The sequence below is a fragment of the Shewanella gelidimarina genome (assembly GCF_023283945.1).
Taxonomy (GTDB): Bacteria; Pseudomonadota; Gammaproteobacteria; order Enterobacterales; family Shewanellaceae; genus Shewanella; species Shewanella gelidimarina.
The window spans coordinates 57,672-115,342 of record NZ_JAKIKW010000006.1 but is presented as its reverse complement, the minus strand read 5'-3'; the positions used below and the strand labels follow the sequence as shown (position 1 = coordinate 115,342).

60 protein-coding genes (2 of these 60 cut by a window edge) are annotated in these 57,671 nt (G+C 45.3%); 6 read left to right on the top strand and 54 right to left on the bottom strand.

Annotation, left to right across the window (positions count from 1 at the left end):
* Together L2729_RS07595 and L2729_RS07590 are read right to left on the bottom strand one after the other, a co-directional pair.
* Positions 1–193, bottom strand: the 5' end (the start) of a protein-coding gene (locus L2729_RS07595; RefSeq protein ID WP_248987727.1) for a response regulator. The gene continues 914 nt to the left of window position 1, outside the view; only the first 193 of its 1,107 coding nucleotides appear in the window; the start codon lies at positions 191–193; its stop codon lies off the left edge, out of view.
* A 101-nt stretch (positions 194–294) separates the two neighbouring features.
* On the bottom strand, positions 295–1,059 hold the full coding sequence (locus L2729_RS07590) for an MlaA family lipoprotein (RefSeq protein ID WP_248987726.1): 765 nt from the start codon (positions 1,057–1,059) through the stop codon (positions 295–297).
* Between the two features lie 394 nt (positions 1,060–1,453).
* Between L2729_RS07590 and L2729_RS07585 the strand changes: the two genes are divergently transcribed.
* Both L2729_RS07585 and L2729_RS07580 read left to right on the top strand, forming a co-directional pair.
* Entirely contained in the window at positions 1,454–3,100 is a 1,647-nt protein-coding gene (locus L2729_RS07585) for a hypothetical protein (RefSeq protein WP_248987725.1), read from the top strand.
* Between the two features lie 31 nt (positions 3,101–3,131).
* Positions 3,132–3,440: an EscU/YscU/HrcU family type III secretion system export apparatus switch protein gene (locus tag L2729_RS07580; protein WP_248987724.1), complete on the top strand. Its 309-nt coding sequence runs from the start codon at positions 3,132–3,134 to the stop codon at positions 3,438–3,440.
* A gap of 694 nt (positions 3,441–4,134) precedes the next feature.
* Here L2729_RS07580 and L2729_RS07575 read toward each other — a convergent pair.
* The 30 genes from L2729_RS07575 to L2729_RS07430 all read right to left on the bottom strand — a co-directional run bounded on the left by L2729_RS07575 (position 4,135) and on the right by L2729_RS07430 (position 34,444).
* On the bottom strand, positions 4,135–4,542 hold the full coding sequence (locus L2729_RS07575) for a DUF2802 domain-containing protein (protein ID WP_248987792.1): 408 nt from the start codon (positions 4,540–4,542) through the stop codon (positions 4,135–4,137).
* 360 nt (positions 4,543–4,902) lie between these two features.
* Entirely contained in the window at positions 4,903–5,394 is a 492-nt protein-coding gene (locus tag L2729_RS07570) for a chemotaxis protein CheW (RefSeq protein ID WP_101092194.1), read from the bottom strand.
* 185 nt (positions 5,395–5,579) lie between these two features.
* Complete coding sequence (locus L2729_RS07565; protein WP_248987723.1) at positions 5,580–6,458, bottom strand: chemotaxis protein CheW; 879 nt, start codon at positions 6,456–6,458, stop codon at positions 5,580–5,582.
* The gene (locus L2729_RS07560; protein ID WP_248987722.1) at positions 6,442–7,233 is read right to left on the bottom strand and encodes a ParA family protein; all 792 of its coding nucleotides are present in this window, start codon (positions 7,231–7,233) and stop codon (positions 6,442–6,444) included. The genes L2729_RS07565 and L2729_RS07560 overlap by 17 nt, the downstream gene beginning before the upstream one ends.
* Positions 7,234–7,297: 64 nt before the next feature.
* Positions 7,298–8,002, bottom strand: a complete 705-nt coding sequence (locus L2729_RS07555) for a hypothetical protein (RefSeq protein ID WP_248987721.1) — start codon at positions 8,000–8,002, stop codon at positions 7,298–7,300.
* The gene (locus tag L2729_RS07550; protein ID WP_248987720.1) at positions 7,995–9,137 is read right to left on the bottom strand and encodes a protein-glutamate methylesterase/protein-glutamine glutaminase; all 1,143 of its coding nucleotides are present in this window, start codon (positions 9,135–9,137) and stop codon (positions 7,995–7,997) included. The genes L2729_RS07555 and L2729_RS07550 overlap by 8 nt, the downstream gene beginning before the upstream one ends.
* A 93-nt stretch (positions 9,138–9,230) precedes the next feature.
* Positions 9,231–11,417, bottom strand: coding sequence for a chemotaxis protein CheA (locus L2729_RS07545; protein ID WP_248987719.1), 2,187 nt, complete (start codon positions 11,415–11,417; stop codon positions 9,231–9,233).
* Between the two features lie 13 nt (positions 11,418–11,430).
* Positions 11,431–12,168, bottom strand: a complete 738-nt coding sequence (locus L2729_RS07540) for a protein phosphatase CheZ (protein ID WP_101092200.1) — start codon at positions 12,166–12,168, stop codon at positions 11,431–11,433.
* A 13-nt stretch (positions 12,169–12,181) separates the two neighbouring features.
* Positions 12,182–12,565: a chemotaxis response regulator CheY gene (gene cheY / locus L2729_RS07535; RefSeq protein WP_101092201.1), complete on the bottom strand. Its 384-nt coding sequence runs from the start codon at positions 12,563–12,565 to the stop codon at positions 12,182–12,184.
* 40 nt (positions 12,566–12,605) lie between these two features.
* Positions 12,606–13,325 carry an RNA polymerase sigma factor FliA gene (locus tag L2729_RS07530; protein ID WP_101092202.1) on the bottom strand — a complete coding sequence of 240 codons (720 nt, stop codon included), beginning with the start codon at positions 13,323–13,325 and terminating at the stop codon, positions 12,606–12,608.
* Complete coding sequence (locus L2729_RS07525; RefSeq protein ID WP_101092310.1) at positions 13,318–14,199, bottom strand: MinD/ParA family protein; 882 nt, start codon at positions 14,197–14,199, stop codon at positions 13,318–13,320. The genes L2729_RS07530 and L2729_RS07525 overlap by 8 nt, the downstream gene beginning before the upstream one ends.
* A gap of 4 nt (positions 14,200–14,203) precedes the next feature.
* Positions 14,204–15,604 carry a flagellar biosynthesis GTPase FlhF gene (gene flhF / locus L2729_RS07520; RefSeq protein WP_248987718.1) on the bottom strand — a complete coding sequence of 467 codons (1,401 nt, stop codon included), beginning with the start codon at positions 15,602–15,604 and terminating at the stop codon, positions 14,204–14,206.
* An 11-nt stretch (positions 15,605–15,615) separates the two neighbouring features.
* Positions 15,616–17,715 carry a flagellar biosynthesis protein FlhA gene (gene flhA / locus L2729_RS07515; protein WP_102038492.1) on the bottom strand — a complete coding sequence of 700 codons (2,100 nt, stop codon included), beginning with the start codon at positions 17,713–17,715 and terminating at the stop codon, positions 15,616–15,618.
* Between the two features lie 225 nt (positions 17,716–17,940).
* Complete coding sequence (gene flhB / locus L2729_RS07510) at positions 17,941–19,074, bottom strand: flagellar biosynthesis protein FlhB (RefSeq protein WP_248987717.1); 1,134 nt, start codon at positions 19,072–19,074, stop codon at positions 17,941–17,943.
* Positions 19,075–19,179: 105 nt separating this feature from the next.
* The gene (gene fliR / locus L2729_RS07505; RefSeq protein ID WP_102038494.1) at positions 19,180–19,980 is read right to left on the bottom strand and encodes a flagellar biosynthetic protein FliR; all 801 of its coding nucleotides are present in this window, start codon (positions 19,978–19,980) and stop codon (positions 19,180–19,182) included.
* Positions 19,981–20,047: 67 nt separating this feature from the next.
* Complete coding sequence (locus L2729_RS07500) at positions 20,048–20,317, bottom strand: flagellar biosynthetic protein FliQ (protein WP_101092207.1); 270 nt, start codon at positions 20,315–20,317, stop codon at positions 20,048–20,050.
* Between the two features lie 96 nt (positions 20,318–20,413).
* Positions 20,414–21,148, bottom strand: a complete 735-nt coding sequence (fliP, locus tag L2729_RS07495; protein WP_428848233.1) for a flagellar type III secretion system pore protein FliP — start codon at positions 21,146–21,148, stop codon at positions 20,414–20,416.
* 11 nt (positions 21,149–21,159) lie between these two features.
* Complete coding sequence (gene fliO, locus L2729_RS07490) at positions 21,160–21,534, bottom strand: flagellar biosynthetic protein FliO (RefSeq protein WP_101092209.1); 375 nt, start codon at positions 21,532–21,534, stop codon at positions 21,160–21,162.
* 12 nt (positions 21,535–21,546) lie between these two features.
* Positions 21,547–21,927, bottom strand: coding sequence for a flagellar motor switch protein FliN (fliN, locus tag L2729_RS07485; protein ID WP_101092210.1), 381 nt, complete (start codon positions 21,925–21,927; stop codon positions 21,547–21,549).
* A gap of 12 nt (positions 21,928–21,939) precedes the next feature.
* Positions 21,940–22,968, bottom strand: a complete 1,029-nt coding sequence (gene fliM / locus L2729_RS07480) for a flagellar motor switch protein FliM (protein ID WP_101092211.1) — start codon at positions 22,966–22,968, stop codon at positions 21,940–21,942.
* Between the two features lie 53 nt (positions 22,969–23,021).
* Positions 23,022–23,537: a flagellar basal body-associated protein FliL gene (gene fliL, locus L2729_RS07475; RefSeq protein ID WP_248987715.1), complete on the bottom strand. Its 516-nt coding sequence runs from the start codon at positions 23,535–23,537 to the stop codon at positions 23,022–23,024.
* Between the two features lie 149 nt (positions 23,538–23,686).
* Entirely contained in the window at positions 23,687–25,243 is a 1,557-nt protein-coding gene (locus L2729_RS07470) for a flagellar hook-length control protein FliK (RefSeq protein ID WP_248987714.1), read from the bottom strand.
* 151 nt (positions 25,244–25,394) lie between these two features.
* Positions 25,395–25,841, bottom strand: coding sequence for a flagellar export protein FliJ (gene fliJ / locus L2729_RS07465; RefSeq protein ID WP_102038497.1), 447 nt, complete (start codon positions 25,839–25,841; stop codon positions 25,395–25,397).
* Positions 25,842–25,862: 21 nt separating this feature from the next.
* Positions 25,863–27,203: a flagellar protein export ATPase FliI gene (gene fliI, locus L2729_RS07460; RefSeq protein WP_248987713.1), complete on the bottom strand. Its 1,341-nt coding sequence runs from the start codon at positions 27,201–27,203 to the stop codon at positions 25,863–25,865.
* A complete protein-coding gene (fliH, locus tag L2729_RS07455) occupies positions 27,172–28,113 on the bottom strand; it encodes a flagellar assembly protein FliH (protein ID WP_248987712.1) in 942 nt (313 codons plus the stop codon). The genes fliI and fliH overlap by 32 nt, the downstream gene beginning before the upstream one ends.
* Positions 28,113–29,168, bottom strand: coding sequence for a flagellar motor switch protein FliG (fliG, locus tag L2729_RS07450; RefSeq protein WP_248987711.1), 1,056 nt, complete (start codon positions 29,166–29,168; stop codon positions 28,113–28,115). Before fliG ends, fliH begins: the two co-directional genes overlap by 1 nt.
* Positions 29,158–30,855 carry a flagellar basal-body MS-ring/collar protein FliF gene (gene fliF / locus L2729_RS07445; RefSeq protein ID WP_248987791.1) on the bottom strand — a complete coding sequence of 566 codons (1,698 nt, stop codon included), beginning with the start codon at positions 30,853–30,855 and terminating at the stop codon, positions 29,158–29,160. The genes fliG and fliF overlap by 11 nt, the downstream gene beginning before the upstream one ends.
* A gap of 37 nt (positions 30,856–30,892) precedes the next feature.
* Complete coding sequence (gene fliE / locus L2729_RS07440; RefSeq protein ID WP_101092219.1) at positions 30,893–31,225, bottom strand: flagellar hook-basal body complex protein FliE; 333 nt, start codon at positions 31,223–31,225, stop codon at positions 30,893–30,895.
* A gap of 782 nt (positions 31,226–32,007) precedes the next feature.
* Positions 32,008–33,360 carry a sigma-54-dependent transcriptional regulator gene (locus L2729_RS07435; protein WP_248987710.1) on the bottom strand — a complete coding sequence of 451 codons (1,353 nt, stop codon included), beginning with the start codon at positions 33,358–33,360 and terminating at the stop codon, positions 32,008–32,010.
* A 4-nt stretch (positions 33,361–33,364) separates the two neighbouring features.
* A complete protein-coding gene (locus tag L2729_RS07430; protein ID WP_248987709.1) occupies positions 33,365–34,444 on the bottom strand; it encodes a sensor histidine kinase in 1,080 nt (359 codons plus the stop codon).
* 90 nt (positions 34,445–34,534) lie between these two features.
* Between L2729_RS07430 and L2729_RS21660 the strand changes: the two genes are divergently transcribed.
* Positions 34,535–34,660 (top strand): hypothetical protein, encoded by a 126-nt coding sequence (locus tag L2729_RS21660; RefSeq protein WP_283104173.1) that lies wholly within the window; start codon positions 34,535–34,537, stop codon positions 34,658–34,660.
* A gap of 653 nt (positions 34,661–35,313) precedes the next feature.
* Here the strand turns inward: L2729_RS21660 and L2729_RS07425 are convergent.
* From L2729_RS07425 to L2729_RS07330, 20 genes are all read right to left on the bottom strand, one after another.
* A complete protein-coding gene (locus L2729_RS07425; protein ID WP_283104172.1) occupies positions 35,314–36,747 on the bottom strand; it encodes a sigma-54 dependent transcriptional regulator in 1,434 nt (477 codons plus the stop codon).
* Between the two features lie 273 nt (positions 36,748–37,020).
* Positions 37,021–37,431 carry a flagellar export chaperone FliS gene (gene fliS / locus L2729_RS07420; protein WP_248987708.1) on the bottom strand — a complete coding sequence of 137 codons (411 nt, stop codon included), beginning with the start codon at positions 37,429–37,431 and terminating at the stop codon, positions 37,021–37,023.
* Between the two features lie 10 nt (positions 37,432–37,441).
* The gene (locus L2729_RS07415) at positions 37,442–37,759 is read right to left on the bottom strand and encodes a hypothetical protein (RefSeq protein WP_248987707.1); all 318 of its coding nucleotides are present in this window, start codon (positions 37,757–37,759) and stop codon (positions 37,442–37,444) included.
* Between the two features lie 22 nt (positions 37,760–37,781).
* Positions 37,782–39,149, bottom strand: coding sequence for a flagellar filament capping protein FliD (fliD, locus tag L2729_RS07410; protein WP_248987706.1), 1,368 nt, complete (start codon positions 39,147–39,149; stop codon positions 37,782–37,784).
* 42 nt (positions 39,150–39,191) lie between these two features.
* Positions 39,192–39,599 (bottom strand): flagellar protein FlaG, encoded by a 408-nt coding sequence (locus L2729_RS07405; RefSeq protein WP_248987705.1) that lies wholly within the window; start codon positions 39,597–39,599, stop codon positions 39,192–39,194.
* A gap of 132 nt (positions 39,600–39,731) precedes the next feature.
* A complete protein-coding gene (locus L2729_RS07400; protein WP_248987704.1) occupies positions 39,732–40,550 on the bottom strand; it encodes a flagellin N-terminal helical domain-containing protein in 819 nt (272 codons plus the stop codon).
* 299 nt (positions 40,551–40,849) lie between these two features.
* Positions 40,850–41,671: a flagellin N-terminal helical domain-containing protein gene (locus tag L2729_RS07395; RefSeq protein WP_248987703.1), complete on the bottom strand. Its 822-nt coding sequence runs from the start codon at positions 41,669–41,671 to the stop codon at positions 40,850–40,852.
* A 92-nt stretch (positions 41,672–41,763) separates the two neighbouring features.
* Positions 41,764–42,954 carry a flagellar hook-associated protein FlgL gene (gene flgL, locus L2729_RS07390; RefSeq protein WP_248987702.1) on the bottom strand — a complete coding sequence of 397 codons (1,191 nt, stop codon included), beginning with the start codon at positions 42,952–42,954 and terminating at the stop codon, positions 41,764–41,766.
* Between the two features lie 36 nt (positions 42,955–42,990).
* On the bottom strand, positions 42,991–44,667 hold the full coding sequence (gene flgK / locus L2729_RS07385; protein ID WP_248987701.1) for a flagellar hook-associated protein FlgK: 1,677 nt from the start codon (positions 44,665–44,667) through the stop codon (positions 42,991–42,993).
* A 43-nt stretch (positions 44,668–44,710) separates the two neighbouring features.
* Positions 44,711–45,781, bottom strand: coding sequence for a flagellar assembly peptidoglycan hydrolase FlgJ (gene flgJ, locus L2729_RS07380; RefSeq protein WP_248987700.1), 1,071 nt, complete (start codon positions 45,779–45,781; stop codon positions 44,711–44,713).
* Between the two features lie 28 nt (positions 45,782–45,809).
* Complete coding sequence (locus tag L2729_RS07375) at positions 45,810–46,901, bottom strand: flagellar basal body P-ring protein FlgI (RefSeq protein ID WP_248987789.1); 1,092 nt, start codon at positions 46,899–46,901, stop codon at positions 45,810–45,812.
* A gap of 128 nt (positions 46,902–47,029) precedes the next feature.
* Positions 47,030–47,704, bottom strand: a complete 675-nt coding sequence (gene flgH / locus L2729_RS07370; RefSeq protein WP_248987699.1) for a flagellar basal body L-ring protein FlgH — start codon at positions 47,702–47,704, stop codon at positions 47,030–47,032.
* A gap of 90 nt (positions 47,705–47,794) precedes the next feature.
* Positions 47,795–48,583, bottom strand: a complete 789-nt coding sequence (gene flgG, locus L2729_RS07365; protein ID WP_248987698.1) for a flagellar basal-body rod protein FlgG — start codon at positions 48,581–48,583, stop codon at positions 47,795–47,797.
* 10 nt (positions 48,584–48,593) lie between these two features.
* Positions 48,594–49,337, bottom strand: coding sequence for a flagellar basal-body rod protein FlgF (gene flgF, locus L2729_RS07360; RefSeq protein ID WP_248987697.1), 744 nt, complete (start codon positions 49,335–49,337; stop codon positions 48,594–48,596).
* Positions 49,338–49,535: 198 nt separating this feature from the next.
* Positions 49,536–50,897 (bottom strand): flagellar hook protein FlgE, encoded by a 1,362-nt coding sequence (flgE, locus tag L2729_RS07355; protein WP_102044400.1) that lies wholly within the window; start codon positions 50,895–50,897, stop codon positions 49,536–49,538.
* Between the two features lie 74 nt (positions 50,898–50,971).
* Positions 50,972–51,778, bottom strand: coding sequence for a flagellar hook assembly protein FlgD (gene flgD, locus L2729_RS07350; protein ID WP_248987696.1), 807 nt, complete (start codon positions 51,776–51,778; stop codon positions 50,972–50,974).
* A gap of 25 nt (positions 51,779–51,803) precedes the next feature.
* Positions 51,804–52,220: a flagellar basal body rod protein FlgC gene (gene flgC, locus L2729_RS07345; RefSeq protein ID WP_248987695.1), complete on the bottom strand. Its 417-nt coding sequence runs from the start codon at positions 52,218–52,220 to the stop codon at positions 51,804–51,806.
* A gap of 2 nt (positions 52,221–52,222) precedes the next feature.
* Positions 52,223–52,621 carry a flagellar basal body rod protein FlgB gene (flgB, locus tag L2729_RS07340; protein ID WP_101092238.1) on the bottom strand — a complete coding sequence of 133 codons (399 nt, stop codon included), beginning with the start codon at positions 52,619–52,621 and terminating at the stop codon, positions 52,223–52,225.
* A gap of 173 nt (positions 52,622–52,794) precedes the next feature.
* Entirely contained in the window at positions 52,795–53,628 is an 834-nt protein-coding gene (locus tag L2729_RS07335) for a CheR family methyltransferase (protein ID WP_248987694.1), read from the bottom strand.
* Positions 53,629–53,767: 139 nt separating this feature from the next.
* Positions 53,768–54,688 (bottom strand): chemotaxis protein CheV, encoded by a 921-nt coding sequence (locus L2729_RS07330; protein ID WP_101092240.1) that lies wholly within the window; start codon positions 54,686–54,688, stop codon positions 53,768–53,770.
* Between the two features lie 285 nt (positions 54,689–54,973).
* Here L2729_RS07330 and flgA point away from each other — a divergent pair, with 285 nt between their 5' ends.
* From flgA to L2729_RS07315, 3 genes are all read left to right on the top strand, one after another.
* Positions 54,974–55,687: a flagellar basal body P-ring formation chaperone FlgA gene (gene flgA / locus L2729_RS07325; protein WP_248987693.1), complete on the top strand. Its 714-nt coding sequence runs from the start codon at positions 54,974–54,976 to the stop codon at positions 55,685–55,687.
* 76 nt (positions 55,688–55,763) lie between these two features.
* A complete protein-coding gene (flgM, locus tag L2729_RS07320) occupies positions 55,764–56,087 on the top strand; it encodes a flagellar biosynthesis anti-sigma factor FlgM (RefSeq protein WP_248987692.1) in 324 nt (107 codons plus the stop codon).
* Positions 56,088–56,131: 44 nt separating this feature from the next.
* Positions 56,132–56,557 (top strand): flagella synthesis protein FlgN, encoded by a 426-nt coding sequence (locus L2729_RS07315; protein ID WP_248987691.1) that lies wholly within the window; start codon positions 56,132–56,134, stop codon positions 56,555–56,557.
* A gap of 166 nt (positions 56,558–56,723) precedes the next feature.
* Here L2729_RS07315 and L2729_RS07310 read toward each other — a convergent pair whose 3' ends face one another.
* Both L2729_RS07310 and L2729_RS07305 read right to left on the bottom strand, forming a co-directional pair.
* The gene (locus L2729_RS07310; RefSeq protein WP_248987690.1) at positions 56,724–57,257 is read right to left on the bottom strand and encodes a hypothetical protein; all 534 of its coding nucleotides are present in this window, start codon (positions 57,255–57,257) and stop codon (positions 56,724–56,726) included.
* 207 nt (positions 57,258–57,464) lie between these two features.
* Positions 57,465–57,671: the 3' end of an LPP20 family lipoprotein gene (locus L2729_RS07305; RefSeq protein ID WP_248987689.1), read on the bottom strand. It continues 249 nt past the right edge of the window; the window shows 207 of its 456 coding nt (coding positions 250–456); its start codon lies beyond the right edge, outside the window; it ends in the stop codon at positions 57,465–57,467.

Sequence of the window (57,671 nt, the reverse complement as noted above, 5' to 3'; positions counted from 1 at the left end):
AGCCGCCAAGGTTTGGCATACTCAAATCAGCTAGTACTACATCGAAGTCTTGTTTTTTAAAACAATTTAACCCTAGTTCGCCATCATCAGCTTCGATAATAATGGCACCTCGGCTCTCTAAAAAAGCCGTAACAATTTTGCGGAAGACCGGATCGTCCTCCACGAACAGAATAGTTAGTTCTTTTAGCGCCATTTGCTGCCCTTAACTCACCACAGCGTAAACTCACATCCTTGTTTTTATGTTTCCGCTTTATGCCGGCTCACTTTTCTATTCATGACCGACAATATAATTATTTACTCAAGTTCCTGCATGTATTCATCAAGTAGATCGTCGTCATCTTCATTTTGAGGAATATCACCATCATATACTTTGTAATCCATATGCTGAAAATATGCATCCTTGACAAAAATATATGGATCTAGCGCATTATCAACCAATCTCTCCTGATCGATTGCAGATGCCCTTTGGTGCAGGCTTTTAAGACCCCACTTCAACACTGTCTGCCAAAATGTTAGCTCTGATAAAGGAAAGTATAGATCATCAACCCAATCAGATGCGAGTTCTCTTGTAACATAGGGACCAATAAAAGGCGCCATGAAATAGGGACCGTTAGGCACGCCGTAATACCCTAGCACTTCGTTGAAGTTATCTTGCTTACGTGTCATGCCCATCATTTCAGCAACATCAACCACGCCTAATAAGCCTAAAGTGGTGTTGACGGTAAAACGACCACCTGCATTTGCGGCCCAGCCCCACTTGCCTTGCAACGTATTATTGACAATGCTGCTAGGCTCTTCGAGGTTAAGCACAAAATTATTAATGCCACTCTTAACCGGGCGCGGCACATAGTCGTTATAACCATGCGCGACTGGCCGATAAAAATATCGATCCAGATACAAATAGTTGAGATCCCACATGGCTCGGTTAAACCCTTCAATAGGGTCTCGCGGGTCATTATAGGTGACTGTTACTTCATTACCTTCCGTGGTGTTATCTTCTGCAGCTATTGTAGAAAATCCAACTATCGCCAGAGAAAGCACAATCCATTTATACTTCATAATTGTCTCTTTGAAAAAGGGGCTAAATTTCTTACTGCGACTGTTCGACTAAAGTCTTTTCAGTTTGCTGCCGATACAGTGATAAGACCGCATAATTAAGCTAAATCTAACGTTATTAACCATAAATATTATGATTGGCCGAGTAAGACGGCATAGGATACTCAGTACAGCCGCTAGGTCAAACATAATATTGTGATAATACATATCGATTTAATTGGGGTTCGTTTCAATATTTCTAGTCTTTTATGGCTAGAATGCGTTACGAGCTTTTCGCTTAGCCAGCTAAGCGTCATCGCTCAAGCCTTGTACTAAAATCATTATTATTTACGGGAAAGAGTCGAACAAAAACTAAGCTCGAAAGTTCAATAGCCCCTAACTAAAACAGGACCGACTTTTGGATAACGTTGTTAACTCAGTTTCAGCTGCTGTAAAAGTGGATAAGCCGTCCATAAATGTGCCGTTATCAGCCAGTTCAACTTCGCTTATTCCTGTCACTGCGACAATGAGCAAAAATGGTACGCTGCTGCAATTTTCTGGACAAACACATACCGTCAAACTGGAAACGCCGCATGCAGTACAATTGCTGACTAAAGCACATTCTTTCCTACTTAATATAGTGCAGCAAAGCCCGCTTGCCACTAATGCGACCCAGATGCAGTTGCTCACCATAGGCCAATCTATTTATTTTCCTATGCCTAAGGCGATGTTAGCGCTCGCAAACCGAAATAATATTTCTGAACGAAAGCTACTCAATCTTGGCAGAAAAGCAGAGGGATACTTGTTACCGAATGCTAAAAATCAAGGGACTGAACTGCAGTTTAATAATGGACCCAATCTAACGCTGCCGATGCTAGCCTCGCTACCCGATGGTGAGTACTCCGTCGCCATCAAAACGAAAGAGCAGCAACTATTACTCAAACTGTCGCCTATTCAAGCTAAGATCTCCATCAGTTTTGACGGTCAACTTAAGCATAATAACCTAAAGCTAAATGCACACGACTTGACTCAATCCGCTGTACCAACAGGTAGAGCTAAAACCAATGTTAACTATGAATATCAGCAACTATTCAAACAGCTTGAAAATACCCCATTGCCGAGATCACTTGCCTCATCACCATTAGAGTCCAAAAGCTCAGCAACTTCATTAGCAGTGAGTCATAGCAAAAACCAGCCCGATATGCAGAGTCAGTCAACGAGTCAAAACCACAACCGTTATTTGGCGTCAGCACTAGCAAAAGCAGGCGGGTTGCCAAGAGTATCCGTTAAGCACTGTTCGCCGCTAACAAGCTTGGCAAGTTCACTGTTTAAATTAATACCAAAACTGAACCCTGAATCGATACCATTGTTAAGTGAGCCTAAAAGGCTACAACAAGCACTGCTGAGCCTCACTAAACTCAACGTTGACCCTGCTACGTGGGATACGGCACCCACGACCCATATCAGCAGCTTAAGCTTACTGTGCCAGCTTATGCTCGGCCGTGCCGCGATAAACCAAGGGTTAAGCCCGGCATTGCAAGATAGACTGGCGTTGTTACAAGCCCAACTTGGGCTTTCACCGCAGTTATTGTCATTACTTGAAGCGACTAGTACCCATACCTCTTTGGCAAATTTACTTAACAACCTAAATCTATATCAGCAGCAATCAGGCACACTTGACGGTGTTAACCATTGGTACTTTGCCTTGCCCTACTCCATCAATCATTATCAAGAGCAGTTTGAAGGCCATTTTGAGCAAGTAGAGGATCAATCTAAACGCAGCGATAAATGGACACTTAGACTCAAATTTAACTTGTCTGGCGGTCCCTTATTAATCACAGCCACTGCGCATGCTGCTGAAACACCAAACCATCAGTTACGCTTATCGGTCGATTTTGCCAGTGATAGTGAAACACTGTTAAGCAAAGTTAAATTGCTCAGCCCAAGTCTTAGCAGTAAAGTTGAGCAGTTAGGAATATCAATTAGCAGCGTAAACACTCACAAGCAATCGGTACCAGCCACTTTACTTCCAGGTGAGCATTACCTCGTTAAAGTCAAAGTGTAATGATGCCAATAGAAAATAAAAAAGGTGTTAGATGAGTAACCATGAACAGCCAACCAAAGCCGTTGCATTAAAATACGATAAAGGCTCAGCTCCAACGGTATCTGCTATAGGCGAAGATGCATTAGCGCAAGAGATGATTGCTTTGGCCGAGGAAGCTGGCGTTTATATTCATCAAGATGAACACTTATGTGATTTTCTACACAAGCTCGAAGTAGGTGACGCGATCCCTAAAGAGCTCTACCTGCTTATTGCAGAGCTGATCGCGTTCGCTTATGTGCTTGATGGCAAGTTTCCAGAGAAATGGAACAACATGCATCAGAAAATAATGGAAGAGGTTTAAAGCAAAGACGGTAAATTCTTAGATGAACAGCCGACAGCCTTGCGGTACGCGATTTTGTCATGACGGAACGCTTCGCTTACGGGAAAAACGAGCAAAGACGATAAAGTCTTAGATGAACTACCGACGGCCTTACGGCACGCGACTTCGTCACTACGAAACGCTTCGCTTACGGGAAAAACGAGCTAAGACGGTAAAGTCTTAGACGAACGGCCGACGGCCTTACGGCACGCGACTCCGTCACTACGGAACGGAACGCTTCGCTTACAGTAAAAACGAGCAAAGACGATTAAGTCTTAGACGAACAGCCGATGGCCTTACGGCACGCGACTCCGTCACTACGGAACGCTTTGCTTACGGGAAAAACGAGCAAAGACGATAAAGTCTTAGATGAACGGCCGATAGCCTTACGGAACGCAACTCCGTCACTACGGAACGGAACGCTTCGCTTACGGTAAAAACTAGCAAAGAGCAAAGCGACGGTATTAATGCCGACCTTCTCAGATTGTTCGCCTTTTCCCCTGCTCTTGATCGGCTCTTAACCGGCTTTAATCAGCTTAAACCGTCTCAGTTTATTCGGCTCTAATCCGGCTCTTAGTCAGCTCAAATCGGCCCTTAACCAGCTCTTACCGTCTCAGCCCGAACCGTCTCAGCTTGTATCGGCTTTTAATCAGCTTTCACCCGGCCCTTCCGCCTCTTACCGGCTCTTTCCATGCAAATGGATCAGCAATTCAGCTTCAGCTTTCGGTAGTTCACACTCTTGGATCAGCTCGTCAATTCCAGCGCCAAGACTGACCATTTTCATCGCCCGGGAATACAATCGGGTTTGTGGATCTTGTTGATTGGCTTCGTCAAGTTTGACATCTTGCTGTTGTAGCTTCTTTTCCAGCTCTAGCACTCTGCGACCCACGCCAATAGTGCCACTTCTGAGCTCTTGAAGTTCTCGCTTAACCGCTTCTCTTTGCTTATCGCCATCTTTAACCAATAAGGTTAACGCCTCGACTTTTGTGCGCAGCTTTTCCGCCTGTTTTTGTAAAAACAGGCCGAGCAAGATACAGGTAACGACAAATAATATCGCAGCAGCGATAAGCAGTTCAGTTGTGATCATTAATGGCTCTTTTATTAAAAGGGATTAAAGTGAAGACGGAAAATCTAAGACGAACGCTTCGCTTACGGATAACGGAACGCTCGTAAACTCACTGACAGTAAAAGCTAAGAGGACACGCAGACCTTAACATCAACAGCATAAATGGAAATCGACAAAAAAACTATCTCAACTCGAACCATCTCAGCACTATCCGGATTTTAACCGGCTCTAAACCGGCTCTCAAGTCTCAGCTCGAACCGGATTTTATTTGGCTCTTTACCAGCTCTAAACCGGCACTTTACCAGCTCTAAACCTGCTCTTAACCGATTTTCACCGTCTCAGCTCGAACCGGCTTTAAAGCCTCTGCTCGAACCGGCTTTAAATCTCTGTCAATTCCATCCACTCTTCATCTGACAGTAACTTATCTAAGTCAACTAAGATTAATAGCTCGTTCTCACGATTACTCACGCCTTGGATGAACTTAGTACTCTCTTCAGTACCCACATTCGGTGCATTATCAATCTCTGAACGGCGAAGATAAACAACTTCTGCAACGCTATCGACCAAAATGCCAATAACTTGCTTTTCAGCTTCGATAATCACAATACGAGTAGCATCATTAACGTCTGCCGAGGCAAGACCAAAACGTGACCGCGTATCAATAACTGTCACTACATTACCACGTAGATTAATGATCCCGAGTACATAGAGCGGTGCACCTGGAACGGGAGCAATGTCGGTATAACGCAGCACTTCTTGTACCTGCATTACATTGATGCCATAAGTTTCGTTATCTAACTTAAAAGTCACCCATTGTAATACTGCATCGTCATTACTGCCTGCTACAGCTGCACTATTTGAACTTTTCATAATCGCCTCAATCAATAGCACTATGACTATCTATTTAAATTTCAGAATAAGCATATCTTTCTATGCACTTCAAACCAATCAATTTAATATCGAAATATTACCGACCTAACCCTTTTATCGGCCTTTGGTCGTATTTCTAAACTGGCATTTTAAAATAATGCCAGCCTACTGTATTTATCTTCAAACTAGCCTTGGCTGCCAAGGCCTGAATCTAGCATCGCAACCAAAGCTTCTACATTTAAAATGCCGCACATTTGCTCTTTTACCACGCCCGCAAGCCAAGGTCTTTTCCCTGCTTGGCTGCGCCAATTAACTTGAGACTTATGAATTTTCACGGTATTGACCAGTGATTCACACGTTAAGCCCCAGTTGCTGTCTTGCAGTACCACAATGTATTTATAGGCAACATTTTGCGCTAACGTTTGATCATACTTTTCAGGCATCACCCAAGCACAAGTATCCACTATATTAAGCTGCGCTTCTCGATGTTGCTGTACGCCTAAATACCAACGAGGTCGGCCCATCAAATGATTAATACGTTCAATATTTACGATGCCGCCTAAACTCACTAGCGGTACCGCTAATGTCAGCCCGGCAACTTTAAAAAATAGCACCTGGAACTCATCATCTAATTGCTCAATCAAGTCTGTAGTGATACTTGCCGCTGGTGACGACGCTGCAGCATGCTTAACTTGCTTGAGATCATTGCTTTCTGCTAATGGGTTGAGGGCCGTTTGTTCAGGTAACGCAGGCTTTTGCGGTTGAAGCATTGTTGCTTGAGCTGGATTTGCGATTGTATCTTGATGACTAAACTCAAGCTCTGGTTCAAATTCAGGTTTTGGTTCTATCTTGAGTGCTAATGCCGACACTGGTGCTAATAGCTGAGCTAGCGCTTGCTGATTGATACGTGCTTCAACCTCTACAGGAGCAAATTCTTGACTCAGCGCCGCCGTGTCACTTTGTCGCAGCCGACTTGGCTCTGTGGCTGCGTTATCAACCGTTGGAGCATCATTTAGCAGTAAATCGAAATAATCACATACTGCGTCATCAACCAATTTTGACATGGGAAAAATCCTTCGCGAGCAAATAATCAAGTAATCGCTCGTAAGCTTTAACGCCGCGGCTGCGCGGTGCATAATGTGAAGCAGGTAAATGGCTCAAGCTTGCATCTCTAAATTTAGTGTCTACGGGAATAACATCATCCCAAAGGTTGTCATGGTAATCTTGATTCAATTGCAGCAACGCTGCGGTACTTGCGCGGGTGCGTTTATCAAACATGGTTGGCACGATGGAATAGCTATATTGGACTTTTTTAGACCGCCCCATAAGGATCATGGTTTTCACCATGCGATCGAGCCCTTTAATCGCCAGATATTCGGTTTGCACAGGTACGATAATATGCTGACTGGCCGCTAAAGCATTCACCATCAACACCCCTAATACTGGCGGACAGTCGATTAATACCACATCGTATTGATCATCTAATAGCGCTAACGCCTTAGTTAAAATCAGTCCCATGCCCTCTTGATGACCCAAACTCCTATCTAAGGTCGCTAATGCCATCGTTGACGGAATTAAGTCGAGGCCAGGGACATTGGTTGGCACAATATAATTGCCAATATTTTGTTTGCTTAAGCTTTTATTCGCTAGGAAAAGATCGTATAAGGAACAAGGGATCTCCTCACTATCGATTCCCAAATAGTAACCTAAAGAAGCATGCGGATCGGTATCGACCATCAATACGCGCTTACCTCTTTTGGTAAATACGCCAGCTAAACTAGCAACAGTCGTTGTTTTACCAACGCCGCCTTTCTGGTTTGCTATGGTCCAAATTTTCAAAATGATCCTTATGATGGGTTGGCCATCGCCTTGAGAGGTACTTTAACTCGCACTTAACCGACTGTTACTCTTCTAGCGCTCGAGTTGTGATCCTGATCCCACCATGAGGGAGACTTATCAGTTTCACCCCATCTTCATTGATAGTTACCCGCTTGGCTTTTACAGGAGGAGTCAGTTGCGGAGCATCGAGTATCACCTCAGCACCTTTTCTATTGGCGTCTATTGTCGCTAACGGCAGGCTTGTCCCCTTAATATCAGCAGCGGCTGGATCTTTGGTCATATTTGTCGCTAACCTGTCGCTATCACTCGCTCGTTCACCGATAGTATTAGCGGTCACCTTTTGGATCATTTGTTCAGCAATATTCACAGCGCCGAGTTGTGCTGTTGCTGTGTTGATCGTGATAGCGTCAGTATCTGGCTCAACACTTTCTAAACGAGCTACACTCTCAGTACGACCATCACCTAGCGGCATGGTCGTTATCTCTCCCTTGCGGGCTCGCTCAGCATATGACTGCACAAAAGTGGGATTATTCGCCATCCATTGAGCCATAACATCGGCTTGTTCATCTGGCACCATAAACAAAATTTGACTGTTTTTTAACTCTGCAACTTCGCCAACGAGCAACTGATGTTTATATCTGAGTTCCAAATAAAGCGAACCCAAGGTAAATACAGCAATACTGAGTAAAAAAATCAGCAACAATGACACTGTATTAACCGCGCCTTTGATGCTTTTGTTACCCACTAAATGCTGTAATTGACTAGCCATGGAACGTCTCTCTGAGTATCGATTCCGCCATTTGGTCGATGCTAATAGACTTTGTTGAGATACCGCTATTCGTCACAGCCTGAGGCATGCCGTAAACCACACAACTTGCTTCATCTTGCGCCCAGATATTGGCACCCGCCGTTTTCAGCATGCGTGCCCCTTCTCGCCCATCTGCGCCCATGCCCGTTAATACCACTGCTAGCACATCGCCGCCAAAGACCTTAGACGCTGAGGCGAAGGTTATATCGACACTAGGCTTGTAATTCATCTCAGGCTTACCGGCCAGCACTTTAATACGGCCAAAACTGCCACCACGTTCAAGCATCATCTGCATGCCGCCTGGCGCCAAATAGGCACAACCTGCTCGCAGTTGATCGCCGTTTTGAGCTTCTTTGACCTCGATCTTACATAGACTATTAAGGCGAGTTGCAAAAGTCGGTGTAAACGCCGCCGGCATATGTTGAATAAGGATGATCGGGTACGGATAGTTTGCCGGCAGTTGGATTAACACTTTTTGAAGTGCTACTGGTCCGCCAGTTGAGGTGCCGATAAGCAAGGCTTTGTATTTCTTGCCACTTGCACGCGCAACGACCGTTGGACGGCTACTCGCCCGTTCAGCCACCACTGCAGATGGAGTACTCGCTGTAACTCCTGTGCGCGTAGGCGCTAGCGGTTGCACCGTGCTAGTGCGTGTTCTTGTAGTAACCGTTTGTGGCCTCACTGCGGGTCTGAATAAACGACGACGCCCTAAGGTTTTAATTCGATGCTGTAATAATGCAATTGCATCATCTTTATTGGTTGCGATGTCTTCAAAACGCTTGGGGAGAAAGTCGAGAGCTCCGGCTTCAAGTGCATCTAATGTCGCTTTAGCGCCGTCGTGAGTTAATGATGAAAACATCAAAATGGGGACTGGCCGATTAGCCATAATCTGCTTAACCGCAGTGATCCCATCCATGACTGGCATCTCAATATCCATTGTGATCACATGTGGATTAAGCTCGGCAGCGAGTTTAACGGCTTCTGCGCCATTGACTGCGGTACCCACGACTTCAAGCTCTGGATCCTGACTGACTATCTCACTAACACGTCGTCGAAAAAAACTCGAATCGTCGACAACTAGTACTTTAATGCCCATTTAAATTCCTATAACGCATGGGGTTACTGCTTTGCCACTATACAAAAAGGAATAAGTGAAAGTAGACTTTCTGCTTATTCCTTTATTGAAACGCTAGCTTTTATTGCGAGCGTAGTGCTTTAGTAGTCCTGGAACGTCCAAAATCAGCGCGATACCACCGTCGGAGGTTATTGTTGCCCCCGCCATTCCCGGCGTACCATGTAACAAGGTGCCCAGTGGTTTAATGACCACCTCTTCTTGTCCTATTAATCCATCAACTACAAATCCTATTTGCATAGTACCCAACTGCACTATCACCACGTGTCCATGTTGTTTGTCACCATGGGTCAACGTTGAGCGACTGCTCGCGAGCCAATGCTCTAAATAAAACAGCGGTACTGCTTTATTACGCACGATGACCGTTAGTTGGCCATCAACCACATTAGTTTTAGTAAGATCCAAGTGGAATATTTCACTCACGCTAGATAGCGGTAATGCAAATACTTGTTCGGCAACTTCGACCATAAGCGTAGGCATAATGGCCAGGGTAAGCGGCACTTTAATCTCTAAACGTGTCCCTTTACCTTTAAGCGAATCGATATAAACCGTGCCGTTCAATTGGGTAATACGGGTTTTAACAACGTCCATACCAACGCCACGACCGGATATGTCCGAGACTTCTACTTTGGTAGAGAAACCAGGGGCAAAAATCAGATTATAAGCTTCTTCGTCAGTCATTCGCGCAGCGGCATCGGCATCAAGCACACCGCGGCTAATGGCGATATCTTTAAGCTTTTGCGGATCCATTCCCGCGCCATCATCCTCAATTTTCAGTAGGATATGGTCGCCTTCTTGGCTAGCAGATAGCGTAATAGTGCCTGATCGAGGCTTACCGCTTGCTTCACGTTCATCTGGCATTTCAATGCCATGATCAACGGAGTTTCTGACCAAATGCACTAACGGATCAGCTAACGCTTCCACTAAATTCTTATCAAGGTCGGTGTCTTCACCCACCATAATAAGATCAATTTCTTTATTAAGGGTTCGGGCTAAGTCTCTGACCACACGAGGAAAACGACCAAAGACTTTCTTAATCGGTTGCATGCGCGTTTTCATTACCGCACCTTGCAAGTCAGCGGTAACCAAATCTAGGTTTGCCAGTGCCTTCGACATCTCTTCGTCATCACGGGAGACTCCAAGGCTCAACAAGCGATTACGGACCAGTACTAACTCACCGACCATGTTCATGATCTGATCAAGTCTTGAAGTATCGACGCGTACCGTCGTTTCCGCTTGCGGGGTATTATTAGCCGCAGGCTTAGCTTTGGCTTGAACCACGGGTTTTGTTTCAGGTTTGCTTAGCGGCTTTGGTGCCGGAGCGACCACTGTTGCTTGCTGTGACGTGGTAATGGCTTGCACTACGGTCGCAGAACTTGCTTGCGATGCTTGAGTGACTTCAGTAACGACTGTCGCCGCGCCTGGACTACTGCCAGCACCATGAAGTTCATCAAGTAAGCGTTCAAACTCATCGTCGCTAATTTCATCAGAATCCACAACGTGCGCGGGCTCTGCTACAACGGCTGGCGCTGCGGGGGCTTTAAACTGACCCGAGCCATGTAATTCATCGAGTAGCGATTCAAACTCGTCGTCGGTAATGTCGCTAGAACTTGCGCTCGCCACATTAACGCTAGCAGCCACGGTATTCGCGCTAGGGCTATTACCATTGCCATGCAAAGCATCGAGTAAAGCTTCGAACTCAGCGTCGTTGATGTCGTCAATACTGCCGCCAGTAGCAATGTCTACAGCTGCTATCGGGGTAACAGGAGCAACAACCGTTTCGATAATCGTTGCTTCTTCAACACCTGCACTTGTTTGATCCGCTTGAGCATCCGCTAACTCTGAAGGCAACAACTGCCCTGCACTGAGCGTTTTAAGCTGCGATAACAAGTTCGGATCCGCTGGAGACTGAGGCTGAGCCGCCTGAGTTTCAGCAAACATAGTATTGATGGCATCGACGGCTTGTAAAATAACATCCATTAAATTAGCGCTGACTTGTCGCTTGCCAGTACGTAATAGGTCGAAGGTATTTTCAGCTTCATGGCAAACATCTACCATTGGAGTCAAACTGAGGAAACCCGCACCACCTTTTACCGTGTGGAACCCTCTAAAAATGGCATTGAGCAGATCGGTATCGTCAGGGTTATTTTCTAACGTGACCAGTTGTTCTTGTAGAAGCTCTAGAATCTCACCGGCTTCGATCAAAAAGTCCTGCAGTATCTCTTCATCAACATCAAAGGACATTCTTTTGACTCCTTTAAAAACCTAAGCTCGAAAGCAGATCGTCAACTTCATCTTGACCCGTCACAACATCCTGACGTTTTTCTGCATTCATAATAGGACCTTCAGCTTCAACATCGAGCAAGGGTGTACTTTCTGCAATTGACGCAGGTTGCTCACCAAAGACGGTTAACATAGAAACCAAGCTACTTTCCACTTCTCTGACGAGTTCAATTACCCGACGGATCATTTGGCCAGTGAGGTCTTGGAAGTCTTGTGCTAGTAATATTTGATTAAGCAGTTCTCTGACTCGACTTGCGTCCGATTCACTTCTATCGACAAATTGTTGAATATCATGGCACAGAGCTTTAAATTCATTTAATGGCAGTTCACGGCGCATGAGTTTGTCCCAAGCCGGTTTCACTGCCTGAATATTATCACTTAGTGCATTTGCTAAAGGTAAACACTCTTCAACCGCATCCATGGTCTTATTAGCCGCTTGCTCTGTCATCTCGATGACATAAGTCAAACGCTCTTTGGCATCCGGTATTTCGGTATTCGCTAGCTCTACCAAGCGGTTGTCCACTTGAAAGTCTACGATAGCACTGTGAAGTTGGCGCGTTAAACGACCCACTTCATCGAAGAGTTCTTTTTGAATCGGCGAAGCTATTTCCCTCACCAATTCATCGGCTTGTGCTTGCTCGCCATCACGAAGTAACGCGACGAGACTCTCAGCTTGCTCGAGAGTAATGAGCCCTGAAGTATATTGCTGCATTGCTCATCCTTGCTTAACCTAAGCGCTCAAAAATCTTCTCTAATTTTTCTTTTAGCGTTGCTGCAGTAAAGGGTTTAACAACATACCCATTTACCCCAGCTTGCGCGGCTGCAATAATCTGCTCGCGTTTAGCTTCCGCCGTCACCATCAGTACTGGAAGGTGCTTTAAGTTATCATCGGCACGAATCGCCTTTAATAAGTCAATACCTTGCATTCCTGGCATGTTCCAGTCAGTGACGACAAAATCGAAATCACCCTTCTGTAACATAGGTAAGGCTGTCGAACCGTCATCTGCTTCTTGGGTATTATTAAATCCCAAGTCTCGCAACAAGTTCTTGATGATACGTCTCATTGTTGAAAAATCATCAACAACAAGAATCTTCATATTCTTGTTCAAGGTTTCCTCCGCGGAGCTTATTTTTTATGTTCGTTTATTGTTATGTTTGCGTCCAGTGCTTGAGTTTACCTTTGAGTCTTAGCATCGCCTGACTATGGATCTGGCTAACTCTAGACTCACTGACCTCAAGAATGGCCCCAATCTCTTTTAAATTTAATGCTTCATCGTAATACAATGACAATACCAGCGCATCTCGTTCTGGTAATAGCTTTATCCCCGCCACTAATGCTGAATGAAATTCAACTTTAGCTAACGACTCATAGGCTACATCATCTTGGTTATCGTCGTGGTTAACCACATCAACGGCAACGCCTAAATCTTCTATCCCGACCACTTTACCCACAGACACATCATTCAAAATTCTGTAGTAATCTTCGAGCGGCATTTCTAGTCGCTCGGCGATTTCGGGATCACGTGCATCACGCCCAAGCTCTTGGCCTAATTCATCAATCACTTGTGCAACGCGACGTTGATTACGATGTACCGATCTGGGTACCCAATCACCGCGTCTTATTTCATCTAACATAGAGCCACGAATTCTGATCCCGGCAAAGGTTTCAAATTTCGCGCCTTTACTACCATCAAACTTCGATGAAGCCTCTAACAGCCCCATCATACCCGCTTGCAGCAAATCATCTAACTGCACCGACGCCGGTAAGCGCGCCAATAAGTGATGGGCAATTCTTTTTACTAGCGGTGCATACTGTTCAACGATAGAGGTCTTATTATCAAAACGAGTATACGCGGCCGCTTTATTCACCAGACTTATCCTCTTGATAATCAGGACGTTGCACCAATCGCTCGACAAAGAACTCTAAGTGTCCGCCTGGTTGAGAAGGTATAGGCCAGCTCAATATTTTGTTCGCTAATCCGTGATAAGCAATCGCTGCTGGAGACTTAGGAAACATCTCCACAATCAACTTTTGCTTTCTAACCGATTTACGTAAATTCTCATCGAAAGGTACGGTCGCAACTAGCTCAAGGGCAACATCCAGAAATCTGTCTGTTACTTTACTTAACTTGGCGAATAGCTCCATCCCTTCTCGCAAACTCCGCACCATATTGGCGACAATTTTGAAACGGAACACACCGTGTTCGCGGCTCAATATTTTAATCAATGCATAGGCATCGGTAATCGACGTTGGTTCATCACACACCACAATTAACACATCTTGTGATGCACGAGAAAAACTCAACACCATGTCGGAAATACCTGCTGCGGTATCCACAATTAAGATGTCAAACTGGGTTTTCATCTCACTAAATGCACGAATTAAACCCGCATGCTGTGCCTGAGTCAGTTCGACCATAGATTGGGTGCCAGAAGTCGCTGGAATGATCCCAATGCCCTTTGGTCCTCTTAAGATGACATCATCTAATTCGGCATCTCCAGACAAAACATGAGATAAATTTTTATCTGCGCGCAAACCTAGCATCACATCGACGTTAGCTAGACCCAAATCCGCGTCCAAAACCACGACACGTTTGCCCTTTTCTGCTAACGCGACAGCCGTGTTAATTGACACGCTGGTTTTACCAACGCCACCTTTACCACCTGATACGGCGATAACTTTTACTTTTGCATTGTTTGGCTGATTCATCATACGTAAACCGCTTGCTTGATCGGGAGTCATGTTTTTACTCGAATGCATGGGTCATCTCTTGTGACCGTTCACTATTATGTAATGGTTCTAATTGTTCGTTATCTAACACCGCTAATGCTCGATTGGCTAAAGCTAATGTGTCAGCCACTTGCATATCTTCTGGAACGCGTTGTCCATCAGTCACATAACTCAAAGGTAACCCACTTTGGATCAATACACTTAGCGCTGGCGCTAATGACACTGATTCATCTAACTTCGTCAGTACCGCGCCGGAAAGCGGGATACGGGTAAATTGTTTTACAGCGTCTTCTAATACGCGACGCTGACCTGTGGCAGACATTACCAGATAACTACGAATAGGTATTCTGCTATTTGCAGTTAAATTATCGAGTTGCTGGAAGAGTCGCAGATCTCGCTGCCCCATGCCTGCCGTATCAATCAAAACCAACTTACGATTTCTAAACTGATACAGAATCTGTTCTAACTCATTAGAATCATGAGCCTGCTTAACTGGACAGCCCATTATTTTGCCATAGGTTGCCAATTGCTCAAAGGCACCAATGCGATAATGGTCAGTGGTTATCAATCCAACTTGATCTGAGCCATGATGTGCAGCGAATCTGGCCGCCAATTTGGCAATCGTCGTCGTTTTACCCACACCGGTTGGGCCAACAAATGCCACAACACCACCTTGGCGCACAATATCGTCACCTTGGTTGTCGAGCAAATTCGCTAAACTACGCGGTAAAGAGGCCACTAATTCTGCTGGACTGTAATGCTCACTCAAACTTGACAATTTTTTGGCGATTGCTGGCGAAAACTCAGCTTCGAGCAATTTGCTCTCTAACATCGCGCCAACGGGATCAATTCGTTTCTTTTGCTCAGACATTAAGGCGCTAACTTGATGAGTCAATAAGCTACGAATTGACGCTAACTCCTCTTTCATCACGTCCATTTCTGCACTGTTATTTTGCTTTTGAGGACTAAAACTGTCTGGCGCCCTATTCGGCGTAAACTCTGCCTTAAGCGGTTGCTTAGTTTGCGGAACTTGGGCTTGTAACCCTTTAGCCCATTGCGGCATATCAAGCTCTTCGCTGCGTGTTGCCGATGTTTGCTGGCTCATGCGGCTTTGCTGACGCTCAAGCAAGGCTTGCAGTGAATCAGGGGCCAGCGCTGGCTTAATGCGCGTTTCCGTCTTTATATTCGCCCGCGAACCTAAGGTCACTTTCTCATCGCTAAGGTCGGTAAACGCTGCAGGAGACGGCGCTGCTGCAGGGATCTGTGGTTTTGGATCGTCATAATCCACTGCCGCGACAATTTCAATGCCGCCAGTCACTTTCTTATTCGACATGATCACAGCGTCTGAACCCAAAGTTTCTTTCACTTGAGCTAGGGCCGAGCGCATATCTTTTGCAAAAAATCTTTTAATCTTCAATTACTCGCCCTCTACTGCCCAACAGCGGATACGATGCGTATCTGTTTTTCATCAGGTACCTCTTGGTAAGAGATCACCCTCAGGTTTGGAATCGTATGCTTAACAAATCTTGATAACGTTGAACGTAGCATGCCAGATGTTAATAATATTGCCGGCTGACCCACCATTTCTTGGCGCTGTGTGGCATCAACCAATGACTTCTGCATACGCTCTGCAAGGCTAGGTTCAATATTAGGACCGTCGCCTCCCGTTGCTTGCATAGACTGATGCAACATTTGTTCCAACTCTGGCGCCAAAGTAATGACAGGGATTTCCAATTCTGGTCCGCTTATCTCTTGTACGATCATTCTCTTTAACGCAATTCGCACAGCGGCAGTGAGCACTTCGGTATCCGCGCTCTTAGGCCCATACTCTAACAATGTTTGTACGATGGTCTTCATGTCTCTAATAGACACACCTTCGTTTAGTAAGTTTTGCATCACCTTAACCACGGTTCCCAGAGGCATTACATCAGGAATAAAGCCATCAACCAACTTAGGTGCGTTTTTAGCCAACATATCCAGTAGTTGCTGAACCTCTTCATAACCCAATAACTTAGAAGCATTATTGGTAAGCAGCTGGCTGATGTGAGTGGCCACTACCGTGGCAGCGTCTACGACGGTATAGCCTAGGGTCTGTGCATGCTCTCTAAGCTCTGGTGCAATCCATACGGCTTCTAAACCAAAGGCTGGATCTGTGGTTTCAATACCATCAAGCTTGCCAAAAACTTGTCCTGGGTTAATCGCTAGCTCGCAATCATGACGAATTTCGCCTTCACCTGATGAAACCCCCATTAATGAGATCCGATACGCGTTAGGCGACAGGTCTAAATTGTCACGAATATGTACCGCAGGCACAAGGAAACCTAACTCTTGCGACAACTTTTTACGCACGCCTTTAATTCTGCCGAGTAGCTCGCCGCCCTGACCTTTGTCTACCAGCGGGATCAAACGATAACCGACCTCAAGACCAATGGTGTCAACATGTTGAACATCATCCCAGCTGAGTTCTTTAGGTTGGGTATCACGCTTTTCAACGGGGCCAGTTTTCGCCAACTCCAATGCTCGCTCGCGATCAGTCTCTTTCTTTTTCTTAATTAAGTAAGCAGAGCCACCAGCAACAACAGCCAGCGATATAAACACCAAGTGCGGCATGCCCGGCACGATGCCCATTACAAACATAACGGCTGCGGCAATGGCAAGTGCTTTGGGGCTGTCAAACATCTGGCTCATCATCATTTCGCCCATATCGCCCGATTCATTTTGGCGAGTCACCATTAAGGCGGCGGCGATTGACAATAAAAGACCCGGGATCTGAGCGACGAGACCATCACCAATGGTGAGCAGCGTATAAATTTCGATAGCATCGGAAAAACTAAGCCCGTGCTGCGCCATACCGATGACAAAACCGCCAAGAATATTAATCACTAAAATCATTATTCCTGCAATCGCATCACCTTTTACAAATTTTGACGCACCGTCCATCGCACCATAGAAATCGGCTTCACGGGTCACTTCTGCACGTCTGACACGGGCTTCCTCTTGGCTTAACAGCCCGGCATTGAGGTCAGCATCAATGGCCATCTGCTTACCCGGCATGGCATCTAGCGTAAAGCGAGCACTAACTTCAGAGATACGGCCAGCACCTTTGGTCACTACCGCGAAGTTGATGATAATTAGAATTAAAAACACCACTAGACCCACGGCATAGTTACCGCCAATCACCACAGAGCCAAAGGCTTCAATGACTTTACCTGCGGCATCACCCCCATTGTGGCCTTCAAGTAATACCACTCGGGTAGAGGCAACGTTAAGTGCGAGTCGAAGTAAGGTTGCGATCAGCAGGACTGTCGGGAATGCGGCAAAATCAAGTGGACGGTCACTATAAATAGCAACAAGCAACACCACTAAGGCAAGTGCAATGTTAAACGCAAACAGAATATCCAGCAGAAAAGCAGGCATGGGTAAAGTGATCATAGCCAATGCGGCTAAAACCAATATAGGGGTACCCAATCCTTTAAAATGTGCGGGCTTTAATTGCTTTAATTGCCCTAGTCTTGCCTTAAGTTCCATTCACCCTGAGTCCAATCTTTGACGCTTGTTAGCTGTATTGCAAAAATAATACCAACACTAATAACATTGCAAAAATAATACCAACACTAATAACCAACAAGATCAATCTGCTCACACCATAGAGCGGCGCACACTATAACCTGAAACGAATAACCAAAGAATGGACAAGCAAACAACTGACTGTTTTTCATCCAATTTATAGCTTAGAAATGTGAGTTATGGCCGCTAGTGCTTCAACTCATCGGGAATAGGCTGTTTTGTGGGGACGGCATTAGGGCGACGCCCTTTACCTTTTTGGAATTGCCGGAGCTGAAATACATACGCAAGCACCTGAGCAACAGCGGTAAATAGACCTTCCGGCACCTCTTGGTCTATTTTAGTCGTATGGTAGATAGCACGCGCTAATGGTGGTGCTGTGACAATAGCAACATTATGCTCTCGGGCTATTTCGCGGATCTTAAATGCCACTTCATCGACCCCTTTAGCCACTACAAAAGGGGCTGTCGATTTAGTCGCATCATATTTAACCGCAACCGCGTAATGTTCGGGGTTAACCACAATAACATCGGCATTGGGCACTTCGCCCATCATACGGCGCTGAGCCATCTCTTGTTGTAATTGGCGAATACGTCCCTTAACTTCCGGTTTACCTTCGGTATCTTTATATTCGTCTTTCACTTCTTGCTTGGTCATCTTCAGCTCTTTGCTGTGATTCCAAATTTGGTAGGGAACATCAATGGCAACAATTAAGAATGTTGATGCGCACAGTAAGATGAAAATCCATGAGACGAGATCAAGCGCGTGATAAATATTGCCGGGCAAGTGATCTTGCGACAGCATCAAAATATCATTCAGATAAATATTAAGGACTAAATAAGCCGTTATTGCCACAACGGAGAACTTCGCGATACCTTTAGTCAACTCCACCACTGCTTGCACACCGAACATGCGCTTTAAGCCTTTAGCAGGATTCATTTTACTGGATTTTGGCATGCACGCTTTAGCAGAGAAAGACATGCCACCAAGTGCGATGTTGCCCACGAAAGCTATCAGGGCGAGGAATGCAATAAAACCCAACAACGGCGACGCTAACTCGTTACCGACCATGCTCCAGATATTCATCATTTGCCGCGTGTCAAAAATCTCTTCGCGGGTCATGACAAACAAGTTAGTCATAATGTTGTGCATCGCCTTGGCAATGCTCGGCCCAGTCATCACTAATCCCACCGCAGCCGCAATAAGCACTGCAGAGGTGCCTAAATCTTTGGAGCGTGCAACCTGCCCTTTGTCTTTGGCCTGTTGCAACTTCCTGGCGGTTGCTTCCTCTGTTTTTTCTTGGCTGCTGTCATTCTCAGCCATTGTGACTGACCAGAGTGTTATCTTTGAAGCTACAAGGCTTCAAAGTGCAAGGTTGCCAGCCATTAAGGCTTAATCTCTGTATAAGTCCCGCTATTAATGTCGCCATTAATTGATTGTGCCTTCTGAATTACACTGCAGCTCTAGTACATTACACAGCAAAATCTGCGTTTCACGCCAAACCTCATCAAAGTGAGCCATGATAGGCGTCAATGTAAGCCATAGAATAAACAGGCCGCTTACCATGGTGACCGGGAAACCAATAGAAAAAATGTTTAATTGCGGTGATGCACGGGTCATGACACCAAATGAGAGGTTGATGGTGAGCAGTGCGACAATAGCCGACAGCGACATCGTGAGCGCCGCGCCAAACATGTAACCGACAAATTCAGTGAACAGGCGATAACTGGCTAAGCTGAGGCCGTTCATCGACACTGGAATGGAGTCAAAACTGGCAACAACCATTTTAATTAAGACTAGGTGCCCATCTACGGCCAGAAATATCAGAGTGGTCAGCAGCAGGAAGAAGTTAGCCACTACGGGGGTCTGCTGACCTGAGCTGGGATCGATCATCGAAGCAAAACCCAAACTGGTTTGCATACCGATGATTTGCCCTGTTAACACAAAGGTCTGCATCAACAACAAAGAGCCAAAGCCCATTGATACACCAATAATGATCTGCTGGAAGGTAACAAAAACTGCACTTAATGAAAACAGTTCAATGTTTGGCATCGGAGGTAAAACAGGCACAACGGCAGCGGTAACGGCCAGTGACAGCATTAATCTCACTCGCGAGGGCGTGGTATTGGCGCCGAATACAGCCATCACCATAAACATACTGGATATGCGTGTTAGCGGCCACATGTAACCGGCAATTCCGCCCATAATAGTATCGAGTAAAATATCCATCGCTACAACACCACGCCTAAATGCCTATTAGGCATCGGAATAACATGTTGTCGTAGAGTTAGCATGATTAGCCTATGACCTGCGGGATCATATTCACCATCTGCAAAAAAAACTCCATCATGGTTTGCACCAGTAAATGGCCCATGAACATCAAGCCAAATAACGTCGTCAGTAGACGAGGTAAGAAACTCAATGTTTGTTCGTTAATAGAGGTAGCAGCCTGAAAAACGGCAACAACCAAACCCACAATCAATCCTGGCACAATAATCATCGATACCATGGTAACAATCACGGTAAGGGCTTCTCGAAAAATATCAATCAGGGCTTCTGGAGTCATAAGCTACCTTCAATAAACAAGCGAGAAACTATGGCTGCTAATGCTTCATGGCAGATATCTACAATATTAATGAGCGCCTCTGGAGTCATAGCCTACCTATAATCCGAAACTATTCGCTAACGTACCCATGACTAAGCTCCAGCCATCAACCAATACGAACAGCATGATCTTAAATGGCAAAGAGACAATCATCGGCGACAACATCATCATACCCATGGCCATCAAAATACTGGCCACCACCAAATCTAATACCAAGAATGGCACGAATAACATAAAACCAATTTGAAATGCGGTCTTAAGTTCACTGGTGATAAAGGCGGGAATGATCACGCTCATTGGCGCATCTTCAGGCTCATTAATGTTTTGATAGCCCGAAATTTCAATAAAGGTATCTAAATCAGTTAAGCGAACCTGCGCTAACATAAAGTCTTTCAACGGCCCCTTACCGGTATTGAACGCTTGTTCGATTGGCATTCCCTGTTCAATATAGGGCAATACTGCTTGGTCATAAATCTTATCAAATACCGGCGACATAATAAAAAATGTCATAAACATACTGATGCCGATTAAAATTTGGTTAGACGGTGCCTGCTGTAAACCAATCGCTTGTCGCAAAATAGATAAGACGACGATAATACGCGTGAATGAGGTCAACATAATGACCGCTGCAGGAATAAAGCTTAGTGCTGTCATCAACAGCAAAATCTGCATCGTCACCGAATATTGGGTCGAGCCATCGGCCCCTGTCGACACTGTTACCGCAGGTAAGATCCCCGTTGCGGCAAGGGCCGTCGGTGAGAGCAAAGACAGCGCCAGCCCAACAAACAACATACTCCATTTTATCATTGTGACGACTTCACTTGACGTAATCGATCCGCAAAAGAAACTTTAGGCTGCTCAACTGGCGTGGTGAGTTTATCGACCAAATTGACTTGATGTGGTGTGACGCCGAGCAGATATTGCTGGCCATCGACTTCAACTAACACCAGTTTTTCTTTTTGGCCCAGTGGCGTAACGGCGATGGTTTTTAGCACCCCTTGGTTACTAGGCACTAGATTCAGTCGCTTCACCATATAAGCTAAGGCAAAAATCAGCAATAAAACAACAATTAGGCCTCCCACCATACTGGCAAGCGTAGCAACACTTGAGGGTGCAGCCGACTTCTCAGCTGTAGCGGCAACGCTAGCAAGACTTGCTAATACCATCTGAAAACTCATTACTCATCCTTTCTATTTAAGCTTTTTGATCCGCTCAGTTTGGCTAATAACGTCGGTTAAACGAATACCAAACTTGTCATTGACCACAACCACCTCACCGTGGGCGATTAACGTACCATTGACCATGACATCTAATGGCTCGCCAGCAATACGGTCTAATTCAACCACCGAGCCTTGGTTTAACTGCAGTAAATTACGAATATTGATAAAACTGCGACCGACTTCCATCGAAATAGTCACCGGAATGTCCATTATCGCATCGAGTTTTGACGCTTCCTCTTGACTGAAATGAGCAGCATCGCTACTAAACTCATCAAGTTCAACTGCTTGTGCTTCTTCAATTGCTTGCTCAGCCATTGCTGCAGCCCAATCATCACCTGTATCTGTACTCATCGACGTATCACCTTATATCTCAGAACGTTCGCGTGGCTTACCTTTATGCGTAACCAACTGCAACTCTGTCTTAGCCGTTTCCGGTCTAGGAATTTTTTCGCAAATCTTTAATGCAAGATTCTCTTTTGTTTTCCCCATCTTACAACGATAAGTGGGAAGGTCTTCAACTTTTAAAACAATATATTCAGGCAGTTCAACGGGAATAACATCGCCCGCTTTGAACTCGAGCACTTCACGCAGGGTCAGTTGATGTTCCACCACGGTGGCATCAATACCCACATCTACGTCCATGATCTCATCTCGTAGCGCCTGAGACCAACGCATGTCGGTATCTTGAGTATCACTTTGCACACCTGCATCGAGTAACTCTCGGATCGGCTCAATCATGGAATACGGCATAGTGATATGAAAATCTCCGCCGCCGCCATCCACTTCGATATGGAATGAACTCACCACCACGACCTCAGTCGGGCTGACGATGTTCGCCATCGCGGGGTTAACTTCAGAGTCGAGATAATCAAACTCAACATCCATTACTGGCGCCCACGCTTCTTTATAATCTTCAAAAATGATCTTTAGCAGCAATTGAACAATGCGGCGCTCAGTTGGGGTAAATTCTCGACCTTCTATTTTGGCGTGGAATCGTCCATCACCTCCAAAAAAGTTATCAACCAAGATAAACACCAATCTCGCTTCCATGGTGATCAGCGCCGTGCCTTTTAATGGACTAAAGCGCACCATGTTTAAACTGGTCGGTACAAAAAGGGTATGAACGTACTCACCAAACTTGAGCATTTGCACACCATTGATCGACACTTCTGCCGCTCGGCGCATCATGTTAAACATGCTAATGCGCAAGTGGCGAGCAAAGCGCTCGTTAACAATCTCAAGCGTTGGCATTCGGCCACGCACAATACGGTCTTGGGAAGAGAAATCATAAGAACGGGCATCAAGCTCGTCGTCCTGAATCATGTCCTCTTCAACGTCATCTACACCGTGTAGTAGCGCATCAATTTCGTCTTGGCTTAATAAATCACTCACGATATTGCCTTTGCTTATATTAAAACGTTTGGTTTACAAAAAGCCGTGCACACTTACTGCATCACAAAGCCGGTAAATAATACTTTTTCAACCACTTTACGACCAATAATGGGCTGCAAGGTGTTTTGCACATTGAGCAGGGCTAACAAACGCATCTCATCTTTGCCTGCTTGGGTACTGAGTTTTTGCACATCCGCACCACTAAATGTGGTCAGTAGTGCATCTTCAATCAGTGGAATGTGCTTTTTAATCAATACATCATCGTCCTTGCCGCGCACCATCAACTGCACTTTGATTTCAACAAGTCGCGTGCGGCCGTTACCTGGCAAGTTAAATAGGAACGGTCGTGGCATAGCAGCGTAAAAGGCTTCTCCTTGATTTGCAGTCTCTTCTGCTGCGGTAGGTTGACCCTCCGAGTTCTGTTCAGCATCACCACCGCTCAATAACATCCATAACGTCGCAGCGATAACAATGAAAAGTGCAACTGCAATACCACCAAACAATATTAACTTTTTCTTACTTTTGGGCTCGTCATTAACCTCGAGCTCTAATGATTGTTCTTCTGCCATCTGCTTTCCCTAACTCGAGCATCTATGCTCTGCTTAACTGGTTATTGAGTCACATATTAAGCCAAATGACTTATCGTGCTTTATACCCGTTCTATTTCAAGCAGCTCTGAAACATGCACTTTGAAGTAGAACGGCTATAGGGTACCTGCTTATGCATAATAATCTATACCTGATGCGGCACTAGAAGCTAGATTTGTGCCACCAACTCGATCTTCTGCTGAAATTTCGTCCATTTCAGGGTGACTTTGGCCTTGGCTGTCTCTATCACCCTGGAAAGCTTGTTCATTGCCACCGTTACCTTGAGATACCTGACCATCGGTCAATTGCATACCTTGTTCAGCCAGCATTTCCCGTAATCTTGGCATTGCTTGCTCAACTAAATCACGTGTTTGATGTTGTGAGACTTGAAACTGTACTTGGGTGGTATCACCTTGCACCTGAATGCGTACAATCATGCTGCCAAGCTCCGCCGGATCTAAGCGAATTTCAGCGTGTTGAACACCTTGACTCACCATGGTGATTAATTGCTGCTTCATTACCGGCGAGAATCGCTGGATCATCTCCTGCATCTGTGTGGCTTGGTCCGCATACTGTTTAAGTGAAAGTTGTATTTGTTGCGGCTCAACACGGGTTAAACTTTGCTGTATTTGTAAATTATGTGCTTGTAATCCTGCGGCGGTTTTAATCTCTTCAGTCGATAACGTTGCACTGCCACTGGCGAGATTGGCCTCTAGCCCCATCTGAATAGGCGTTAACCTCACGGAAAGCTCGGCGCCTTTTAACTGCTCTGTCGCGGCTGTCATATTGTTAACATCGCCCAGCGCAGATTTTGCGCTCACCCCTTTTTCTATCTCAGCTCGTTGCGTTGCGCCCAGCTCTGTACCTGCTTGCATCGCCGCTTCTTTACCTAAAATATCACGACTATCGGCTTTACTTGTTGGGTTTGTCAGTTCATTACCCGTTTGAACGCCATTGGCGAGTTTTGCTCCATCAACACCGCCATTCAGCGCTGCTGACGTTGGAGCTGTTGATCCGTCGTTAATCGCTTGGGCTCTCGCGGCATCAGCTGACGTTGCTGCCAGAGAAGGAGCTGTAATAGCATATTGAGTTAATAGCTCACCATCAACATCCAGTATTTGGCTCTGTGCTAATAAAGCGTTGAGTTCTTGTGCTGGCATATTGCGAAGTGCAGCTTCAGAAATACCACTTTGAAAGCTTAACGCTTGCAATATTTCATCAGACATTTCATCGGACATGTCATCGGACATGTCAGTGCTCGTATCGGCAGGTAAATCCCCCTCTTTAACGACCTTTTCTTGCGCTATCTGCATATCATCGACTAACGGCAAGGTTTCGCCGTCAGCGGCAATCATCGATTGACTCTCTGCATCGCTTGGGAAGTTATTGGCAAGATTAATTTGTGCTAGCACTTGGCTAACGTCATCGCTAACCTCAGCATCTTCAGCCTTACCGTTTTGCACTGCTACCGTACTGTTTTGAGTGGTAGCATTTGCTGATGAAGTGTCAGTGTTACTTTGCTCATTTTTGTACTTTGTATTTGACGCCGGATCCGTTTGACTGGCTTTTTCTAAGGCTGCTGAGAAATTGTCGCCATCGACATTAAGTTCAGGCTGACTGTTAGGGCTCACCTTTTTTGCGGCAGCGGCATCAGCGCTACTGAGTAATATATTGGTCATCTGCTGCATAACTTCTCCGTCAGCGTTGCCTTAACAAGCACAAAATGTCTATCTTATTCTGCTATGAGTCTGGTATTAGGCGTCAAAATATCGGCTTGATATATGGCTTTCATTACCATACATAGCAATTATAATGCCAACAAAAGTGACAGAGGAAAAACTATCGGCGGGATTTTCGGTAAAACTGTTGCGATGCAAACTCGTCTACCATTTTTTGTTCTCTACGTTGCTCTGCAAGTTGTGCTGCATCGGCTTTTTTAGCCAGCAATAACTCTACCGCCTTACGTTTTTGTTGTTTCTCTTGCCAATAGCTTTGACGGTGTTGTTGCTGAGTGAGTGCTTCTTGCACCGTGTTAACTTGCTGCACAATGGCGTTATCAATTTGGCGCACAAACTGGTGGAACTGATGGTAATAGCTCGCGCTAATTTGTTTTCCTTGCTGCTGCTCCATCTGTTTCATGTAATCTAAACGATAGTCCTGCAGCGCCTTTAATTGCGTTTGCCTACGCTGCAGCTCTAACTGAGCGGTACGCAGTTGTAGCGATGCTTGCTCTTCCGCATCCTTAGTGAGCTTGAGTACGGTAAGAAGTGGATCGACTTTAGCCATTTTAGTATTTACTCATCAGCGCTAGACATGACATTGTGCACCGAGTTGGCTCAGCATTAGCTCACTGCTTTCGAAGGTAATGGTATCTTTCATGGTTTGTCGCAAAAATGCATTCATCGCAGGTTGCAAGCGGATAGCATTATCGATTCTAGGGTCACTTCCCTGAGTGTAAGCCCCAATTGAAATCAGATCTTTATTCTGTTGATAAAGCGAATACACCTGCTTAACACGGCGCATCGCTTCTAAATGCGCAGTGCTAATCACCATAGGCGCAACACGGCTAATTGACGCCTCAATATCAATAGCTGGGTAATGCCCTGAATCCGCAAGCGATCGTGACAACACAATATGGCCATCAAGAATGGCACGCGATGCATCGGCGATAGGGTCTTGCAGATCATCGCCCTCGGTGAGCACGGTGTAAAACGCCGTTATAGAGCCTTGCTTGCCGCCGCCGTTTCCTGCGCGTTCAACCAGTTTGGGGAGTTTTGCGAATACTGAAGGCGGATATCCTTTCGTCGCAGGGGGTTCACCCACCGCTAACGCAATCTCTCGCTGTGCTTGAGCATAACGGGTTAGGCTGTCCATCAGTAACAGTACGCTATAACCCATATCACGAAAATACTCGGCAATTCGAGTCGATGTTTCACAAGCGCGAAGTCGCATCAAGGGCGAAGTATCAGCAGGCGCTGCCACCACGACTGAGCGGGCACGCCCTTCTGGCCCCAAGATCTCTTCAATGAATTCTTTGACTTCTCGACCACGTTCGCCCACTAACCCCACCACAATAATGTCGGCGTTAGTCCCTCGCGTCATCATGCCTAACAGCACACTTTTACCCACACCAGAGCCTGCAAACAAGCCCATTCGTTGGCCTTTGCCGACGGTCAACATCGAGTTAATCGCGCGAACACCAACATCCAATGGCTCACTTATCGCTCGCCTTGCTAATGGATTGATTGCGGTTGTATGTGTAGGGGCTTTTTGATCGGTTTGTAGATTGCCTAAACCATCTATTGGTACGCCACTGCCATCGAGCACTCGCCCTAACAATGCCAAACCCACGCTCAGGCCTGATTGCTGACCCAATGGCGTCACTTTAGCGCCTGGCAACACACCGTTGAGTTCTTCAATTGGCATCAGGTAAAGTAAATCATCGTCAAAACCAATCACTTCAGCAACTAAGTCACCGGTCATGGTTTCGATGGAGCACAGACTGCCAACAGAGGCTCGGCAACCCGTTGCTTCGAGCGTCAAACCCACCACACGCACGAGCTGCCCGCTGGCTTCTGCAACAAAAGGGTTAACTTTTTTGTGGTGCTGCGCCAGTTTACTGCGCAGTCGGTGTTGGCGTGTTGGCATGTTCACCTTCGGTTACTGGAGGCTGATCTTGTGAGGGCTGTACAGTCGCAGTCGCGACTTCTGCAGCCGCTGCGGATTGACTGCTCAGACGCTGGTTAAGTAACGCCTCTTCTTGTTGCTCTTTGCGCTGCAACAGATCTTGTTGGCTTTTCTCTAGTTCAAAAAACACGTGCTGAATACGCGTATCCACGGTCATATCAATATGGCTACGGACACTATGGATGATGCAATCACCTGCCGATAAACTGGGGTCGGCTTCAATGTCCCATCGGTTACGTTCCAATTGCGCAGCAGTGTATAAATCGGTGACTAAAGATTCATCGTCTGGTGACAATCTAATGTTCACTTTCTGCTCTTTGATCGGCAGTGAGTCAACGCCTTGACGCAGTGCGCTCAAGATATGCTCAGGATGCGTTTTAAGCTCATGACCGATCACTGCCTTAGCCAAGCTCATTGATGTCGACAACAGCTCTTTTTCAATTTCGGTATCTAATATACTCAGCGGTTGTTCAAATTGGGTAAGTAACGCTTCGAATCTTTGTAGTATCTCAGCGGAGGCCTGCAGGCCCGCTTCGTAACCTTGCTCTTTTCCCTGCTCAAAACCTTCAGTATGGCCTTGCTCCAGCCCCTCTAAACGGCCCTTTTCAAGTCCTTCTGCATGGCCGTTTTCTTGACCCTGTACAAAGCCTTCTTGCTCGGCGTGAGCACGGATATCTTCAATTTCGGTCAGTGTTGGAGGTAAAATCGCTTCAATTTCGGTCTCATCGTCTACGTCAACATGCAAGCCATGTCGACCAAACATATTCAGCGATGAGCTATCAATCTCTTCTGTAATATCGGGAAGGTCCCAATGACCAAACTCATCAGTGGTATTGACGGTTACCCCTTTGGGCTCTTTAGGATCAGCCATTATAAGAACTCTTCACCGCTGCCGCCACCGAGCATCAACTCACCACTTTCACTCAGACGTCGTGCAATTGATAAAATCTCTTTTTGAGCGACTTCCACTTCGCTAATTCGAATTGGACCCATCGCCTCTAAATCATCACGCAGCAGTTCAGCGGCACGTTTAGACATGTTACTCAGTAACTTCTCTTTGAGTTGTTCATCTGTGCCTTTTAGCGCCTTCATCAACACATCTTGCTGCACTTCTCTAAGCAATACCTGAATACCCATATCGTCTACATCGCTTAGGTTTTCAAAGACAAACATTAAGTCTTGGATCTGCTGTGCCATCTCTTCATCAGACTCGCGCATGGTTTCCATCAGGTGACTTTCAACGCCAGTATCGAGGTAGTTCATGATGTTAGCAGCCGCTTTCAGGCCACCCATCTTGGCAGCTTGTGCGCCACCTTGGCCAGCAAACTGTTTCTCCATAATATCGTTAAGCTCTTGTAGCGCTGCAGGTTGCACCTCTTCGAGGTTTGCAATACGCATCATTAAATCTAAACGGGTATTTTCTGGGAACTGAGCAAAAATTTCTGCCGCTTGGTCTGGCTCAAGATAGGACAGCACAATCGTTTGAATTTGTGGGTGCTCATTTTGGATAATGGTCGCGACTTGGCGCGCGTCCATCCACTTAAGTGAATCGAGACCTTTAGCCCCACTGCCCATAATAATCTGTTCGATAAGATTGCCGGCTTTGTCTTCGCCAAGCGCAGCAGTAAGCGCCTTACGCACAAACTCTTCACTGTTAAAACCGATAGAGGAGTACTTTTGGATGTCATCCAAGAATAGCTTATGCACGCCAATGACTTTCTCTTGTCCAAAATCTTGCATCGCTGCCATTGCCATACCCACCTTTTGAACCTGCTTAGGCTCAAGGTGTTTCAGAATAGAAGCGGCATCACTTTCGCTTAGGCTCAGGAGCAATATGGCCGTTTTTTCAACACCCGTTAAATCTTGAGCTTTAAAACCTGCAGCAGGTGCAACGGTTTTGCCCTCTACACCAATATTATTTGTCATCTTCTAATAACCAATTTTTCACGACTTGAGTCGATAGTTCAGGTTCATTCGCGACAATGGCGCGGATGGCTTTAATCATGTCATCATCTTTATGCAGATCGGGGATTAAAATCGACCCATCATCGGCATAACTGTATTCAGCTTCGGGTCGCTCGAGCATGCCTAATGTGTCAGCGGCATACTGATCTTCAATCTCAGCAAGCTCATCACCTATCTTTGGCTCGTCAAGCATTTTGGCGCTATCAGGGTAAACAATACGTTTCAGCATAGGGCTGATGACAAACACCACAATAACCAGCGCAACTAAAGTCCCCAAGCCCAGCTTCACTCCACGCCAGAACCAAGGTTGTTCCCAAACTTCAACTGCTGGAGCATCTTCAATGAGTTGGTCCATAAACGGCACGGTAACCACTTCAATCATGTCGCCACGTTGAGTATTAAACCCGACGGCACCTTCAAGCAAGCGACGAATGTTAGCCAATTCTTGCTCGGTGCGTGGCACTCTGGTCACACTGCCGTCTTCGGCAACTGGAGCGTTTTTAAAATCAACAGCAACCGACACACTCACGCGTCTTAACGTGCCAACTTGTTGGCGGGTATGGCTTATGGTTTCATTGAGTTCATAGTTTCGGGTGGCTTCTTTATGGCTGTTACCAGATCTAACCGAGGTCGATTCGCTACCAGCCTCTTGTGGGATATCTGCGTTCATTGGTGGTTGGTTAGACAGCGCCCCAGGAATACCGCCACTGGTGTTGCCATTTGAATTATTTTCCACCACCATTTCACTGCGCAGTGCAGGTAAATCGGGATTGTAGCGCTTAGCGGTTTGTTCTACGGCAGTAAAGTCCATGCTGACGTCCACTTGAGAAGTAAAGTTCTCAGGCCCCAAGATTGGCATCAAAATAGACTCAACCTTGTTACGATACTCAGACTCTTTTTGCTGAACAATTTCGAGTTCGCGGCGCGCAATGGCCGATACGCCATCTTGGCTGCCGGAATTAAGCAGGCGACCGTTTGAGTCAGTCACTGTGACTTTATTAGGTTCTAAGTTATGTACCGCTGACGCCACAATATCGACAATTGAATCGACCTCTTCTTGGCCAAGGCCGCCACGTCGGGTACTCACTACCACTGTCGCACTCGGCTTTGAGCGATTGCGAGCAAATACGTTTTCTTTTGGTAAGGCTAAGATGACTTTAGCGCGGCTAACACTTTTTAACTCTTCGATGGTTCTTGCAAGGTTTTGTTCTTGGCTATGTTTAAGGCGGGCTTGTTCCATTCGCTGGCTCACGCCAAAACCACTGTCTTTACTTAAATAGTCGTCATTTGTAGCGGCTTGATCTAAACCAGCACGGCTTAGCATCATCTTCACATCTTGATATTTGTCTTCTGGGATCTTAAGCACATCCCCTTGGATCTGGTAGGGGATTTTATTCTTATCAAGTTCATCGAGTACTTGTACCATCTCCTGAGTATTCATTTGACCCAAAGGACGATATTCAGGCTCTTGCGCCCAAATCATCACAAAAACAGCCAATGCCAAACAGATCGCTAATGCCAAGATCATGGTCACTTGGCGTAACATATCGATATTACCAATAGAGCCCATCACACCAGATTTATGTTCCTCTTGAACGCCACCTGATTGTCCACTGGTTGCGACATTTGAACCTGTTCCTACGACCATTTCTGTACTCACAATTGCTACCTGCTGTTAGTTAGGCCTAAACAGGCATACTCATAATGTCTTTATAAGCTTGTACCAGCTTATTTCTTACTTGCACTGTTGCTTCAAAAGCAACGCTAGATTTCTCACGCGCAATCACGGTATCAGATAATGTCACTGTGGTGTCGCCCATATCAAGGCGAGTGGCCAAATTACCCGCATTCGATTGAAGTTCGCTCACATTTCCAACAGCTTGAGAGAGAAGCTGCCCAAAATCAGCACCTGAAGTGTTATTCACTTGGCGAGCAATACCGGTTTGGATCCCAGGTGAGCCAATTTGGCCGTTAAGTGACTGCATCTCTTGCAGTAAAGAATTAGCGCCGATTTGCATTACTATCTCCCAATGTCGTTTTCTTGACGAAAAACTTATATTGAACTAGATAAAGCAGTAATCGTGCCAGAGTTTAAATGAACGGTAAAAAGCGGGGAAAGCTAAGACGAACGGTGGAAAGCGAATAGAGCTAAGCCGGGACAAGCAAAGACGGACGCTTCGCTTACTGTAAAGCGGGGAGAAAGCTAAGACGAAACAGGCAAAGACGGACGCTTCGCTTACGGGAAAAGCAGGAAAAGCAGGAAAAGCAGGAAAAGCAGGAAAAGCAGGAAAAGCAGGAAAAGCAGGAAAAGCTTAAAACAAAAAGCAGCCAAAGTTCAACAAACCTCTTCCATAGCTGCTTAAATCATCTCAGCTTGAATCGTCTCAGCTTGTATCGTTTCAGCTTGAATCGTCTCAGCTTGAATCGTCTCAGCTTGAATCGTCTCAGCTTGAATCGTCTCAGCTTGAATCGTCTCAGCTTGAATAATCTCAGCTTGAATCGTCTTGGCATTATCCGGCTCTTAACCGATGTTCACCGTCTCAGCTTGAACCGTCTCAGCTTGTATCGTCTTGGCATTATCCGGCTCTTAACCGATGTTCACCATCTCTGCTTGAACCGTCTTTGCACTATCCGGCTTTAAACCGGCTCTTAATCGGCTCCTAACCAGCTCTTAACCGATGTTCACCGTCTCTGCTTGAACCGTCTTTGCACTATCCGGCTTTTAATCGGCTTTAAACCGGCTTTAAACCGGCCCCTAATCGGCCCCTAACCAGCTCTCAGCCCGAATCGAAATCGTCTTTTAAGCCGGTATTTTAATCCCAGAGTCGCGCATTTTAGCCATTTTATAGCGTAGAGTTCGAGCACTGATCCCCAGTTTTTCGGCGACGGCTTTACGGCTGCCATGACATTGAGTCAAAGTTTCTAGAATAATCACGTGTTCCTGTGCTTTAAGTTCAGTTCCTAAACCGTCAAGCTCTGTAGTCTTTTCCTCTTCGACAGGAAATGACTCTGCGTTAAGCGGAATATCGCAATTATCGATAATAATATCAGCGAGGGTTATTTCGTTAGACACATTTAAAATCAGCGCACGTTGTACCACATTGTCGAGTTCGCGCACATTGCCAGGCCAACGGTGGGTTAACAATCTCCGCGACGCACATTCAGCCAATACTGGTACTTCGGTTTTATTCATCGCTAAAGAGTGACGATTAATAAGGTGTCTTGCTAAGGGCAAAATATCCGCAGGACGTTGATTTAGCGCTGGCCAAGTGAGCGGGAATACATTGATCCGATAATAAAGATCTTCTCTAAACTCTCCCGATGCCGCCAACGCTTTTAAATCACGGTTTGAGGTCGCCAATACGCGTACGTCTAGCTTAATGGTCTTACGGCCACCGAGTCGCTCCACTTCGCGCTCTTGTAACACTCGCAGTAACTTCGCTTGCAAGCCCACTTCCATCTCTGAAATTTCATCAAGCAGTAGCGTGCCGCCTTGTGCTTGCTCAAATTTACCTGGGCAGGCTTGATAAGCGCCCGTAAATGCGCCCTTTTCATAGCCAAAAAGCGTTGCTTCAAGCATGTTCTCAGGAATTGCAGCGCAGTTTATCGCGACAAAAGCCCCTGTAGAGCGATTGCTGTGCTGATGAATAAAACGCGCCAAGACCTCTTTACCACTGCCACTTGGGCCCATGATCATCACAGATGCATCTGACGCGGCCACTCGTTGAGCCAGAGATAGCAGGGCTAAACTCTTTTCGTCGGCGACAACCGGGGTGCCCTCTGTCGATTTAGCGGGTAGGTATCTTGATACTTGGTTAAGCAGCACTTCGGGTGAAAAAGGTTTAGCCAGATAATCGACGGCGCCTAACTTCATCGCATTGACCGCGTTATCAATCGTTGCGTAAGCCGTCATCAATAACATGGGGACTTTAGGGTGATTATGTTGCAGGTAATTAAGCAAGCCTAAACCGCCAACCCCCTCCATTTGCACATCACTTATAACCATATCAAATGAATCATTTTTTAACGCCAGAATGCCCGCTTCTGCCGATTCAACATCTACGCACTCATATTGCGCTAGCATAAGCGTGTCTAATAAGGCTTCTCGTAATGAAGCATCATCTTCAACTAACAGTAATTTACCTTCAGACATGCGTTTAAGCTCCTACGACTGATTCAGTGATATTGGCTTTAGCCACTAAAGGGAATTTAAGCGAGGCGGTGCAGCCTTCACCAACATGACAACTCAACTGCATCATGCCACCATGATTATTCACCACAGATTGCACCACTGCCAGTCCAAGTCCCGTGCCTTGAGGCTTAGTGGTAAAGAAGGGTTCAAGCACTTGTTGCTGCATGTCAGCATCTAACCCTTTGCCGTTATCTATCACATCAACATGCAGTGCTGTGGCCGTATCGTAGGCCTTTATCTCTATCTTGGTCGCGCCAGCTTCAATGCTGTTCACCACCAGATTATTTATCGCTGAACTTAACGCTGAATCATTTGCGCGAATACCCTGTCTCGAATGATTGACAAAATCCAGCTGGCAGCCTTTTTGCGCCGAGATTGGTTGGCAGTTATTCAGTACGCTATCCATCACCTCTTCAATAGAGACAATCACGTCCAGTTCCTGCTTGCGGCCTTTTGCCATTAGCAGCATATCGTTAACTTGATGCTCTAACTCGTTGAGTCTATCGACCAGCTTTCCCTGAAAGCGCTTTCTTGCGGTATCGGAAATTTTAGGGTTGGCAAGATTGGAGGCATACAACAAGGCGGCACTCAGAGGCGTACGCACTTGGTGTGCCAGTGTTGCCACCATTTTGCCTAATGCTGACAACCTTTGTAGATGTGACAGGTTCTTTTGCAATAAACGGGTTTCGGTCAAATCAGTTAACACGATGAGCTGACCAGGTTCTGGCGTTAATGGCGTAATCGCAAGTTTAACGCGGCGCCCATTGCGCAGTGACACTTCATGACCATCATCATCTTTAGGTGAGAAAGCCTGATTGATCACTTTAAACCAGCGTAGCCCTTCTAATGGACCGCCAAGCAACTCGATTGCTACCGGATTTGCGTCTGTCACAATACCATCACCATTGATGATCACTACACCCGATGGCATCGCCTGCAGAATATGATCCATACGATTGGACATATTCGCGGCTTGCTGAACGTCGACCTGTTGTGGACGATGGCTTGTTAGTGCATCAAATTGTGGCTGAGGGACTGCGGACATTATGACTCCGTCAAAAAAACTGCATTTGAGGGGGTGAAGCAGGTTTTGTGCCAACTTAGGAAGGCACTAGGAAAGCAGAATAAAGCTAAGATGAAACAAGCTAAGATGAACGGTGAAAAAACGAATAGAGCTAAGACGAAACAGGCAAAGACGGACGCTTCGCTTACGGGAAAAGCAGGAAAAGCAGGAAAAGCAGGAAAAGCAGGAAAAGATTAAAACAAAAAACAAAAAAACAAAAAAAGCCAGGAGCTATGCTTCTGGCTTTCTAATTTTAAATCAGTGCTTATAATTAGCTCGTACCATCTCAGCTCGAATCGTCTTAGCTTGTAGCATCTCTGCTTGAACCGGCTTTAAACCATCTCAGCACTATCCGGCTTTTAATCGGCTTTTAATCGATTTTTAATCGATTTTCACCGTCTTAGCTTGTATCGTCTTTTAATCGGCTCTTAACCGATTTTCACCATCTCTGCTCGAACCGGCTTTTAATCGGCTTTTAATCGATTTTCACCGTCTCAGCTTGTACCGTCTTTAAATCGGCTCTTAACCGATTTTCACCGTCTCTGCTCGAACCGGCTTTAAACCGTCTCAGCTTGTACCGTCTTTAAATCGGCTTTAAACCGATTTTTATCGTCTCTGCTTGTATCGTCTCTGCATTATCCGGCTTTAAACCATCTCAGCTTGAATCGTCTTGGCTTGTACCGTCTTAAAACCGGCTCTTAACCGATTTCCACCGTCTCAGCTTGTACCGTCTTTAAACCGGCTCTTAATCGATTTTTACCATCTCAGCTTTAATCGTCTTGGCTTCACCGTCTTAGCTTGTACCATCTCTGCTCGAACCGGCTTTAAACCATCTCAGCTTTTACCGGCTTTTAATCTTTACCTAAACCATATTTACGCATTTTCTCAACCAGCGTTGTACGGCGAATACCGAGCATTTCAGCTGCGCGGGCAACCACGTTATCTTGCTGATCTAATGCTTGTCTAATCATGTCGATTTCAAGCTCAGCCAGCAGATCTTTTAAGTTAACCCCTTCAGGAGGCAGCTCACTTGGGAAGCGAGACTCAGGTATCTCAATAGGCTCGTCATCATTAAAGATAGAGGCTAGCGCATCACGCTCAAGCTCCTCTTCACTGACTTCTATACAATATTCTGGTACATCAATATGACGATACTTAATCGGTAAGTCATTAACATCAACCAGTCCACCGGGGTACAAGATGGTTAAGCGCTCGACTAAGTTGGATAACTCACGAACGTTACCAGACCATGCATGCTCTTTAAGCGACTCTATGCCTCTTTGAGTAAAACGCACTCGGCCACGGCCTTCGTTATACACTCGGCTAACCAGTTCTTGCAATAATAATGGAATATCTTCTTTGCGTTCACACAAAGCAGGCATTTCTATTGGAAACACATTCAAGCGGTAATAGAGATCTTCTCTAAAGCTACCCTCTTCAATCATGTTTTCAAGATTTCTATGTGTCGCCGCAACAACTCGAACGTCAGCTGCAATAGACTTACTGCCACCCACACGTTCAAACACTCGCTCTTGTAATACACGTAGCAGCTTAACTTGCATTTGCAGCGGCATGTCGCCTATTTCATCAAGAAACAGAGTGCCTTTTTCTGCTAATTCGAATCGACCTTTACGGGCACTAATTGCACCGGTAAATGAGCCTTTCTCGTGGCCAAACAACTCGCTTTCTAACAATTCTGCCGGTATTGCACCACAGTTAACTGGAATAAAGGGTCCATCGCGGCGCTCTGAAATATAATGAATATTTCGTGCTACAACCTCTTTACCTGTACCTGATTGCCCAAGGATTAACACTGTGGCTTCAGAACTGGCAACTTGGCTAATGAGGTGGCGCACGTTAGCGATACCTTCACTGCGGCCAACGAGGCTGCGAAACAGTTTTGTTTGATTGGCACTGGTAGGCACATCAGCTCGCTTCACTTGGCCAAAAACTTGGCAGAAGTGAAGTAACTCAGTGAGCTGAGGATAATTTAGTGGTTCTTCGATACAGCCAAGAATATTCGAGGCTTTAACATCGGCAACGTCACCCAGCAGCAAAAATGGCTGCCACGGAAGCGCTCCAGCCAAAGACTGAATAAGTTCTTTTGATTGAGCTTCAGCGGGCAAAACAATCGCACGAAAACGCGCTTGTTTTGTATGCAACTCAAGTTTATCGAAACCGACTAACTCGACTTGCTCACCTAAAAACTCAAAAACACATGACAAGCGATTAATTCGCTCTGACTGGTTACCGACAAGTAGAATTCGTTGATCTTTTTGCATCATTCCGAAGGCCGTTAGGCTTATATGTATCAGCGCATTAATTATTAGTGTTAGTTGCTTATTATTTAAAGCCGGTAGCTTCTCAAAGAAATACCTTCAAATCCACTACCAAACTGAATAGTGTATTATCGGCTCGCCATTAGCAAGCCTCTGATGAAGTTTATGATAAACAGGATCTATTTTGCTTAAAAACTCAGCACTCGCCAATTTGGCATCGACAGTATTTTGACAGATGTCAAAAAGGAGAGCCGTATTTTTCTTTCTCGTTAAGTAAAATCAGCTCATACCTGCATATGAATCAATGTGGTGTTTGTCTGAAGGTATGGCGTCCCATCCTTCTTTAATGGTTCTCAATATATCACTAACATCATCCAAAGCTTTAGCATCATTATTGGCGTTTGCTTCCGTAATACGACGCAACATAAAGTCATAAAGATCACTCAAATTTTGAGATACGTCTCCACCAGCATCCATATTAAGACTGTTATTTAGCCCCGTTATAATACCTATAGCCTTGCCAACATAAACTCCTTTACTTTGTAAGTCATTATTTTCAATCGCATAGCGACTCTGTGCAAGACGTTGTAGTGCCCCATCAAACATCATCTGAATAATACGATGTGGTGAAGCAACTGAAATTTCACTGTCTAATGAAACCTTACGATATGATTGAAGTGATCTTCTCATTAAAACCTACCTAATTTGTATCTATAGCTTTATAAACATTTAGCTGTCGTTTACTTTTACGTCCTGCATGCAATAGCGTTTGGCGATGTTTCAAGATGGTTTTTGCTTGTGCCTCAAATACTTTAGTAAGCCCAAGTTGCTTTTCCATCTCAATAGCATCTTCAATACTTGCATTTTCAAAGACACTCACAAGTAAAAGTTGACGCTCCCCCACCATAACATGCAAAGATAATACCAACTCGTCGCTAGTTTCATCTTCAACTGCTACAATCTGTAATTCTTTCAGTACTTCAACTAATTTAATATTTAACTCTGACAAAGATTGCAACTCACTTGCCTCCTAAAATACCTTACGATTTACGAACAACACCTGGCAGAGATTTTAATCTGTCCGTAAGTCCCTCACTCTGCTTATTGAGCTGGCCTACGATTAAATCCATCGCATTAAACTGCTTAAAAAGACGAGCTTCGAGCATTTCCATCTTCAATGAAAAAGATTCTCGCTGATCATCTAATCTGCTTTTATCACTGGTCAATGCATTGTCACGAGTGTCGATCAACCCACCCGTTTTTACATAGCTTTCCACCAAGCTGTCAAGACTGCTAGCGATACCTTTATCCGGGGTAGAGAATAACCCTGATACTAAATCCATATCTTCAGCAATTGCCTTATCAAGCCTAGTATCATTCACCGACATTTTGCCATAGCGATCGACTTCAACGCCTATGTCATATAAAGCAACAGTTTCACCATCCACATCGACTCGATTACTGATCATATTACGCATTTGCGATTCTATGGCACGGATCATTGAATCGCCTTGTAACGCTGCCGACACCTTTTTTTCAACGTCATAATTCGACAATTTATCGATAGATCCAACTAAAGTGTTATAGGCTTCAACAAAAGCTTTAACGTTTTCTTTAACAGCTTTGTCATCTTGCTCAATCTTGAGGATTGATGACTTAGTTAAGTCCGCATCAGTGAGTGAAAGAGTCACACCCGTAATCGCATTATCAACATCATTACTTTGCGAGGTCACTTTTTGGCCATCAATATACAACACCGCATTTTGTGCAGCTTGTAACGTCGATAAGTTGGCCCCACCAAACATATCATTTAGCCCGCTGCCAACCGTATCGGTTGCAGTGATATTGACCTGATTATCAACACCTGACTCATCAGAACTCAATACCAGACGGCTACCGCCATCACTGGTAATAATCGTCGCGGTAACACCAGGATTATCGGATGAATCATTAATTTTATTAGCCATCATTTCTAATGAATCTGTTGCCTCTACCGCCACAGAAAATGATTCACCGTTTACTGAGAGATCCAGCGAGCCTTGGCCAACAGGCAGGGCTGAGTTCGCAACATTAGCACCGGCAACTTTATGAGTCTTAGCAAGTTGTTCAACTTCAATCTGATAGGTGCCCTTCTGCGCCGATTCATCTGCGGTAGCGCTAAAGTAACTGCTCTCACCAGTAGACACTTTTCTAATATTAAGCGCTGCTGGATCACTGAGCTTTTCAAGCGCGTCTTGAAAGGTAGATAACTGACTCTTGAGTGTGCCTATAGCAGAGACCTTAGCGTCAATGGTTTGTTCTTTTTTATCGAATATGGCTTCTTTAGGTAATTTTTCAGCATCGACGAGCACACCAACAATCTTGTTAATGTCTAACCCTGAACCAATACCTGTTGCTGTTAATGCCATACTTGCCTCCTAGACAACATACAAATTTATTGACGCTAGTAATTACGCCTCTGTTTTAAGCAAGAACCCCGCCACTTCTGCAAATTTTTTGGCTAATTCTAGCGCTTCTTCATTAGGGATCTGACGGATCAACTCACCAGAGTCTACATCCATTACACTCACCACATTGCGGCCAGAGCGGTCGTCAACGGTAAATGCAAGTCCTTTGCGCATCAACGACATCATATCGGTAAGCTCAGCCGTCAGCGTATTGAGGTCTTCAGCATTGCCTGCTTCACCCTCTTTCCCCTGCAGCGCTTTATCGGCTCCAATGGATTGCTCGGCTTCATCAACGTTGGCCGGATCAAACGTACTGTCGTTATTTAATATTTTTGATTGCTCTACCGGCTTGCCTGTCGGTGCTATGTAAGCCGTTACCGCTATTGTGGAACCAGCGAAATTTACATCCATTGTCATACTTCACCTCAATAAAAGTTATTCTAGCTATGTCATTTAGACGGTTCTATCTGGAATATAAAACAATAAAGGGGAGATCCATGACGAATCTCCCCTTTAATACTGCCTAGACATTAATTCGCTATATTAAAGCAGAGATAACGCTACTTGTGGTAGTTGATTCGCTTGTGCCAGCATGGCTGAACCCGTCTGCTGTAGTACTTGGTTCTTAGTCATTGTTGCTGTTTCTTTCGCGAAATCCACATCAACGATACGGCTCTTAGCATCAGCCACGTTAGCCTGTGTATTAGCACTGTTACTAATGTTATGTGATAGACGGTTTTGAACCGCACCAAGCTCTGCACGTTGGCCATCGATTTTTTTAATTGCTGCGTCGATATTGGTTAAAGATGTTGTACGATCAGCTGCGGCTCCCACCGATAGACCACTTACACCCAGTGAAGAGGCCGTCATTCTATCGACCTTTACATCAATGTTTTCTCCATTTTGATGACCCACTTGAAATGATTTACCGGCAGTAAAACCACCCGACATTAATTTAGTGTTACCAAATGCGGTCGTATCAGCAATAGCGGTGATCTCTGACGAAAGCGCCGTTATTTCATTTTTAATCGTGGCTAAATCATCAGCACTGTTTGAACCATTTTCTGCTTGGATGGTAAGGTCTCGCATACGCTGGAGCATGTTAGTTTGCTCTTGCATTGCACCTTCAGAAATCTGTGCGATTGAAATTGCATCGTTAGCGTTACGCATACCCACTTCTAGACCACGCACTTGCGAGTCCAAACGGTTAGAGATAGCTAGACCAGCAGCATCATCCTTCGCACCATTAATACGAAGACCACTTGATAAACGCTCCATAGAGGTTGCCAAACCTTGACTAGATGCATTCAAGTTCTTTTGTGCTTTCATTGAAGTAACGTTGGTGTTTACTGTAATAGCCATAATTTGATTCCTCTTAAGTGCCTGGCTTTAAAACTTGCCTGTCTATTTACGCCAGGCGGGTCTATTGGGTTACAGTAACTTTAACGGCAGCATTTTTTTATTCTTTAGCTGATTTTAAATATTTTATTGTTTATTTTTTTATCCCTTTAAATACAATTACTTAATAGCAGCCGATTATAGCAAGCTCTAAAAAAGAAAACCCACACTCCCTGCTTTCGCATTGAGTATGGGTTATTTCATTAAACATGATTTTACCTATTAAATTGAGTTAACATACTCGTAATAGATATGGCTATAGATTAGCCTAGTAACGATAATGCCACTTGTGGCAGTTGGTTTGCTTGTGCCAGCATGGCTGAACCCGTCTGCTGTAGTACTTGGTTCTTAGTCATTGTTGCTGTTTCTTTCGCGAAATCCACATCAACGATACGGCTCTTAGCATCAGCCACGTTAGCTTGTGTATTAGCACTGTTACTAATGTTATGTGATAGACGGTTTTGAACAGCACCAAGCTCTGCACGTTGGCCATCTATTTTTTTAATTGCTGCGTCGATATTGGTTAATGATGTTGTACGATCAGCTGCGGCTCCCACCGATAGACTACTTACACCAAGTGAAGAGGCTGTCATTCTATCGACCTTTACCTCAATGTTTTCACCATTTTGATGACCCACTTGAAATGATTTACCGGCAGTAAAACCACCCGACATTAATTTAGTGTTACCGAAAGCAGTAGAGTCAGCAATAGCAGTGATCTCTGACGAAAGCGCCGTTATTTCATTTTTAATCGTGACTAAATCGTCAGGGCTGTTTGAACCATTTTCTGCTTGGATGGTAAGGTCACGCATACGCTGGAGCATGTTAGTTTGCTCTTGCATTGCACCTTCTGATATTTGCGCAATTGAAATCGCATCGTTAGCGTTACGCATACCCACTTCTAAACCACGCACTTGCGAGTCTAAGCGGTTAGAAATAGCAAGGCCGGCTGCATCGTCTTTTGCACTATTAATACGAAGACCACTGGATAAACGCTCCATTGATGTCGACAAGCCTTGACTTGATGTATTTAAGTTTTTTTGCGCTTTCATCGATGTCACATTGGTATTAACAGTAATAGCCATTTTTATATCCTCTGTCTTAATTGATTGCCAAGACTTCAGACTTGGCTAATTTCGGTTAATTTACATTCAAATTATTTAGGTGGTACTAGCTCTTAGATATAATCAAACAGCGATACAGTGCCCACCTTAGTAAATACGCTTGATGCAGCACTAAGAGCTTGTTGTTGCTGCTCTAACTGCGTTATCGCCTCGGCATAATCCAAATCTTCCAACATGGATAATGCTGAGTTATTTATAATCTTCTCATCATCATGTGACGTCCCATAGCTTTCTAAACTCTTTAAGCTATTTCCCGCAACACCCCTTGCAACATTGAGTTGATCCATACCACTATCAATATCATTCAACATTTGTGCCAACTCTGATTTTCCTGATTGAGTATTTACCTTATTAGGATCTTCAATCAGGGCTATGGCACTATTGATGGTATCGAGCAGGCTCACTTCAGGCTTATGATCCATAGTGAAAGCATCGCCAGATGCAGGCATGCCGTCGATCTTCACTTCGATACCATTAAACGAGACCGGTTTTTTGGGATCGAAATTGGTCTCTGTTGTCACTAGCGCATTTGTAGAATCTCTGACTTCTAAATCGTTACCAATCATAGTGAAGGTATATGTATCAGCAACATGTGTTATGGAATTTGTCACTTTAGCGCTTTGAACGGTGAACTCACCGGTTTGAGAGGCCAAATAATTGACGCCATAATCACCTAAGCTATTCGCAGCGTTCATAAAAGCTAAATCACCTGGAATATTGGCTCCGACAGTCACACCAGTAGCCACGATACTGCCTCGTACACCACTGTCACCGTTATAAATGGCATTACCACTGGCATCGAACTCAAATGGTTGATTATTAGTATTAAAGCCGCCGAATAGATAGTTACCAGACTCATCTTTGCTGTTAGCAATTGCCATTAACTCTTCTAAGCCGCCACGCATTTCATCGGCAACAGTTTGCCGATCGGAATCCGATAATGTGCCGTTTACCGCCCGCAACACTTGTTCTCTGATACTACTGGTCACAGTTTCAGCACTGCCAAGCTTACTTTCTGATACAGATAAGCGATTCGTCGCATAATCAATATTCTTTAGAAACTGATCAACCATTGCATTTTGTTGCTTCAAGTTATCTATACCGACAGCCGCCACGGGATCATCTCCGGCTGTATTGACCCTTTTCCCCGTTGATAACTGTTCAATGATCTGACTAGTTTGTGACTGTTTTTGCGTCACACTATTAATGTTTTGATGAAACATTTGTGCGGTAGAAATTCGCATAAACTTAATCCTTAAGTCCTGTATTTAGCTTCAGCATTAGCGCAATGCGCTAAACAAAGTATTAAATATTTCCGTCGCGGTAGTCATGATCCGCGCCGACGCTTGATAAGATTGCTGAAAGCGCATTAAATTAGCCGCTTCTTCATCAAGATTCACCCCTGACACACTTTGAACTCGGGTATAAGCTTGGTTGTAAATAGCCCCAGCTGAGCCCACTGATATTTCGGCTGACTTAGTCTTACCGCCAATATCGAGTTTGGTATTTTCAAAAACATCCGTGAGGGTGGTTTTACCGCCGTTCATCATTTTGGTTTCACTTAACTTCGCCATATTGATGAGGTTGCTGTTGTCGCCTTCAGCGGCAGGACTTCCTATGGCAGGAGCAGTCCCTGCAGCGGCAATGCCTTTGCCGTCGCTCATGGTGACCGATAACGCCGTGGCTGCACTTGAGGTGGGACGGATTTCAAATTTGTCACCACCTTGTAGCAATAAAGGATCATCGATATCGATACTAAAGCCACTCGCGCTAGACAAGGTATTGCCAGTAAGGTGGAGCTCCGTTTTCGTGCCTGTGCTATTGTCTTTTAGCTGATAAATGGGTGGTGTCGTGTCGGTATAACTCAGTTCATAGCTGCTGCCGGTAAGTGAGCCAACGTCATCAATATTGACGCTTAAATTAGCATTACCGGTATTGGTTGATAGCGCGCCGACCCGGCCTAGCTGCATTGAAGGGTCGTTAATATCGGTAAAGATATTTGCGCCCACTTGGCCATTGAGATCAAAACCTTGCGACTGTGCCTGATTAAATGCATCCGCAACGCCAAGCGCAAATTGGCCCAGTTCTAGTTGTGCGGGGATCAAGGTGTCATCACGGTAATCAACCAACGCCCCCAACTGCCCGCCGACTTTTGACGCATCAACCACTAAACTTTTACCACCCGCTGAAGCGGTTATTTGCAGCTCCTGCGCGTGAGGATCACCCGGTTTAGTGCCAATTTGCATTGATACTTCACCGGACACCAGCATAATTGAACCACCAAGCATGACACTCTTAGCGCCGGACTCTAATGGCACCACATTCACTTCGGCATATTCACTAAGCTCGAGGATCAGTGCATCTTGCTTATCAAGCAACTGCATATCTTGGCCCTGAGATTTCATTAGCTCAAGGTTTAGGCTGCCAAGTTCATTACTGATCTCATTGATACGGTCGGTGACGGCCGAAATTTGGTCGTTGGTTTGACCCATCTGTCCGTCAAGATGCTGCTGCATCTGATTAACGTTGTTAGCCAACTGATTGGCATTGGTCAGTAAAGAATCACGAAGTCCTAAGTCATCAGGAATATCAGCCAAGCTGTTTATACCCGCAAAAAAACTGTTTAGCGATGTTGGGACAGCTGAGCCGATTTGAGAAAACAGTTGGTCGAGTTCAGACATTTTTCCGTAAGTTGTTTGAGCTTCACTTACTGCTGTTTGGCCAATACGTAATTCACGCGCGGCGTAATCGTTATAAACGCGTTTTACGTCAGAGACATAAGTACCTGCACCATAAAATTCGCTGCCCATTTTTTGAGATTCTAGGCTCGATTGTGAAACTACCTGACGGTTGTATCCATCGGTATTCGTATTGGCGATATTGTTACTGGTAATCGCCAGTTGAGATTGTGACGCTAGCACCCCGGTGCGAGCAATGCTCAGCAAGTCCATTGACATTATTTACAACTCCCCATTACAAACGGTTGCAAAATTGGGTTTATCATTGCTTAACCCCTTGTAAAATTTCTTTAAAATCTCGAGTGATTGTTTTCATTACCTGCATGACTTTATCGGTATACTTTGGATCAGTGGCGTAACCCGCATCTTGCAGTGACTGCACAAAGGCTTGTGGATTGGCGGCCTTTTTCATCGCGTCTTGGTAACGTTCGCTATTGGAGACAAATGACACAAAATCGTTAAAGCTCTGGCCGATATCCTCATACACTCTAAAATCTGCCTTTTGCTTGACCGCAACGCCCTGTTGATACTCCAGTGTATTGACCTGGGCTTTGTCGCCCTGCCAACGGTTGTCAGCCTTGATATTGAATAAATTATTACTTTGCTGTCCAGCAACGCCCTTAACCATTTTTTGGCCCCAACCTGTTTCCAGTGCTGATTGTGCGATTAGCACTTCAGGGGTGGTGCCTAATTGTTTAGCGGCTTTTTCAGCATGGGGGTATAAACGACTCACGAACTCATCTTGACTGGTAAAGTCTGCTTGTGACTTGTCGGCATTCAGTGCTGCCGACGGCAAAATCTTGCCACTTAAGAGAGAATCTAATGTTTGCGGCGCGACGCTAGTGCCAAGACCCAAAGGCGAAGTTGCGGTGGTAACGCTTGCAGTATTACCCAGTGGTGGCGACGCTGCAGTTGTGCGTGAGGTTGGCATCTGCATCGCATGGCCGTCATCGAGTGTAAAACCATTGGATCTAGCAGAACTGTCACTGTCACCTCTTAATACTGAGGCCGGTGTCATTGGACTGTTAGTGGGGTCGAGTTGCTGCACCATCAAGTCAGCTAATCCGAGCATGCCTTGGCCTGAGAGGTTCAAAGACATCTGCTGATCATGCATCTGCTCGTAAAATTTGGTGTATTGGCTGTTCATCGGGCTGTCGGATTCAAACACAGCATTAGCATCTCGCATGCTCTTCATTAGCATTTGTACAAAAATACCTTCAAACTGTTGCGCCACTTCTTTTAGCGCACTGTTTTCACCTTTCTGGGCTTTGGATCTGAGTGAGTCTAATCCCCCCAGATCCAAAAATTGCGATGCATTCGACAGCTTATCCATGACTCATTCCCACTCAAACCGACAATTTTTAGATTATTATCAGTTCACCATGCAAAGCGCCTGCCATCTTTAACGCTTCAAGTATTGCCAGTACATCTGAAGGTGCAGCTCCAACGAGGTTAACCGCCCGTACTAACTCATCTAGCGTGGTGCCAGGGTTAAACATAAACATGCGACTATCATCTTCAGAAACATCAATGGTGCTATCAGAAGAGACCACGGTTTGACCATTACCGAATGGATTAGGTTGAGAAACTTGAGTTGCTTCGGCAATCGTCACCGTTAAGCCACCATGAGTGACCGCAGCTGGCAATAATTTGACGTTTTGCCCGACGACAATGGTGCCCGTCCTTGAATTAACAATCACTTTAGCTGACTCTTCAGCAGGTTCGATTTCGATATTTTCAAGCGTGGCTAGAAATGACACCCGCTGTGATACATCACGTGGTGCACTGACTTGCACAGACGCAGCATCAAGCGGTCTTGCCATGCCAGGGCCTAATAAGTCATTGATTGCATCTGACAATCTTTTAGCGGTTGAAAAATCAGCACGGCGGAGGTTAAAGGTAAGATAATCACCTGTCGAAAATGGCGTAGCAACCGTACGTTCAATAATCGCACCATTAGGAATGCGGCCAACGGTGGGGGTATTTTGAATCACTTTAGAGCCGTCTAGCCCTTCAGCACTAAAGCCACTCACGACCATGCTGCCCTGCGCAATCGCATACACATTACCATCGATCCCTCTAAGGAAGGTCTGTAGTAGCATGCCGCCACGTAAACTCTTAGCTTCACCTAAACTTGACACTGCAATGTCTAAGGTCTGCCCCGGTTTGATAAAGGGTGGCATGTTGGCACTCACCGCAACCACGGCGATATTTTTAATTTTAGGTCTGAAGTTATCCGGCAAATTAATACCAAAGTTCTTCAACATGGTTTTAAATGTTTGCTCGGTATAGCGTGTCTTTTCGCCGGTGCCAGGTAAGCCAACCACTAAGCCATAACCAATCAATTGGTTACTTCGTACCCCTTGGACATTGGCTATATCTTTAATACGCTGCGCCTGTACCGGTGAGGCAATCACTAATATCGCACAAAGTAATGCCAGTTTTATTTTCATCATGAAAAGTCCTTCGCTAATGCAAGCAAGCTTATTGCCGCTCCACAGCTGCCCTTACAGGCGGTTAAATGTCGCAATCCGCACGGCACCTTGGCTTATAATTGTTGTTATGAGTTATCAATGACGACCTAAAATGGCCACCAGCTCCCCATAAAGAATGAACTGAGCCATCCCACTTTTTGTACTTCGGCAAACGTACCCGTTCCGCTGTATTGGATCCGTGCATTTGCCACTCGCGGCGAGTCGATGGTGTTATCTGGACGAATGTCTTGGGCACGCACAATGCCAGTAATACGCACAAACTCATCGCCGTTATTAATGCTTATCCACTTCTCACCCCGAATCACTAAGTTGCCGTTATTGAGCACTTTCATCACGTTAGCGGAGATACTGCCTGATAAACTGTTGCTTTGGTCAGCGTCTGATTCGCGCTTAGTGTTCATGCTGTCTTTATAACGTAAATCGATGGGGTTGCCACCGATGGTAACGTTACCGCCGCCGGCATAAATCGGGTCAAGAGACAGATCGGTACCTTTTTTAATTTCGTTATTGGCACTCTTTTTAGCTTGAGTCGATTCCATCAGTATTACAGTAATAATATCGCCCACTTTCAATGCCTTAATATCTGAATAAAGGCTTGAGGCTTGACTGTCTTGATACATAGACCCGGTTGCGGCAATTTTTGTTGGCGGCGCTTCAGGGTAAACCGGTGCGTAATACGGATCGTCAGCAATCGGCTTTCCATTGGTTGAACTACAACCTGAAAGCGCAGCAATAACGATTAACATCCAGTAACGACTCATACAAAAACTCTCTTCACATTTAAGGCATATTCAATGCCATATACGTTGAAATTAACAGTGGCGAATAAGCCACTTAAACTGATTTTACGCTTACAAATTCTGGTTCACGTACGACAACATCTGATCAACCGCAGAGATAACCTTGGAGTTCATCTCGTAAATACGCTGACTTTCAATCAGGTTCACCAACTCTTCTGTTACGTTAACGTTTGAGGTTTCTAATGCGCCTTGGCGAATCGCGCCCATACCATCAAGTGATGCCGTACCCTGAATAGGCGTGCCGCTGGCTCCGGTTTCCATATAAAGGTTTTGCCCCATAGGATTCAGGCCTGCAGGGTTAATAAAGTCTGACATGGAAAGCTGACCAACTACTTGGTTTTGAGCATTACCCGGGGTTTTAACTGACACTTCGCCTTCAGCCGATACCGTAATACTGCTGGCATCATCAGGAATGGTAATGGCAGGTTGCACCACATAACCCGAACCTGGCGTTACAATTTGTCCGGTGTCATCCAAGCTAAATTGACCGGTGCGGGTATAAGCTGCTGTGCCGTCTGGCATCTGCACTTCGAAAAAACCAGGACCTTCGACCATCAAGTCTAACGAGTTATCGGTTGTCAGCATGTTGCCTTGGGTAAAGACTTTTTGAGTCGCCACCACTTTAGTACCGGCGCCGATGTTCAAACCGTTAGGTAATTTAGTATTTGACGCACTAATACCACCCGCTTGATTCACGTTTTGATAGAGCAGATCTTCAAAAACGGCACGGCTCTTTTTAAAACCAATGGTGCTGGCGTTGGCCACGTTGTTTGAAATTACAGCAATGTCAGTTTGCTGAGCGTCTAAACCAGTCTTACTTATCCATAAAGCGGGATGCATAGTCTTTCTCCTAGCTTATGCGCATTAATGAGGCGGAAGCTTTATCGATTTCTTCTGCTGTTTTCATCATTTTGACCTGCATCTCAAACTGACGTTGTATGTCAATCATCGATACCATTTCATGTACTGCATTAACGTTACTGCCTTCAACAGCACCGCTGAGTAGCCCAACGCTAGGATCTGCGGCAGCTACTTGACCCGTTATTTGACGGAATAAACCATCTTGGCCACGCATCAAATTTTCATTACCAGGGTTGACCAACTTAATACGGCCCACCTCTTCAATAACCTCAGCAGTGGCACCCGATGGGCGGACAGAGATAATGCCATCTTGAGATATTTCAATTTTTTCGATAGGCAGTGGCAACACGATGGGGCCATTGTCACCCATCACAGCCGTGCCTCTATCATTGCGTAAGACGCCGGTGGTATCGAAGCTTAAGCTACCTGAACGAGTGTATGCTTCGCTACCATCTGCGGCTTGAACCGCAATCCAACCATCGCCTTTTACGGCAATATCTAGATTTCTACCGGTGGTTTTTATCGGACCACTGGCAAAGTCAGCTGACGGGTTTTCGGTCATGGCGAACACGCGCGTTGGCAAACCTTCACCAAAGGCTTGCATCGAACGCGCCTGAGCGAAATCCGATTTAAACCCGTCAGTACTAGCGTTTGCCAAATTGTTGGCACTGATAGCCAACGCATTCATATTCTGTTTCGCGCCGCTCATGGCGACATAGAGTAACTTGTCCACTTAACGCTCCGTCAAACTTCCGTCTAACGTATTAGATAGCAAGCATCGTGCCATAAATGTAAGTGTTGCAATGGGATGTAAAAAGAGGGAGTTGCTGCAAGAATATAAACAATGGGATTAAAAGAGGAAACACGTTGCCGTGGCGGCAACGTGTAAACGTATAACGCGGCTAAAAACCGCGTTAACAGACCTTAATGATTATCGGATCTGCAGTATGGTTTGTTGTAGCGTATTGTTGACTTCCAGCGTTCGTGAGTTAGCTTGGAAGTTACGTTGAGCAGAGATAAGGTCAACCAACTCGGTGGTCAAGTCGACGTTAGATTGCTCTAGCGCTGAAGAACGAATGCCACCAAAAGTGCCACTGTTTGCCTCACCCGCTAATGCTGGGCCCGAATCAATGCTCGCTTTCCAAGAAGTATTACCCGCTTGTGATAAACCTTGCTCGTTGGCAAAGCGGACTAATGCTACCCGTGCCAATGGCACTGTTGAACCATTACTATAACTGGCGTTGACAAGGCCATCAGCCCCCACTTCAACGTTAGTTAAACGACCTACTGTAGTCCCGTCTTGGGTTAATTCTGTCACTTCAAATGGCGATGCATATTGAGTCGGTTGATTAAACTTAAGGTTTAATGTTTGCGTACCATCAGCGCCAGCGCCGAGAACATTGGCGCCGCCAACTCCGAGGGCTTCAGTCTTAATGGTTGCAGGATCACTCCCCTCATATCCACCCGTATCGTTAAAAGAGATTGCTGCGCCTTTCCAGCCACCCGCCGTTTCAGCCGGTGCCGTGCCATCTATCGTACCATCACCACTATTATCAACATTATAAGTGCCTGCAGCAGGGTCGACATTCACTTTTTTGCCGTCAACTGCGTAAAATGCAACCCAGTTACTTTCGCCAGTGTGCGCCGCATTGGGTGGGCGAACAAAATAGCTTGTCATAACATGTGGCTCACCTAATGAATCATACATGGTGACCGACGTTGAATTGTTGAATGTATCAGGGTCATCGGGGTTGAAATCTGCAGGGCTAAATGTCTTATCTCCCGCATTCAAGTTCATCTGCATACCGATATTTTCAGTTTTTACTGGGCTACCTGCCGTATCCGGAATTTTGACGGGCTGGGTGGTGGTCAAACTCACTGAGGTTGAGTTGCCATCTTTATCAACCGGGAAGGTTTGCAGAAAGTTACCTGCTGAATCAACCATGTAGTTATTTGAGTCAAACTTAAACGCACCCGCACGAGTAAATGAATGATCCTGCGAGCCCACTTCCGATGACGTGACGAAGAAACCGCCACCGTTAATCGCCATATCAAGTGAGTTATTGGTAAATTGTAAGCTACCTTGCTGGAACTGCTGCGCCACCTGGCTGGTTGCAACACCGCCACCGACGGTTGTTTTGCTGTTAGCAAAAATAGAGGTCGCGTAAACATCGGCAAACTCAGCACGTGATTCTTTAAAACCCGTGGTGTTAACGTTAGCGATATTGTTTGCGGTTGTATTGAGATCTTTTTGCGCAGCAGATATACCGCTCAGAGCAATGTTAAATGACATAGTTCACCTCTATCCTTGTTCAATTCGTTTTAGGAGAGGTTTATCTGCCTCTCTTATTAATATCTGTCGTGCGTTTACGATTCTGACACCGCTAATACATCACTAATCTTAATACCGCCAACGCCGCGCAAATTCAAAATAGCGCCGGTAGCTGCTGTCCCTAACGACACGCTCGTGACGTGAGCGTAAGTTGAAACGGGTAATTCTTCACTCTTGCCATCGACTTTACCTGTGACTTTTAGGGTGTAACTCCCTTCAGCAACGGGCTCGCCATTTTTACCCATACCGTCCCAAGTCACCTCAACGTTGCCACCCGCACTGCCATCCACTTGAAAACTAGATATCAGCTGACCAGATTCGTCTTCGACGCGAACGGTTAAGTCTTTAATCGTTTCAGGCGTACTGACGACAGCCCTTATGGCCGGTTCTTCAGCTGAGATATAACCGGTATCGGATGGGATAAGTACTTTTTGCCCAACCAGACCTGACGCTTGCAAGGCTTGGCTTGATGTCGTTAGCGCATTGAGGTTAACAATCTCTTCGTTAAGCTTGCTAATACCGTCAACGGTCGAGAACGATGCCATCTGTTGGATCATTTGATCATTGTCGACCGGCTTAAACGGATCTTGCATCGACAACTGTTGGCTCAAGAGCGAAAAGAAATCCTCTTGCGATAAGTCCTGACTATTGGCTTCAGGTATTGAATTTTCTGCAGGCAAACGCAAACTGTCTAAAAACGGATTACCCGTTGTCGGAGTCGACGTTGCTACCGCGTTACTTTGTACCGTCGTCTGCGTCGCAGCTTGCGGCGTAACAGTGCTAGCACTTTGTGGCTGGCCTGTTGCAGATTGCGTGTTATTGAGCGGATTAATAAGGCTCAAAATTTACCTCCAGCTTTCACTGAGTTTATTTACCAATTCTAAGGGTTTGCTGAAGCATCGATTTTGCAGCTTCAGTCACTTGTACATTCATCTGATATGAGCGAGAGGCAGAAATCATGTTGGCCATCTCCTCCATCACATTGACATTGGGCTTATAGATAAAGCCATCTGTGTCGGCCATTGGATGACCTGGCGAGTATTCTTTATTTAACGGTAAGTCACTTTCAACAATTCCCTTAACGGCAACGGCTTGTGAGGCACTTTGATGCTGTTGAGCTTGGTTCATTTCAGCTTCAAAAATAGGATGACGAGCACGATAGGTCTTACCCACACTGCTAGATACTGAGTCCGCGTTAGCAATATTACTGGCCGTGGTATTGAGTCTGACCGATTGCGCCGACATACCCGAACCTGCGACGTTGAAAATATTAAATAAACTCATAGTTATTCGCCTCTAATCGCTTTTTTCATGCCTGAAAACTTGCTGTCTAGAAAACCGAGTGACATTTGATACTCAAGGGCATTTTTCATGAAGGCTGATTGCTCCTCTTGAATGTCTACTGTATTACCGTCACCGGTGTCTGGCTGATTCGGTACCCGATAAGCGACATTTTGCTGCGTTAACGCGGCTAAATCGAAGTGCTTGCTATCGCTTTTGGTCATGGACAAGCCCGATTGACGTGACTGCGCTGAATTCATCGCTTTAGCAAAATCAACATCGCGGGCTTTATAGTTTGGTGTGTCGGCATTGGCAATATTTGAAGATAGGACCTCTGCACGTTGAGAGCGTACGCCCAAAGTGTACTGATGTACGCCTAATGCACTATCAAAATTAATCGCCATAAAATTGCCTCCTCAGCTCGATAGCTAGAATAAAGCAATTGGTGTGCCAAATTAGCCTAAAAGAATGAAAATAGACGATTTACTTAGGGAGTAGCGCGATAGCGGCAGGATGATGCGGATAAACAGGGTGTCAAAAATGCGTTAATTGCACCTCAACACCCACAACAATAAGCTTAAGTTCGTTTTTGGTAATAGATGCCAGGATTACAGCGCACCATATCAAACTCATCAGACAAACCAGCAATAGACTCTGACGCACCCAAGAAAAGGATACCTTTAGGGTTCAGTGCGGCAGCAAATTGCCGCAATATTTTCCGCTTTGCCTCTGGAGAGAAATAGATCAATACATTGCGGCAAAAGATAATGTCGAACTTGCCAAGCAAGGTATAATTTTCGAGCAAGTTGTGTGCTCTAAAACTAACCAATTGCTTCACATTGTTCTTAATCACCATATTGCCCGATGGCAATGCATCAAAAAAATGACGTTTTCGTTCATCTGACAAACCACGGGCTAACGCTAAATTGTCATACTCAGCATTTTTACAGCGCTCAAGCATCGTCGGCGACAGATCCGTCGCCAATATACTCGCTCCACCGGGCAGTGTCCCAGGTTTACGCTGCTGATATTCCAGAATCGTCATGCTTAAAGAATACGGCTCTTGCCCCGACGAACAGGCAGCTGACCATATTTTTACTGGTCGACCGAGTCGGCTGTAATTGGGCAAAATGGAATTAAATAGCAACTCGAAAGGATAACGATCGCGAAACCAAAGGGTTTCGTTGGTTGTCATTGCATCGATAACTTCAGTGCGAAGTTGACGCTCTGTGGGTTTCATTGAATGCTTTACAACATCCGATAAAGAGGGAAGATTATACTTGCCCATTAGCGGCGCCAATCGACTGCGCACAAGATATTGCTTGCTGTCACCGAGCACAATACCGCTGTGCTGCTCTAAAAACAGCCTGAATTGATGGTACTCGTTTTCAGCAAGTGATTTATTCGGCACTCTGTATCCTAAATATCAATAAAACAAGTCGCATAACAGGCGCAACTTTACAACAATCGCTGGGTTATACATTAGCCATCTCGGAAACACAAGTAAGACTTGGTTTCCTCTGGCTTTGCTGTGAACTTAACCCTACGCGTTATAAACTTAAATGTTTGTTTACCGCAGCGGCTAACTCATCAGGGTTAAACTTAGCAATAAAGTCATTAGCGCCCACTTTTTGCACCATCGCCTGATTAAACACGCCACTGAGCGAAGTATGTAACACCACTTTGATGTTTCTAAGCTTAGGGTCATCACGTATTTCAGCAGTTAGGGTATAACCATCCATTTCAGGCATTTCAATATCTGAAATAATCAACGGAATTTCAGTCGACACGTCGTCGAGTTCCGCCGCTATTGCACGTAACTTTTCTAATGCTTCTTTACCATCTTTGGCAGTATCGATTTGCAGATCAAGCGAGGCTAACGCTCGAATAATCTGTTTACGGGCCACCGATGAGTCATCTATCACCATAATGTGATAATGCTTATTTCTATCGATTGTCAGCTTCTCGTCTAACTCTTTACTGATGTTGGTATTGACGGGTGAAATCTCATCTAAGATTTTCTCAACATCCAAAATCTCCACTAACTCATTATCAATCTCTGTCACGGCCGTCAAATATGAGCCACGTCCGGCGCCTTGTGGTGGCGGCATGATCGCTTCCCAGTTCATATTGATAATACGTTCAACCGAACTGACCAAGAACCCCTGCACACTGCGGTTGTACTCAGAAATGATAATAAAGCTGTTCTCAATGTTCTCAATTGGGCGGCCGCCTGTTGCAGCACTCAAATCAATCACTGAAATGGTCATGCCGCGTACATGGGCAATGCCACGCACACTAGAGTTAAGTCTAGGTAAGCTTGTTAACGGAGGGCATTGCAGCACCTCTTTTACCTTAAATACGTTAATGCCGAATCGTTGACGTCCATTAAGTTTAAATAACAATAACTCAAGTCGGTTTTGCCCAACCAATTGCGTTCGCTTATTTACTGAATCAAGAATGTTCGACATAAAATTTGCCTTGTACTTACTTTTTATCGGTTAAATCTAAAAGATTAAATTTAGGTGTAGTTAACGCTTATTTCGTTGTTCTTTCGCATCCATATTGTCAATACTGATCAATATAAACTCATCCCTACATTTAGGCATACTACTTGCTTAGTTAGCACTATCTGATTCAAACGTTGCGACATCAGTCAACTTTATGACGCCCAACGATTTAATGAGTTCGCTACCGACATTCTACAATTAACACGACTTAGGTGCATTCTAGCGAATCAAGCTAATGTATTCATTATGAAAATAAATTTTTGGTTACTTTCTACCGTACTTTATTTCCCTGTAATCGCTATTGCAGATGCCAATCAGGTTGCTAGTGTTCCCTCTTTATCGACCATTTCTCGATTAGCTATAGCGGCAGTTGAAGAAAAAATTGAAGCGCCAGAAAAAGCGAAGGTCAATATCACGCCGCAAAACCTAGATACCCGCGTCAGCTTGCCTAATTGCTTTCTGCCGATAAAAGCAGAAATAGCCAGCGATCGTGCAATAAGGCGTAACAACACAGTCAAAATAAGCTGCGACAGCCCAGACTTGAGTTACCCATGGCAAATATTTTTATCGGTAAGGGTCGATATTCTCTACCCGGTAGTGGTGGCTAAAGCCACCTTAGGCCCTGGCGATTTAATTTCACAAAGCGATGTTGCCATTGACTATGTCGAGCAAAGTACGTTGCGAGGTCAACAGTTTGACCAATTAAGCCAAGTGGTCGGTGCGCGGCTTAAACGTCGAGTCGCACCACAGCAACCTATTTTTAATAACCATCTGTGCGTCGTTTGTAAGGGCGACACTGTTTCTATCATTGCGCGGTCTCAAAACTTCGAGATAAAAACCGTCGGCGAAGCATTACATGATGGCAATTTAGGCGACAAAATTCGGATTAAGAACAGCCATTCACAGAAAACCTTAAACGCAAAAGTCATTGCGGTTGGCCAAGTTGAAGTAAGAATGTAAAATAACATTAAAGTTAACGGTTATCGCGCCGATAGCATGTGTAAGAAAGTCTCTTTATTCAATGTTGGATACCAAAATGGCTATGGATATTAAACACGTAAATAGCGCTGCTACAGCGCGCATCAACACCAGTAATGCGGGCAAAGGTTCTGCAGCACAAAGCGCGACAGCAGCGCCAGTGCAAACTGCGGTGACACAAAAAACTGACTCGGTGTCAATTACACCGCAGGCACAACAGATCCAAAATGTGCAAACTAAGATTGCCGACATGCCCGATATTGACCAAAAGAAGGTTGATGAAATTAAGGCTGCAATCGCTGAAGGTCGTTACAAAATCGATCCAGAAAAGCTTGCAACTAATATCGCAAACTTCGAGAATGAACTTAGCGATTTAAACTAATGTCTCCGCAAACTGCGGACTAAGGCATAAAAGATAAGGCCATTATGACAAATTTATCTCATCTATTGAGCTCACAACATACCGTGTTGACTGAGCTTAAAGCCGTTATTAGCCAAGAAACAAAAGCGCTACAGTCGCAAGATGCTGACACATTGTTGTCACTTGCCAGTACTAAAGCGACCTTACTTGACAGCCTAAAGCATAACGATGAGATGATAGCGACTCAGCCAGATATAAGTACATTAAAGACCGACGCCACATTATCTCAGCAAGTTAGCGAAGCAAAAGCCTTGCTAGTCGAGTGCCAACAACTCAACGCTGAGAACGAGTCTTTAATTGAATTGAGCTTAGCCAGCTTAAATCGCTTCTCTCAGGCGTTGCAGGTCAGTCGTAATTCAGCCAGCCTCACCTATGATGAAAAAGGCCGCACATCCAGTATCTCTAGCTTAGGTAATAATTTAAGTGCTTAGAAGACGGTAAAATTCGATAAATGCCAAGACGGTAGATACCAAGACGGTAATGCTAAGACGGTAATGCTAAGACGGTAATGCTAAGACGATAATGCTAAGACGGTAATGCTAAGACGGTAATGCTAAGACGGTAATGCTAAGAAGGTAGATGCTAAGAAGGTAGATGCTAAGAAGGTAGATGCCAAGACGGTAAATGCCAAGACGGTAGATGCCAAGACGGTAATGCCAAGACGGTAATGCCAAGAAGGTAGATGCCAAGAAGGTAGATGCCAAGAAGGTAGATGCCAAGAAGGTAGATGCCAAGACGGTAGATGCCAAGACGGTAGATGCCAAGACGGTAGATGCCAAGACGGTAGATGCCAAGACGGTAGATGCTAAGACGGTAATGCCAAGACGGTAATCCCAAGACGGTAATCCCAAGACGGTAATCCCAAGACGGTAATCCCAAGACGGTAATCCCAAGACGGTAATCCCAAGACGGTAATCCCAAGACGGTAATGCCAAGACGGTAATGCCAAGACGGTAATGCCAAGACGGTAATGCCAAGACGGTAATCCCAAGACGGTAATCCCAAGACGGTAATGCCAAGACGGTAATCCCAAGACGGTAATCCCAAGACGGTAATCCCAAGACGGTAATGCCAAGACGGTAATCCCAAGACGGTAATCCCAAGACGGTAATCCCAAGACGGTAATCCCAAGACGGTAATGCTAAGACGGTAATGCTAAAACAGCAAACACCTAGACAGTTGGTCTTATAAGCTCGAAAAACCTCAAAGATGAATAACTAAAGCACTTTAACGACTTCTACACTCTTTTGATCTTCCCTGCTATTCCGTCTCTGCTATTTCGTCCTTGCTCGTACCGTCCCTGCACTATCCGGCTTTAAATCGGCTTTAAATCAGCATTTAAAAATAAGTGATCTCTTTTACCTTTTGCGGACGGTTTTGCTGCTGGTACAAAGCCCAAACTTGTTCAAAGTCCAATTCCAACTCAGTGACATAATGCTCGCCTGCAGGATAACTATTGACCACTCTGGCACCACGGATCACACCAGAAACTGAAGCTTTAATGTTATCGCTCGTCAACATCCAATCGCTGACTTGGCTTGACGC

Bases quoted from the DNA above. Each gene is read 5' to 3' on its own strand.
- fliL (WP_248987715.1), bottom strand. From the start codon at position 23,537: ATGGCAGAAGAACAATCATTAGAGCTCGAGGTTAATGACGAGCCCAAA.
- flgB (WP_101092238.1), bottom strand. From the start codon at position 52,621: ATGGCGATTAATTTTGATAGTGCATTAGGCGTACATCAGTACACTTTG.
- fliF (WP_248987791.1), bottom strand. From the start codon at position 30,855: ATGGTCGTAGGAACAGGTTCAAATGTCGCAACCAGTGGACAATCAGGT.
- L2729_RS07590 (WP_248987726.1), bottom strand. From the start codon at position 1,059: ATGAAGTATAAATGGATTGTGCTTTCTCTGGCGATAGTTGGATTTTCT.
- fliR (WP_102038494.1), bottom strand. From the start codon at position 19,980: ATGGATATTTTACTCGATACTATTATGGGCGGAATTGCCGGTTACATG.
- L2729_RS07400 (WP_248987704.1), bottom strand. From the start codon at position 40,550: ATGGCTATTACAGTAAACACCAACGTTACTTCAATGAAAGCACAAAAG.
- fliP (WP_428848233.1), bottom strand. From the start codon at position 21,148: ATGTTGTTTGTTGGGCTGGCGCTGTCTTTGCTCTCACCGACGGCCCTT.
- fliI (WP_248987713.1), bottom strand. From the start codon at position 27,203: ATGCCAACACGCCAACACCGACTGCGCAGTAAACTGGCGCAGCACCAC.
- flhB (WP_248987717.1), bottom strand. From the start codon at position 19,074: ATGGCTGAGAATGACAGCAGCCAAGAAAAAACAGAGGAAGCAACCGCC.
- L2729_RS07315 (WP_248987691.1), top strand. From the start codon at position 56,132: ATGACAAATTTATCTCATCTATTGAGCTCACAACATACCGTGTTGACT.
- L2729_RS07425 (WP_283104172.1), bottom strand. From the start codon at position 36,747: ATGATGCAAAAAGATCAACGAATTCTACTTGTCGGTAACCAGTCAGAG.
- L2729_RS07470 (WP_248987714.1), bottom strand. From the start codon at position 25,243: ATGCAGCAGATGACCAATATATTACTCAGTAGCGCTGATGCCGCTGCC.
- fliN (WP_101092210.1), bottom strand. From the start codon at position 21,927: ATGAGTACAGATACAGGTGATGATTGGGCTGCAGCAATGGCTGAGCAA.
- L2729_RS07525 (WP_101092310.1), bottom strand. From the start codon at position 14,199: ATGACTCCCGATCAAGCAAGCGGTTTACGTATGATGAATCAGCCAAAC.
- L2729_RS07405 (WP_248987705.1), bottom strand. From the start codon at position 39,599: ATGGATGTAAATTTCGCTGGTTCCACAATAGCGGTAACGGCTTACATA.
- flgJ (WP_248987700.1), bottom strand. From the start codon at position 45,781: ATGGATAAGCTGTCGAATGCATCGCAATTTTTGGATCTGGGGGGATTA.
- L2729_RS07570 (WP_101092194.1), bottom strand. From the start codon at position 5,394: ATGAAAAGTTCAAATAGTGCAGCTGTAGCAGGCAGTAATGACGATGCA.
- flgG (WP_248987698.1), bottom strand. From the start codon at position 48,583: ATGCATCCCGCTTTATGGATAAGTAAGACTGGTTTAGACGCTCAGCAA.
- L2729_RS07550 (WP_248987720.1), bottom strand. From the start codon at position 9,137: ATGGGCATTAAAGTACTAGTTGTCGACGATTCGAGTTTTTTTCGACGA.
- flgK (WP_248987701.1), bottom strand. From the start codon at position 44,667: ATGTCAATGGACTTGCTGAGCATTGCTCGCACCGGGGTGCTAGCGTCA.
- L2729_RS07540 (WP_101092200.1), bottom strand. From the start codon at position 12,168: ATGCAGCAATATACTTCAGGGCTCATTACTCTCGAGCAAGCTGAGAGT.
- flhA (WP_102038492.1), bottom strand. From the start codon at position 17,715: ATGGAACTTAAGGCAAGACTAGGGCAATTAAAGCAATTAAAGCCCGCA.
- L2729_RS07580 (WP_248987724.1), top strand. From the start codon at position 3,132: ATGAGTAACCATGAACAGCCAACCAAAGCCGTTGCATTAAAATACGAT.
- flgM (WP_248987692.1), top strand. From the start codon at position 55,764: ATGGCTATGGATATTAAACACGTAAATAGCGCTGCTACAGCGCGCATC.
- L2729_RS07395 (WP_248987703.1), bottom strand. From the start codon at position 41,671: ATGGCTATTACTGTTAATACCAATGTGACATCGATGAAAGCGCAAAAA.
- L2729_RS07435 (WP_248987710.1), bottom strand. From the start codon at position 33,360: ATGTCTGAAGGTAAATTACTGTTAGTTGAAGATGATGCTTCATTACGA.
- L2729_RS07555 (WP_248987721.1), bottom strand. From the start codon at position 8,002: ATGGCTAGTCAATTACAGCATTTAGTGGGTAACAAAAGCATCAAAGGC.
- fliE (WP_101092219.1), bottom strand. From the start codon at position 31,225: ATGCAAATCGGCGCTAATTCTTTACTGCAAGAGATGCAGTCACTTAAC.
- L2729_RS07545 (WP_248987719.1), bottom strand. From the start codon at position 11,417: ATGTCCTTTGATGTTGATGAAGAGATACTGCAGGACTTTTTGATCGAA.
- flgL (WP_248987702.1), bottom strand. From the start codon at position 42,954: ATGCGAATTTCTACCGCACAAATGTTTCATCAAAACATTAATAGTGTG.
- fliO (WP_101092209.1), bottom strand. From the start codon at position 21,534: ATGAGTTTTCAGATGGTATTAGCAAGTCTTGCTAGCGTTGCCGCTACA.
- flgE (WP_102044400.1), bottom strand. From the start codon at position 50,897: ATGTCATTTAACATTGCTCTGAGCGGTATATCTGCTGCGCAAAAAGAT.
- L2729_RS07500 (WP_101092207.1), bottom strand. From the start codon at position 20,317: ATGACTCCAGAAGCCCTGATTGATATTTTTCGAGAAGCCCTTACCGTG.
- fliH (WP_248987712.1), bottom strand. From the start codon at position 28,113: ATGGCTGATCCTAAAGAGCCCAAAGGGGTAACCGTCAATACCACTGAT.
- flgC (WP_248987695.1), bottom strand. From the start codon at position 52,220: ATGAGTTTATTTAATATTTTCAACGTCGCAGGTTCGGGTATGTCGGCG.
- L2729_RS07375 (WP_248987789.1), bottom strand. From the start codon at position 46,901: ATGAAAATAAAACTGGCATTACTTTGTGCGATATTAGTGATTGCCTCA.
- L2729_RS07330 (WP_101092240.1), bottom strand. From the start codon at position 54,688: ATGTCGAACATTCTTGATTCAGTAAATAAGCGAACGCAATTGGTTGGG.
- L2729_RS21660 (WP_283104173.1), top strand. From the start codon at position 34,535: ATGAAACAAGCTAAGATGAACGGTGAAAAAACGAATAGAGCTAAGACG.
- flgA (WP_248987693.1), top strand. From the start codon at position 54,974: ATGAAAATAAATTTTTGGTTACTTTCTACCGTACTTTATTTCCCTGTA.
- L2729_RS07430 (WP_248987709.1), bottom strand. From the start codon at position 34,444: ATGTCCGCAGTCCCTCAGCCACAATTTGATGCACTAACAAGCCATCGT.
- flgH (WP_248987699.1), bottom strand. From the start codon at position 47,704: ATGAGTCGTTACTGGATGTTAATCGTTATTGCTGCGCTTTCAGGTTGT.
- L2729_RS07565 (WP_248987723.1), bottom strand. From the start codon at position 6,458: ATGTCAAAATTGGTTGATGACGCAGTATGTGATTATTTCGATTTACTG.
- fliJ (WP_102038497.1), bottom strand. From the start codon at position 25,841: ATGGCTAAAGTCGATCCACTTCTTACCGTACTCAAGCTCACTAAGGAT.
- fliS (WP_248987708.1), bottom strand. From the start codon at position 37,431: ATGAGAAGATCACTTCAATCATATCGTAAGGTTTCATTAGACAGTGAA.
- fliD (WP_248987706.1), bottom strand. From the start codon at position 39,149: ATGGCATTAACAGCAACAGGTATTGGTTCAGGGTTAGACATTAACAAG.
- fliG (WP_248987711.1), bottom strand. From the start codon at position 29,168: ATGACAAATAATATTGGTGTAGAGGGCAAAACCGTTGCACCTGCTGCA.